Annotated in this window: 52 protein-coding genes (2 of these 52 running past the window's edge); 32 read left to right on the top strand and 20 right to left on the bottom strand. The window is 47.3% G+C overall.

Annotation, left to right across the window (positions count from 1 at the left end; translation table 11 throughout):
* On the bottom strand, nt 1–1,026 hold the 5' portion of the coding sequence (locus HH301_RS09460; protein WP_169568662.1) for an aminotransferase class V-fold PLP-dependent enzyme. Its footprint begins 120 nt before the window's first position; the window shows 1,026 of its 1,146 coding nt (coding positions 1–1,026); its start codon is at nt 1,024–1,026; its stop codon lies off the left edge, out of view.
* Between the two features lie 99 nt (nt 1,027–1,125).
* Here HH301_RS09460 and HH301_RS09455 point away from each other — a divergent pair, with 99 nt between their 5' ends.
* Entirely contained in the window at nt 1,126–1,545 is a 420-nt protein-coding gene (locus HH301_RS09455) for a CAP domain-containing protein (RefSeq protein WP_169568661.1), read from the top strand.
* On the opposite strand, the gene HH301_RS09450 is transcribed toward HH301_RS09455, so the two are convergent.
* On the bottom strand, nt 1,531–2,412 hold the full coding sequence (locus HH301_RS09450; protein WP_169568660.1) for an NAD(P)-dependent oxidoreductase: 882 nt from the start codon (nt 2,410–2,412) through the stop codon (nt 1,531–1,533). The two genes, HH301_RS09455 and HH301_RS09450, sit on opposite strands and share 15 nt — an antisense overlap.
* Nucleotides 2,413–2,579: 167 nt before the next feature.
* On the opposite strand from HH301_RS09450, the gene HH301_RS09445 reads away from it, so the two are divergent.
* Nucleotides 2,580–4,982, top strand: coding sequence for a penicillin acylase family protein (locus HH301_RS09445; protein ID WP_169568659.1), 2,403 nt, complete (start codon nt 2,580–2,582; stop codon nt 4,980–4,982).
* A 22-nt stretch (nt 4,983–5,004) separates the two neighbouring features.
* Here HH301_RS09445 and HH301_RS09440 read toward each other — a convergent pair whose 3' ends face one another.
* Nucleotides 5,005–5,481 (bottom strand): flavin reductase family protein, encoded by a 477-nt coding sequence (locus tag HH301_RS09440; RefSeq protein WP_169568658.1) that lies wholly within the window; start codon nt 5,479–5,481, stop codon nt 5,005–5,007.
* Between the two features lie 260 nt (nt 5,482–5,741).
* Between HH301_RS09440 and motA the strand changes: the two genes are divergently transcribed.
* The 3 genes from motA (at nt 5,742) to HH301_RS09425 (ending at nt 8,388) form a co-directional block, all read left to right on the top strand.
* Entirely contained in the window at nt 5,742–6,599 is an 858-nt protein-coding gene (motA, locus tag HH301_RS09435; protein ID WP_169568657.1) for a flagellar motor stator protein MotA, read from the top strand.
* 24 nt (nt 6,600–6,623) lie between these two features.
* Entirely contained in the window at nt 6,624–7,514 is an 891-nt protein-coding gene (locus HH301_RS09430; protein WP_169568656.1) for a flagellar motor protein MotB, read from the top strand.
* A 79-nt stretch (nt 7,515–7,593) separates the two neighbouring features.
* On the top strand, nt 7,594–8,388 hold the full coding sequence (locus HH301_RS09425; RefSeq protein WP_169568655.1) for a pyrroline-5-carboxylate reductase family protein: 795 nt from the start codon (nt 7,594–7,596) through the stop codon (nt 8,386–8,388).
* Between the two features lie 6 nt (nt 8,389–8,394).
* Here HH301_RS09425 and HH301_RS09420 read toward each other — a convergent pair whose 3' ends face one another.
* On the bottom strand, nt 8,395–9,159 hold the full coding sequence (locus tag HH301_RS09420) for a class I SAM-dependent methyltransferase (protein ID WP_169568654.1): 765 nt from the start codon (nt 9,157–9,159) through the stop codon (nt 8,395–8,397).
* 165 nt (nt 9,160–9,324) lie between these two features.
* On the opposite strand from HH301_RS09420, the gene HH301_RS09415 reads away from it, so the two are divergent.
* Nucleotides 9,325–9,828: an RDD family protein gene (locus HH301_RS09415; protein ID WP_169568653.1), complete on the top strand. Its 504-nt coding sequence runs from the start codon at nt 9,325–9,327 to the stop codon at nt 9,826–9,828.
* Here the strand turns inward: HH301_RS09415 and HH301_RS09410 are convergent.
* Nucleotides 9,825–11,093 (bottom strand): FAD-dependent oxidoreductase, encoded by a 1,269-nt coding sequence (locus tag HH301_RS09410; protein WP_169568652.1) that lies wholly within the window; start codon nt 11,091–11,093, stop codon nt 9,825–9,827. The two genes, HH301_RS09415 and HH301_RS09410, sit on opposite strands and share 4 nt — an antisense overlap.
* A gap of 151 nt (nt 11,094–11,244) precedes the next feature.
* Between HH301_RS09410 and HH301_RS09405 the strand changes: the two genes are divergently transcribed.
* The 5 genes from HH301_RS09405 (at nt 11,245) to HH301_RS09385 (ending at nt 18,485) form a co-directional block, all read left to right on the top strand.
* Complete coding sequence (locus tag HH301_RS09405) at nt 11,245–13,095, top strand: SLC13 family permease (protein ID WP_169568651.1); 1,851 nt, start codon at nt 11,245–11,247, stop codon at nt 13,093–13,095.
* 102 nt (nt 13,096–13,197) lie between these two features.
* Nucleotides 13,198–13,917, top strand: coding sequence for an arginyltransferase (locus HH301_RS09400; RefSeq protein WP_169568650.1), 720 nt, complete (start codon nt 13,198–13,200; stop codon nt 13,915–13,917).
* A 187-nt stretch (nt 13,918–14,104) separates the two neighbouring features.
* Entirely contained in the window at nt 14,105–15,187 is a 1,083-nt protein-coding gene (locus HH301_RS09395) for a TRAP transporter substrate-binding protein (RefSeq protein ID WP_169568649.1), read from the top strand.
* A 402-nt stretch (nt 15,188–15,589) separates the two neighbouring features.
* Nucleotides 15,590–16,360, top strand: a complete 771-nt coding sequence (locus HH301_RS09390; protein ID WP_169568648.1) for a TRAP transporter small permease subunit — start codon at nt 15,590–15,592, stop codon at nt 16,358–16,360.
* A gap of 22 nt (nt 16,361–16,382) precedes the next feature.
* Nucleotides 16,383–18,485, top strand: coding sequence for a TRAP transporter large permease (locus HH301_RS09385; RefSeq protein ID WP_169568647.1), 2,103 nt, complete (start codon nt 16,383–16,385; stop codon nt 18,483–18,485).
* Nucleotides 18,486–18,564: 79 nt separating this feature from the next.
* Here the strand turns inward: HH301_RS09385 and HH301_RS09380 are convergent, their stop codons facing one another.
* The 3 genes from HH301_RS09380 to recO form a co-directional block, all read right to left on the bottom strand.
* Entirely contained in the window at nt 18,565–20,181 is a 1,617-nt protein-coding gene (locus HH301_RS09380; protein ID WP_169568646.1) for an AMP-binding protein, read from the bottom strand.
* 18 nt (nt 20,182–20,199) lie between these two features.
* The gene (parC, locus tag HH301_RS09375) at nt 20,200–22,452 is read right to left on the bottom strand and encodes a DNA topoisomerase IV subunit A (protein WP_169568645.1); all 2,253 of its coding nucleotides are present in this window, start codon (nt 22,450–22,452) and stop codon (nt 20,200–20,202) included.
* Between the two features lie 83 nt (nt 22,453–22,535).
* Nucleotides 22,536–23,279, bottom strand: a complete 744-nt coding sequence (gene recO, locus HH301_RS09370; protein ID WP_169568644.1) for a DNA repair protein RecO — start codon at nt 23,277–23,279, stop codon at nt 22,536–22,538.
* 102 nt (nt 23,280–23,381) lie between these two features.
* On the opposite strand from recO, the gene HH301_RS09365 reads away from it, so the two are divergent.
* Nucleotides 23,382–23,702 carry a hypothetical protein gene (locus HH301_RS09365; protein WP_169568643.1) on the top strand — a complete coding sequence of 107 codons (321 nt, stop codon included), beginning with the start codon at nt 23,382–23,384 and terminating at the stop codon, nt 23,700–23,702.
* Nucleotides 23,703–23,722: 20 nt separating this feature from the next.
* Here the strand turns inward: HH301_RS09365 and HH301_RS09360 are convergent, their stop codons facing one another.
* The 5 genes from HH301_RS09360 to gatC all read right to left on the bottom strand — a co-directional run bounded on the left by HH301_RS09360 (nt 23,723) and on the right by gatC (nt 29,259).
* Complete coding sequence (locus HH301_RS09360; RefSeq protein ID WP_169568642.1) at nt 23,723–25,261, bottom strand: methyl-accepting chemotaxis protein; 1,539 nt, start codon at nt 25,259–25,261, stop codon at nt 23,723–23,725.
* Nucleotides 25,245–25,619, bottom strand: coding sequence for a hypothetical protein (locus HH301_RS09355; protein WP_169568641.1), 375 nt, complete (start codon nt 25,617–25,619; stop codon nt 25,245–25,247). Before HH301_RS09355 ends, HH301_RS09360 begins: the two co-directional genes overlap by 17 nt.
* A 417-nt stretch (nt 25,620–26,036) precedes the next feature.
* Entirely contained in the window at nt 26,037–27,491 is a 1,455-nt protein-coding gene (gene gatB / locus HH301_RS09350; protein WP_169568640.1) for an Asp-tRNA(Asn)/Glu-tRNA(Gln) amidotransferase subunit GatB, read from the bottom strand.
* 2 nt (nt 27,492–27,493) lie between these two features.
* Nucleotides 27,494–28,972 carry an Asp-tRNA(Asn)/Glu-tRNA(Gln) amidotransferase subunit GatA gene (gene gatA / locus HH301_RS09345; protein ID WP_169568639.1) on the bottom strand — a complete coding sequence of 493 codons (1,479 nt, stop codon included), beginning with the start codon at nt 28,970–28,972 and terminating at the stop codon, nt 27,494–27,496.
* On the bottom strand, nt 28,972–29,259 hold the full coding sequence (gatC, locus tag HH301_RS09340; protein ID WP_169568638.1) for an Asp-tRNA(Asn)/Glu-tRNA(Gln) amidotransferase subunit GatC: 288 nt from the start codon (nt 29,257–29,259) through the stop codon (nt 28,972–28,974). Before gatC ends, gatA begins: the two co-directional genes overlap by 1 nt.
* Before the next feature lie 36 nt (nt 29,260–29,295).
* On the opposite strand from gatC, the gene ruvX reads away from it, so the two are divergent.
* Entirely contained in the window at nt 29,296–29,823 is a 528-nt protein-coding gene (gene ruvX, locus HH301_RS09335; protein WP_240969445.1) for a Holliday junction resolvase RuvX, read from the top strand.
* Nucleotides 29,824–29,831: 8 nt separating this feature from the next.
* Here the strand turns inward: ruvX and HH301_RS09330 are convergent, their stop codons facing one another.
* Nucleotides 29,832–31,379: a sensor histidine kinase gene (locus HH301_RS09330; RefSeq protein ID WP_169568637.1), complete on the bottom strand. Its 1,548-nt coding sequence runs from the start codon at nt 31,377–31,379 to the stop codon at nt 29,832–29,834.
* Nucleotides 31,380–31,610: 231 nt separating this feature from the next.
* On the opposite strand from HH301_RS09330, the gene HH301_RS09325 reads away from it, so the two are divergent.
* From HH301_RS09325 to rpmG, 11 genes are all read left to right on the top strand, one after another.
* Nucleotides 31,611–32,558: an aspartate carbamoyltransferase catalytic subunit gene (locus HH301_RS09325; protein WP_169568636.1), complete on the top strand. Its 948-nt coding sequence runs from the start codon at nt 31,611–31,613 to the stop codon at nt 32,556–32,558.
* Nucleotides 32,555–33,853 carry a dihydroorotase gene (gene pyrC / locus HH301_RS09320; protein ID WP_169568635.1) on the top strand — a complete coding sequence of 433 codons (1,299 nt, stop codon included), beginning with the start codon at nt 32,555–32,557 and terminating at the stop codon, nt 33,851–33,853. The genes HH301_RS09325 and pyrC overlap by 4 nt, the downstream gene beginning before the upstream one ends.
* 1 nt (nt 33,854) lies before the next feature.
* On the top strand, nt 33,855–34,508 hold the full coding sequence (plsY, locus tag HH301_RS09315) for a glycerol-3-phosphate 1-O-acyltransferase PlsY (RefSeq protein WP_169568634.1): 654 nt from the start codon (nt 33,855–33,857) through the stop codon (nt 34,506–34,508).
* A gap of 73 nt (nt 34,509–34,581) precedes the next feature.
* Nucleotides 34,582–35,703 (top strand): DNA-processing protein DprA, encoded by a 1,122-nt coding sequence (gene dprA / locus HH301_RS09310; RefSeq protein WP_169568633.1) that lies wholly within the window; start codon nt 34,582–34,584, stop codon nt 35,701–35,703.
* A gap of 70 nt (nt 35,704–35,773) precedes the next feature.
* On the top strand, nt 35,774–38,395 hold the full coding sequence (gene topA, locus HH301_RS09305; protein ID WP_169568631.1) for a type I DNA topoisomerase: 2,622 nt from the start codon (nt 35,774–35,776) through the stop codon (nt 38,393–38,395).
* A gap of 74 nt (nt 38,396–38,469) precedes the next feature.
* Nucleotides 38,470–40,785 (top strand): ribonuclease R, encoded by a 2,316-nt coding sequence (rnr, locus tag HH301_RS09300; protein WP_169568630.1) that lies wholly within the window; start codon nt 38,470–38,472, stop codon nt 40,783–40,785.
* 115 nt (nt 40,786–40,900) lie between these two features.
* Nucleotides 40,901–41,299, top strand: coding sequence for a DUF983 domain-containing protein (locus HH301_RS09295; RefSeq protein WP_169568628.1), 399 nt, complete (start codon nt 40,901–40,903; stop codon nt 41,297–41,299).
* 77 nt (nt 41,300–41,376) lie between these two features.
* Nucleotides 41,377–42,096 carry an NUDIX hydrolase gene (locus HH301_RS09290; RefSeq protein WP_169568627.1) on the top strand — a complete coding sequence of 240 codons (720 nt, stop codon included), beginning with the start codon at nt 41,377–41,379 and terminating at the stop codon, nt 42,094–42,096.
* Nucleotides 42,093–42,731: an NUDIX hydrolase gene (locus HH301_RS09285; protein WP_169568625.1), complete on the top strand. Its 639-nt coding sequence runs from the start codon at nt 42,093–42,095 to the stop codon at nt 42,729–42,731. Before HH301_RS09290 ends, HH301_RS09285 begins: the two co-directional genes overlap by 4 nt.
* Nucleotides 42,732–42,739: 8 nt before the next feature.
* A complete protein-coding gene (locus tag HH301_RS09280; RefSeq protein WP_169568624.1) occupies nt 42,740–43,879 on the top strand; it encodes an MFS transporter in 1,140 nt (379 codons plus the stop codon).
* Nucleotides 43,880–44,005: 126 nt separating this feature from the next.
* Nucleotides 44,006–44,173, top strand: coding sequence for a 50S ribosomal protein L33 (rpmG, locus tag HH301_RS09275; RefSeq protein WP_169544820.1), 168 nt, complete (start codon nt 44,006–44,008; stop codon nt 44,171–44,173).
* Between the two features lie 137 nt (nt 44,174–44,310).
* Here rpmG and HH301_RS09270 read toward each other — a convergent pair whose 3' ends face one another.
* Both HH301_RS09270 and HH301_RS09265 read right to left on the bottom strand, forming a co-directional pair.
* A complete protein-coding gene (locus tag HH301_RS09270) occupies nt 44,311–45,675 on the bottom strand; it encodes a PleD family two-component system response regulator (RefSeq protein ID WP_169568623.1) in 1,365 nt (454 codons plus the stop codon).
* 3 nt (nt 45,676–45,678) lie between these two features.
* Nucleotides 45,679–46,056 (bottom strand): response regulator, encoded by a 378-nt coding sequence (locus tag HH301_RS09265; RefSeq protein ID WP_169568622.1) that lies wholly within the window; start codon nt 46,054–46,056, stop codon nt 45,679–45,681.
* A gap of 212 nt (nt 46,057–46,268) precedes the next feature.
* Between HH301_RS09265 and HH301_RS17975 the strand changes: the two genes are divergently transcribed.
* From HH301_RS17975 to HH301_RS09245, 4 genes are read left to right on the top strand one after another with little or no spacing between them, the layout of a single operon-like run.
* Nucleotides 46,269–46,541, top strand: coding sequence for a DUF3572 domain-containing protein (locus tag HH301_RS17975; RefSeq protein ID WP_169568620.1), 273 nt, complete (start codon nt 46,269–46,271; stop codon nt 46,539–46,541).
* Between the two features lie 3 nt (nt 46,542–46,544).
* Entirely contained in the window at nt 46,545–47,216 is a 672-nt protein-coding gene (locus tag HH301_RS09255) for an HAD family hydrolase (RefSeq protein ID WP_169568619.1), read from the top strand.
* Nucleotides 47,216–48,109, top strand: coding sequence for an ROK family protein (locus tag HH301_RS09250; RefSeq protein WP_169568618.1), 894 nt, complete (start codon nt 47,216–47,218; stop codon nt 48,107–48,109). The genes HH301_RS09255 and HH301_RS09250 overlap by 1 nt, the downstream gene beginning before the upstream one ends.
* Before the next feature lie 21 nt (nt 48,110–48,130).
* The gene (locus HH301_RS09245; RefSeq protein ID WP_169568617.1) at nt 48,131–49,414 is read left to right on the top strand and encodes a DNA polymerase IV; all 1,284 of its coding nucleotides are present in this window, start codon (nt 48,131–48,133) and stop codon (nt 49,412–49,414) included.
* 12 nt (nt 49,415–49,426) lie between these two features.
* Here the strand turns inward: HH301_RS09245 and HH301_RS09240 are convergent, their stop codons facing one another.
* From HH301_RS09240 to HH301_RS09230, 3 genes are read right to left on the bottom strand one after another with little or no spacing between them, the layout of a single operon-like run.
* Nucleotides 49,427–50,545: a M48 family metallopeptidase gene (locus tag HH301_RS09240; RefSeq protein ID WP_169568616.1), complete on the bottom strand. Its 1,119-nt coding sequence runs from the start codon at nt 50,543–50,545 to the stop codon at nt 49,427–49,429.
* Nucleotides 50,545–51,735: a DUF898 family protein gene (locus HH301_RS09235; RefSeq protein WP_169568615.1), complete on the bottom strand. Its 1,191-nt coding sequence runs from the start codon at nt 51,733–51,735 to the stop codon at nt 50,545–50,547. Before HH301_RS09235 ends, HH301_RS09240 begins: the two co-directional genes overlap by 1 nt.
* A 31-nt stretch (nt 51,736–51,766) precedes the next feature.
* Nucleotides 51,767–52,582: a cell envelope integrity EipB family protein gene (locus tag HH301_RS09230; protein ID WP_169568614.1), complete on the bottom strand. Its 816-nt coding sequence runs from the start codon at nt 52,580–52,582 to the stop codon at nt 51,767–51,769.
* Nucleotides 52,583–52,912: 330 nt separating this feature from the next.
* On the opposite strand from HH301_RS09230, the gene HH301_RS09225 reads away from it, so the two are divergent.
* Nucleotides 52,913–53,638 carry a GGDEF domain-containing protein gene (locus HH301_RS09225; protein WP_169568612.1) on the top strand — a complete coding sequence of 242 codons (726 nt, stop codon included), beginning with the start codon at nt 52,913–52,915 and terminating at the stop codon, nt 53,636–53,638.
* Here the strand turns inward: HH301_RS09225 and HH301_RS09220 are convergent.
* Nucleotides 53,626–54,924 carry an adenylate/guanylate cyclase domain-containing protein gene (locus tag HH301_RS09220; RefSeq protein ID WP_169568611.1) on the bottom strand — a complete coding sequence of 433 codons (1,299 nt, stop codon included), beginning with the start codon at nt 54,922–54,924 and terminating at the stop codon, nt 53,626–53,628. The two genes, HH301_RS09225 and HH301_RS09220, sit on opposite strands and share 13 nt — an antisense overlap.
* Before the next feature lie 244 nt (nt 54,925–55,168).
* On the opposite strand from HH301_RS09220, the gene HH301_RS09215 reads away from it, so the two are divergent.
* The 3 genes in view from HH301_RS09215 to HH301_RS09205 are tightly spaced (at most 27 nt apart) and all read left to right on the top strand, a layout consistent with a single transcriptional unit that may run on beyond the window.
* Nucleotides 55,169–56,641, top strand: a complete 1,473-nt coding sequence (locus HH301_RS09215) for an aldehyde dehydrogenase family protein (RefSeq protein WP_169568610.1) — start codon at nt 55,169–55,171, stop codon at nt 56,639–56,641.
* A 27-nt stretch (nt 56,642–56,668) separates the two neighbouring features.
* Nucleotides 56,669–57,136: a RidA family protein gene (locus HH301_RS09210; RefSeq protein ID WP_169568608.1), complete on the top strand. Its 468-nt coding sequence runs from the start codon at nt 56,669–56,671 to the stop codon at nt 57,134–57,136.
* Nucleotides 57,114–57,671 carry the 5' portion of a glycerophosphodiester phosphodiesterase family protein gene (locus tag HH301_RS09205; RefSeq protein ID WP_169568607.1) on the top strand. The gene runs 222 nt beyond the window's last position, so 558 of the gene's 780 nt are visible here — the first part of the coding sequence; the start codon lies at nt 57,114–57,116; the stop codon falls past the right edge of the window. Before HH301_RS09210 ends, HH301_RS09205 begins: the two co-directional genes overlap by 23 nt.

Raw genomic sequence — 57,671 nt, 5'->3', positions numbered from 1 at the left:
GTGCTCCACAAGGCTTTCAACGCCACCGAGCGATGTTGCCCGCTTGAAAAGTGTTAAGCGCCCGGCCACATCCATCGCGGCTTGCTCCCCGCCTTTTACCCGAATGCTCAGCATCCCGCCAAAACCACCTGACATCTGACGCTCACTCACTTCAAACCCCTGACAAGTCGAAAGTCCCGGATACAGAACCTCTTCAATTTGCGCATGCCCACTCAAGGCCTCTGCAATCTTGAGTGCATTTTCTGAAGCCCGCTCAACACGGATATGTAAAGTGCGCATTCCGCGCATCAAAAGCCAAGCCTCGAAAGGGCCTAACACAGCTCCGCCTGCGTTTCGGATGCGCCGAAGCCTCTGCCAAAACTCACTGTCCTCACGGGTTGTCAGTGTCCCTGCCAAAACATCTGAATGGCCATTCAGATATTTGGTTGCTGAATGCATGACAATATCTGCGCCAAGCGTTAGGGGTTGCGTAAGAATAGGCGTTGCAACTGTATTATCAACGGCAAGTATGGCGCCAACGCTTTTGGCAATTTCCGCCCAAGCAGCAATATCATCCACAACCCAGGTCGGATTGGCTGGCGTTTCCATCCAGAGAAGTTTGGTTTTACCGGGAATAACAGCTGCCTTGACGGCATCTAGATCCCCATTTTCAACGAAAGTTGCCTCAATCCCATAATCAGCCCCTAAGGTCATGATCCAGTTTCGGAGTGCCCAATACATGACTTTAGGCGCGACAACATGATCCCCAGCTTTTAACCCTTGAAAAACGGTGACAGCAGCAGCCATACCGGATGAGAACAGCATGCTGTCCGCACCTTTCTCAAGACTGCTCAGAATTTGCTGTGGCTGATCATAATTTGGATTTTGATCCCTTGTGTAAACACGACCATTGGGATAACTGCCGTCAATTTCCCGCTCATACGTTGTGCTGGGGTAAATACCTGGAATAACACCCTTAAAGCTTTCTTCCATCCAACCCATACCCTGGGCAATTGCAGTCTCTGGTGAAATGCTTTTTTTAGTCACAACAATATCCTACTCACAAAAATAATCTTCTGCCGTCCCTGATTTGAAGTGCCAAACCACTTCAACACGCGAACAAGACTTGGAAGGCAAGAGTTTCAAATGATTACGACCAGCCAACAACTATTGTCGCTGATCAATGGGAAAAGACACATCAGGAATCTAACGCGGCTGTTACTAAATCAGTCTTTATCAAAAGCTGCAAGACTGCATTCTGATTTCATGGCAAGCACTGGCACCCTCAGTCACCTTGGAAAAGATAACAGCACTCTCATGGACCGTTTGAACGCAGTTGGATATCACGCCAGCATTCTCGCTGAAAATATAGCCCTTTGTGACGGCAATCCAATGAGTTCCACGTCATTATGGATGGACAGTACACCGCACAGGGAGAACCTGCTCAATCCGAATTTTACAGAAATCGGTATCGGTATCACGAGAGACGGCGAACAAACAGCCCACTACTGGACCATAGTTCTTGCCGCCCCACTATTACCGAAAACAAGATCAGTTATCACTTAACCGGCGAAGTCGGCTTACAAGGCTGGACGTGTCTTTGCGTCCCCCACCCATATTTTGAATATCGGAATAAAACTGATCAACCAGCGCTGTAACGGGAAGTGTTGCGCCAATCCGATCAGCTGTGTCTAAACAGATCCCCAGATCTTTCCGCATCCAATCGACAGCAAAACCAAAATCAAACTGGTCCGCAATCATGGTTTTGTAGCGATTTTCCATCTGCCAACTTTGAGCTGCACCTTTTGAGATGGCTTCGATAACTTTCTCAGCATCAAGGCCAGCTTTCTGAGCAAAATGAATTCCCTCAGACAGTCCTTGCACCAGACCCGCAATACAGATCTGATTGACCATCTTGGTCATCTGACCGGCACCAACGCCACCCATCAGCTTGCACGATTGAGCGTAGCAATCAATCGGGACAGCTGCTTTATCAAAATCGTCCTGCTCACCACCGCACATAACGGTCAGCACACCGTTTTCTGCACCCGCCTGACCACCAGAAACCGGTGCATCAACAAAGCCAATTCCCTTTTCCTTGCCGATTGCCGCCAGCTCCATCGCAACATCAGAGGAAGCTGTGGTGTGGTCTACAAAGATGGAGCCTTCAGCCATGCCAGCGAAAGCTCCCTCATCGCCTAAAACGACACTTCTCAGGTCGTCATCATTGCCAACGCAGGCCATCACGAAGTCAGACCCCTCAGCGGCTTCCGCAGGTGTTTTCGCGAATGATCCGCCATATTCGGCAACCCATTTTTCGGCTTTTTCTGTTGACCGGTTATAAACAGTTACATCATATCCAGCTTTCTGCAGAAAACCGGCCATCGGATAACCCATTACACCAAGCCCAATAAACGTCGCAGTCTTGCTCATTGCCAATACCTCCTGAATATTCATTGTTATTGTTCTACTGAACATGCTCAGCGCTGGAAAGGAGAAATTGGCAATGGCTTTCCACCTTGTGGGAATTTCGTCAGCTCTTGAATTTTGTGAAATGACAGACCAGAATGCGGCCTCCGCTTCACCAAACCAGGCGCTGCATGATTAAAAAAATTTCCTTGGGAACACTCCTGCTTGCCATCCTGATCATTGCCGGGCTGTTTTTCTATGTCCGATCCTCTCTTCCAAAAACGGAGGGAGAAATCCTGGTAAAAGGCCTTTCCAGCGAGGTCAGAATTGTCAGAGATCAAAGTGCTGTCCCCCACATTGAGGGCAAATCAATTGCGGATGTTTCCTTTGGGCTCGGTTACGTCCATGCACAGGATCGCCTTTGGCAAATGGAAATGAACCGGCGGATTGGAGCTGGCCGGCTTTCGGAAATATTGGGAGAAGCGGCAGTTGGACGTGACAAATTTCTGCGCACAGTCGGCTTTTATAAATCAGCTGCAGAGACCTTCGACCGCTTAACAGAAGAAACACAGGCTGTTTTGAAGGCCTACACAAATGGGGTAAACGCTTATCTCCGCACACGAACGGGCGCACTCCCTCCCGAATTTATATTGCTTAACTTTGAACCTGAAACATGGACAGTTACGGACTCTCTTGTCTGGATGAAGATGATGTCCTGGAACCTGAGCAAAAATATCTGGGATGAACTTGAGCGCATGCGTCTACTCAAGGTAATGAGCCCAGCGCAACTGGCGGAATTCCTACCACCCTATCCAGGTGATCAACCTCCCTCACTTCCAATTTTCAAAGAATATGAGCAATTCAGCCAGTCATCCTTGCAGCAACTCGCAGATATTGTGGGGGAACGTGTACCTGAAGGTGTCGGTTCCAACAATTGGGTCATTTCCGGCGAAAACACCCGATCTGGCAAACCCTTATTGGCTAACGATCCTCACCTGGGACTTGCCGCACCCTCCATCTGGTATTTTGCGCATTTGAAAACACCGTCCCTAAATACAATGGGAGCAACACTGCCAGGACTTCCAGGCATAATCCTCGGGCGGAATGACCATATAGCCTGGGGTTACACCAATACAGCTCCTGATGTTCAGGATCTATTCCTAGAGAAAGTCAAACCTGATAACCCAGGTTTTTATCAGACACCAGATGGCTGGCAGGAATTTGAAACCAGAAAAGAGATCATTAAAGTCAAAGATGCGAACCCTGTGGAAGTCACTATCCGCTCAACGCGCCATGGTCCGGTGATCTCTGATGTTATTGGCGGCTACAGTGATGCACTTCCAGATGGTATGGTGATAGCGCTAGCATGGTCTTCCTTGTCGGATCGAGATGTAACACCCGATGCATCGCTTCCCATGATGAGAGCGAAGAACTGGGAAGAGTTCAAGAAGGCAATCCAGTATTTCACAAGCCCACAGCAAAACATGGTTTATGCGGATCGAGAAGGGAATATTGGTTACTACGCACCAGGACTAATCCCAGTTCGTAAAGAGCAAAACTCAGCAATGGGCCGCTTACCGGTTCCTGGCTGGGTTAGTGATTATGACTGGAACGGGTTTATCCCGTTTGAAGAACTTCCTCAGAATTTCGCGCCCAAAAGTGGAAGAATAGCAACCGCAAACCAGAAAATTGTGGGCCCTGACTATGATCGCCATATCACGTTTGATTGGGCGACGCCCTATCGTTGGCGCCGGATTATGGAGCTGCTTGAGCAAGAAAATGAGCACACCGTTGAGACGTTTCGGGACATTCAAGCTGATATCTATTCGCGGCTTGCCGAAGAGTTTCTGGTCATCATGCAAACGACCAAACCAAACTCCCCCCATATGAGAGAGGCACTGACCCTTTTATCCATCTGGGACGGACGCATGAAATCGGATGAGGTCGCGCCTCTTCTCTATACTGCCTGGCTACGAGAGCTCAACAAGGCTGTTTATGGAGACGAGCTAAAAGGACTGGCTCCAGCCTACGTTCGGCAACGCCCTCAGTTCTTATTGAATGTCATGACTGATTACAGAGGCCAATCCCGCTGGTGCGATGATAAAAACACAGATATCAGAGAAACGTGTGCAGACATCCTCCAGGCTTCTTTAGAGGCTGCCCTTAAAGATCTGTCGAACCGTTATGGCGATGACATGGAGAGTTGGAGTTGGGGGCAGGCACACATGGCACATAGTGATCATCTCCCCTTCTCCAAGGTATTCCCATTAAATCTATTATTTGATCTGAAGGTTCAATCACCGGGTGATACATTCACCGTCAATGTTGGTCGCCACAACATTCGTGACGAAAAATATCCCTTTACCAACCTGCATGCAGCTTCTTTACGGGCGATTTATGATTTTTCCGATCTTGATGAATCCCTTTACATTCATTCCACAGGACAGTCAGGAATTTTCTTTTCCCCATACTATGACGATATGGTGGAAGATTGGGCAAATCTGAAATACAGACAAATGTCCATGAACCCCGCCGACTATGAGACAGGCAGTATTGGGACCCTTACTCTGAAACCTGAATGGGCTGGGGACTAAGTTACCTGATAAGTTTCGGACTTTAGGTTAGCTTTGGAAACGCGCCCTTATAAAAGAGGAGCGGGTCCTCTTCAGTATGTGCCTCCACATTCGTAACCTGGCAAATAAACACCTTATGATCACCGGCCTCCTGAATAGCGTAAGTTTCGCATTCAAGAACCGCAAGGCAGTTTTCAAAAACAGGGGCCCCGTTTTCACCGATGTTGTGGTCAACCCCGTTAAAGCGATCTTCAATTGGAGAGGCAAACCTTTCGCATAGATGCATCTGCTGACTGCTGAGAATATTCACGGCAAATTTCCCTGACTGACTATATTCCTGACAGTGGCTACCACCATGACCAAGACTAAATAGTATCAAGGGCGGTTCTAGTGAAACCGAACTAAAGGAATTAACGGTTACGCCCATTGGCTCACCACTCGCATTCATCGAGGTAACAACGCTTACCCCAGTTGCAAAGCACCCAAGTGCATCTCTGAACTGCCGATCATCAAAAGTCATTTGTCTTTGCGAACTCTTTCACATCCATCCAAGTTGGGCGCAGCTTCCCACAGCTGACATCCAAAATCATCTCTTTTTTCTAGCTTTCAGGCCTACCGAGCGGATTAACACTGTATCGACATATGCACTTTTTTTGTCAATTTTTTAGACCTAAAACCCGTTATGGTAAAAACTTCGACAAATTGCACACTGTTTATTAACCAAATTCATCGCAATATCGCCACGCTAGAGAAAGAATATGCAACAAGGGTTGTTTGGGGATGTTTTGGATTATTGGTGTCGTCGTTGTTTTTGGTTCCGTTGCCGGGGGTTATCTACCTCATGGTGAAGCTGGGGTCCTATTTCAACCACTAGAATACCTTATTATTCTGGGTGCCGGTATCGGCGCTTTCCTGCAAGGTAACCCTAAATGGGTGATTTTTGGAACCTTGGCAAATATGGGCGCTCTTCTTAAAGGGGCTCCTTACGACAAGAAAGCCTACTCAGAACTCCTAACCCTGATGTATGCCATCTTCAAACTGGCAAAAACTAAGGGTATGATTGCCCTTGAGCCTCATATTGAAAACCCAAAAGACAGCGCTCTCTTTCAGAACTTTCCCTCCTTTACCAAGAATCATCACGCCATGGATTTCATGTGTGATTATCTTCGGTTGATGACTATGGGGACAGAAAATCCCCATGAAATGGAAAACCTGATGGATCAGGATCTTGAAACTCATCATCATGAGCATCACGCGATGGCAGCAGCTGTCACCACCCTTGGCGAAGCACTTCCTGCTTTTGGTATTGTGGCCGCGGTGCTCGGCGTGATTGTGACCATGGGGTCGATCGCTGAGCCACCTGAAGTCCTTGGTGGACTGATTGGTGCAGCGTTGGTGGGTACATTCTTTGGTATTCTCGTTGCCTATGGTTTATTTGCCCCAATCGGGACTAACCTTCAGCAATATTTTGAAGCTGATGGAAAATACTATGAATGCATGAAGCAAGGTCTTTTGGCCCATCTGCAAGGGTATGCTCCCGCTGTTTCTGTAGAATTTGCCCGTAAAGTTCTTTACAGCCACGAGCGCCCAACCTTTGCGGAGGTTGAGGAAGCTTGCAACAACGCCCCGAACGTATAAGACAGACTGGACGGATAACAGACAATGTCTGATGAAATAGCGCCCATAATTGTCAAAAAAATCAAGAAAGGCGGCCACGGACATCACGGTGGTGCCTGGAAAGTGGCCTATGCTGACTTTGTGACAGCGATGATGGCCTTCTTCCTGCTTCTTTGGCTTTTGAACGTAACCGATGCTGTTCAAAAGCAGGGTATTTCTGACTATTTCTCTCCCACTGTTGCGAGCTCCAGCGAATCTGGTGCAGGAGGGGTGCTTGGCGGCACAAGTATGCAAACAGATGGGGCCATGACCTCAAACACTGGAACACCATCGGTAGTTTCCAGTATTTCACCCCCGGAAGAAGGCTCCAAAGATGAAGCCAATGAAGATGGTAAGAGTGAAATAGATGAAGCGGAATTCTTAGAAAAGCTGGCGGCTTTAGAAGAATCCAGTTTTGAAGAAACGCGTGACGACATTCGGGCAGCCATCGCCAACGACCCTGAGATGGCTGGATTGGAAGATAACATTATTATTGATATGACCCCCGAGGGATTACGTATCCAAATTGTCGATCAGTATGATGAGAGCATGTTTGAACCCGGCAGCATAGAGATCAAACCGCGGATCAAAAAACTCATGGGTAAGATCGTGAAATCAATCGCTCATCTCCCGAATAACATTGCCATCGACGGGCATACGGACAGTTCTGGGACTAGCAATTCAAGCTACTCAAACTGGGAACTGTCTTCAGATCGTGCTAACTCAAGTCGACGAGCTCTGCTGGATGTCGGGCTAGATCCGGATCGAATTGAACGTGTATCTGGAAAAGCAGACACAGAACCAATGATTATTGATGACCCTTCAAATCCTGGAAATAGAAGGATCAGTTTGACCCTACTTCGGGAAACACCGGTTCTACCTGCCAATTTGAAATAAAATCAGCAGCCACCTGTTGCTCCTCATGCCTACCCACTCTAGGCTAAACTCCTGTTACCAGTGAATAGGGAGATTTGGCATGAGTGAACTTGATACAGTTGGCGTGATCGGCGGGACAGGTGAGCTAGGCAGCTCCCTAATCAAGGGCTTTTTAAAGGCAGGGACCATTAATCCTCAAAAACTCTGGGTCTCGAACAGGTCTGGAAAAAATGATACTTTAATATCATGGCCAGATATAAACTTTACCACCGACAATCAGATCCTCGCTGATCAAGTCAATACACTCATTCTTTGTGTCCCACCTGCTCTCTTTTCCAAAGTGCAGATAGATGCAAAAAACAAGCTGGTCATTTCAGTCATGGCGGGCGTTTCAAGCGACCAGATCGCGGAACAGACAGGTGCCAGACGAATTGTGAAAGCAATATCAAATCCAGCGGCTCACTTGGGATCCGCCTATTCAGCCTATTGCTGCAGACCAACTGTCTCTGAATTGGACCAGGCGTTCATTGAGAAACTCTTCTCTTCCTGCGGTCTTGTTGATCAGGTGGAGACGGAAGACCATGTTGATCATTTTACGGCATTAACTGGTCCCGTCCCCGGTTATGTCGCATACTTTGCAGACGCCATGTCTCTTTATGCCCAAAACCAGGGAATTCCAGTTCACATTGCCAATCGGGCAGTACGCCAACTTATTGCTGGAAGCGGTCGAATTTTTGAACAATCAGAGAAAGCCCCTGAGACTTATGTACAGGAGATGATCGATTATGTCGGAACAACGGCAGCAGGACTTAACATCATGAAAGAGACGTCCATCGTTGAAGATGTTCAAAAAGGAATTGCCGCAGCCTACCAAAAGACCAAATCAATTTCATGAAACTAACTACATTTTCCAGATCAAGAGCTTGGTCTGACGCCCATCCTTTATCCGCACCGTGCGTGTTGGTTTTTGTCCCGGCACCGAAAAACTATTACTAATAAAAAGGCTGCCCGGTTTCATTTCCGATTTCGCTTTTTCAAACAGACGTTCCATTGGCACCGGTGATAAAAAGCAGTAGACCACATCATATTGGGCCAAATCAGCTGACCATAAGCTCTGCATTTTGAGGCTCACATTTTGCTGCCGATTGATCCTTACCAACAGCCACGAAAGAATAAACGGTATGGGGGCCGTTTCATACCCCACGCACTTCACATCAGCTCTCTGACTTGCAACTCCTCTTAATGTGGAGGCTAAGCCACTTCCTAAATCGGCAAATTTAATCTCTCCCTTTTTGGGGAGGAGCTTTGCGATTTGATTAGTTGTCGATTGATTGGTGAGATAAAGAGGAACCCTGTTAATCACCACATTCCAGAAGACAAGTGCCAAAAGCAATAGAATGATAGGATACACCCAGAGCGGAATTTGATACTGCAGCCCTGCAAAAATACAGAACGGAAACAGGAGCTGGATAACAACCCACCAGTAAGATTGACGAAGACACAAAGACCCGACACCAGCTAAAACCCCTTGCAAAGTAAGCTTGGCAAACAAGGGAATGGCAAACCCAAACGACTGCTGCAAAAGCGGAAGCACAGTAAACAAAATTCCAAATGACAGAATTTGAAGCAAAGCAGCTATAAAGATAGGCGGGATGTTAATACTCATTCTAAATCAATTTATTGGAAGAATTATCTACACTAAAAAATCAACACTTATATGAGGCGTTTCTTGACTTCTTCTTGAACGGATTTCAAAACTTACCATCTATCCGAATAGACATACAGGCTTTACTGCGTAAGTATTTTTGTCAGCGACATAAGGACTATTTGCTTGACCCCAGACAACAACTCATCCATCCAGCTCACCTCTCTAAAAGGAGAAGACGCTGAGCAAATGAAGCCTTCCAGCAAATCCTACAATTATGATGGGATTCGGTTCAGACGCTTAGTGGCGTATGCGATTGATGTTGTCGTGATCGCCTGCATCGGTTTCGTCGCAACGATTGCCGCAACACTGATGGGAATTGTTACTCTTGGCCTGCTATCGCCAATCCTTGCTATCGGTTTAGCTTTAATCCCAATCGCCTATCATACGCTCACGATTGGCAGCGAATGGAACGCGACAGTTGGTATGCGGGTTATGGGAGTAGAAGTCTATCTTCATAATGGCGGTGAGCCAGACTATTTGACTGCATTTCTGCATTCTGGTCTTTTCTATGCATCCATGGCACTTACGTCATCGCTAATCCTGCTCGTCTCCCTATTCAATGATAAGGGCCGCTTGCTCCATGACTATCTGACCTCAAGTGGCGTCCGTTGCGTCCGGGAAGCCTAAAGCATATCTTTGATGCGGTTCCATAATAGAACCAAGTGATAAAGTGGCACTTGCAGGGCCTTGCTTCTCGGTACTTTTTTATGAGGAATTCGATTAAAGACGTCAAAACGAGATAATTGCCCGTCTACTGCCTCAGCAAGAACACGGCTCACAATCGCAGAAAGAGGCACCCCCTGCCCTGAATATCCGTGGGCATAGAACACGTTTTTATGTAACTGGCCCACGTCTGGCAACCTTTGTCGGGTTATGCTGAGTTGACCGCTCCATAAATAGTCAATCTTTACATTTTGTAGCATTGGGAAAGTTTTCAGCATATTATCCCTGACCGCATTGTTCTGAAGCGTTGAGCGCCCAAAAGAAAAATCACGTCCCCCATATATCAGTCGCGTATCTGGCGCCATCTTGAAATAGTCTAAATCAAAATACGTGTCTGCAACACAGGCAGTTGTCTTCATCAATGACGCAGCTCGCTCGCTACCCAGAGGCTCCGTCGCCAGAATACTGCTTTTTATCGGCACCATGCGATTGAACAGCTTCGGCGCTAGGTTTTTCAAATAGGCGTTGCCCGCAAGGATCAGAACATCAGCAGATACTTCACCCTTTTCAGTTTGGATTTTCAGAGACTTCCCCTCGGTGAACGAAATTGCAGCGGAATTTTCAAAAATCATCCCTCCCCTTGTCGATACAGCCTCTGCCAATCCAAGAAGATAATTCAAAGGATGAAGGTGCCCCCCCTCAAGGTCCAGAAGCGCACCAATATATCTATCTCCTGCTAGGATTTCCCTCATTCCTGGTTCATCAACCCATCGATATTTTTCATAACCGTATGACTTCTCGACGAACTCTCTCTCAGCTTTGAGCCAATCCAAATGAGATTTCTTTGGGGCTGCGTAGTATTCCCCCCAACGGAAATCACAATCTATTTTATGTTGCTCTAACCTCGCGTGCAGTATTTCCTTGGCTTCTTCAGAAAACTGCCACAGCAATGCAGCATCCGCTGCCCCTACAATGCGGGCAGCCTCCATCATTCCAGCAGAGTACCCAGATGCAACCTGCCCACCATTTCGGCCGGAAGCCCCGTGCCCGACCTCAGCAGCTTCAAGGATGGCAACTTTGTAACCTTTGCCTATGAGCTCAAGCGCTGCCCCAAGCCCAGTAAATCCGGCACCAATTATACAAACATCTGCCTTCGCGTCTCCCTCAAGCGCTGAAAAGGAAAGTGATCTATTTTTAGTCGCAAAGTAATAATTTTTGTGTTTTTTCACGAAGGCACCGATTAATAAAGTCTAAAGCCTAGAAGATCTACAAATAACAAGACACAAAACTTCAGGCTTTGACCCACTTTATGGCTCAATGTATACCTTATAAATATCAGTATTTTAATTCGTAGCAGCAAATTGGCAGATCGATTGATCAATGATTGAAACTCAACTTCACATGTGGCTCGTCTTTGCGTTCATTGTTGTCGCAATGTTTGCATTCGCCAGTGAAAGAATTGAACTCGAAATTTCCTCTATTGCTGTCATCTTTGGCTTACTTCTGCTCTTCTATATCTATCCACTTCAAGATGATAGTGGAAAGTCACTGCTTACTGCGACAGGCTTGCTGGCTGGTTTGGCCGATCCGGCACTTATAACGGTTCTATGTTTGCTGGTTGTTGGCCAAGGTATTGTGCGAACGGGGGCGCTTGAAAAACCTATTCGTTTTATTGTGACGCTTCGGCGACATCATCCTTTTATGGCGATCGCAGTTGTTTTGACTGCTGTCCTTGCCATTAGCGCCTTTATGAACAACACCCCGGTTGTTGTGATCTTCATTCCACTCATGACAGCACTTGCAGAGCGGCTGAATAAGCCAACCTCTTCTGTTATGCTTCCGCTAAGCTACGTGTCCATTCTTGGGGGGATGACCACGTTAATTGGCTCATCGACTAACCTACTGGTCTCCACATCTGCTGAACATACAGGACTTGCGCCAATTGGCTTTTTCGATTTCACGGTACCCGGACTTGTGCTTGCGATAGTGGGATTAGGATATGCGTTGTATGTTATTCCCCGCATTTTACCTGAACGGGAAGCCATTACAGACTCGACCTCTGCCATTTCGGGTAAACAGTTCATTGTTCAACTGGAAATCTCTGCTGACAGTCCTCTGGTTGGCGAGCAACCTGTAGCAGGTCAATTCCCCAGTCTCAGAAATATCACAATCCGATTTATCCAACGGGATGAAAAGCTGCTACTGCCGCCATTCGACGATCTCATGCTTCGGCCCGGAGACTCAGTTGTGTTCGCAGGTACGCGCAAATCACTTACGGATTCATTTGCGGATAATCCGCAACTGTTGAGCGACTTCCTGGATATTGAAGATAACTCAATTGATGATAATTCCACCGGTTCCCTTGAAAAGGACCAGATGGTTGCAGAAGTTGTTATTGCTCCTGCTTCTCGGATGATTGGCCGCGCGCTGCACCAGATTAATTTCCGCTACAGAACCCATTGCGTTGTTCTGGGGATTCAACGTCGATCCCGCATGATCCGGACCAGTCGTATGACCGATATTCGTCTTGAGGCCGGAGACGTTCTCTTGTTAATGGGTAGCCGGTCCAATATGACGCGGCTTCGGAACAATCCTGATGTTTTACTGCTGGAATGGTCAACTCGCGAGCTCCCTGCCCTTGCAATGGCAATGCGGGCCCGGCTGATTTTCGGCGCTGTGGTTCTGACTGCCGCGACAGGCCTCTTGCCAATAATCGTTGCGGCCATTGGCGGAGCGGCCGCGATGGTTGTCAGCGGATGCCTCAATGTTCATCAGGCAAGTCGTGCAATTGACCGCCGCATCGTGATGCTTATTTGGGCAGCCCTCGCACTTGGGACAGCCATGCAGGCAACTGGGGGCGCTTTGTTTTTAGCAGAGGCACTCGTAGCCGCACTCTCTGGCGCGCCAAACGCTGTTATTCTCTCTTTCTTCTTCTTGCTTGTGGCGGTAATCACTAATGTCCTGAGCAACAATGCGACGGCGGTTCTCTTCACACCAATCGGAATTGGGATTGCAACGACTCTTGGAATAGACCCGATGGTCTTTGTTGTCGCCGTCATTCTGGCGGCCAACTGTTCATTTGCGACCCCCATGGGATACCAAACGAATCTACTGGTGATGGGTCCCGGGCACTACCGATTCTTTGATTTCGTGCGCGCAGGAGCCCCTCTCGTTGTCCTTCTCTGGCTCGTTTTTTCTGTTTTTGCCCCTTTTTATTATAGGTTGGTATAAAATTTTTAGGATTTGCTGAGATAAACTCTACCATTAGAGTCTAGTCTCTTTGAATTACTGCCAGTACAAATTAGATAATATGTAACTTCCTAATGTGGACAGATGAAACGAGTTGAAATTCCATCCAGGTTCTTTTTTTCGACACCGCCAACGCCGTGTCCCTATTTGCCTGGGAAATTGGAAAAGAAAATCGTTACATTATTGGCAGGCAAAGATCCGGATGATTTACATAACACATTAAGCCTTGCCGGTTTTCGCCGAAGCCAGGATCTCGCCTATCGTCCAGCTTGCGATGACTGCAACGCCTGCATTCCTATTCGTGTCCTAACAGATCAGTTTTTCTTCAAAAAATCCTTCAGGCGTATTCTGAAAGCGAATGCAGACCTCACTGCCCGGGAGTTACCGGCTCTCGCAACAGAGGAACACTTCAACCTCTTCCAAACATATCTGAAATCCAGGCACTCAGATGGAGGGATGTCTGATATGCACTATGCGGATTATCAGGCAATGGTTGAGGATAGCCCGGTTTCCACCCAACTGACGGAGTTCCGAAACGAAAGCGGACAACTTGCTGCGGTCTGTCTAACAGATCGGATGGCAGATGGGTTATCGCTAGTTTACAGCTTCTTTGATCCTACCCTCACCAAACGGAGCCTCGGCACTCACTTGGTTCTTTGGCATATTCAACAAGCTCAAAGAATGGGCCATCCCCATGTCTATTTAGGTTACTGGATCTCCGAAAGCCCAAAAATGTCTTATAAGACTAGATTTCAGCCCGCTGAAATTCTAACAAAAGAGGGGTGGAGAGTTTACAACTCCTAATTTTGCACAAAATTTAAGCAAAAAAATGCACATCAGTGTCAAATTTAAGCGACTAACCAGTTGCCTTTCAAAACATTGATTTTATACTCTGTTCCCGGAAGGCGGGGAAAAGTAGTGTGCCCGTCTAGAGGGTAAGTGCTGTTTCACAGGGCAGCCTTAGCTTCTAACTTACAGGGAGAAAATATTTATGGATCGTCGTAAATTTATTAAAGGCGCTGGTGTGGCTGGCGTTGCTGCCACTGCAGCTATTGGAACTCCTGCGATTGCGCAGGGTCGTGAAAAGCTGACAATGGTAACAGCATGGGGACGTGGTCTAGCTGGTGTGTTTGACGCTGCATTGCATGTTGCTGAATCTGTAAACGCAATGTCTGACGGCACTCTTGAAATCGATGTTAAAGCACAAGGCGAACTGGTTTCCGGTCTGGGCCCAGTGTTCGACGCCGTAACATCTGGTCAGGCAGACTGCTACCACGCAGCGGACTATTACTATGTTGGACAGCATCCAGCATTCGCTTACTTCACAGCTGTGCCATTCGGCATGACACCAACAGAACTCCACAACTGGTATTACCATGGTGATGGCCACAAGATGCATCTGGAACTCGGTGAAGAGTTTGGCCTTCACTCTTTCCTTTGCGGTAACACAGGCCCACAGGCTGGTGGTTGGTTCCGTAAGGAAATCAAATCCGCTGCAGATTTTAACGGTTTGAAATTCCGTATGCCAGGTCTGGGTGGTAAAGCCCTTGGTAAACTTGGTGCGTCTGTACAGACTCTGCCAGGCTCTGAGGTTTACCAAGCACTTGCTTCAGGTGCGATCGACGGTACTGAGTGGATTGGTCCATGGGCCGACGAAAAAGCAGGCTTCCAGGAAATCACCAAATTCTACTACACTTCTGGTTTCCATGAGCCAGGTGCTGGTCTTGCTTTGGGTATCAACGCAGATCGCTTCAACAGCCTGAGCAAAGCTCACCAGAAAATGATCGAAGTTGCTTGTGCAGAAACCAACCAGTGGAACCTGCATCAGTATCTTGCCAATAACTCTGAAGCACTCGCTCGCCTGCAGGCTGGTGGTGTTCAGACGCTTGAATTCCCGAATGATGTTTGGGATGCATTTGGCAAAGCTTCCATCGAAACTCTGGATGAAAGCATGGATGATCCATTCTTCAAGAAAGTTCGCGAATCTGTCGAAACTTCTATGAAGAAGTCTGCGAAATGGGATGAACTTTCTTCAGTTGCTTATGCCCGTCAGCGGACACGTGTTCTCGGGTAATCTGGAAAAGAGTTGATTAAACAAGAAACCGGGCTTCTCGCCCGGTTTCACGCTTTAAATACAGAATATCCGTGACGGTTTTATAATTAGTGCAGAATTTGAGATTTAAATCCGAAAATCGGTTACAAAGCTCAAATCAAGGTGAAGGTTGCAGTTTGTTTCTGTAATCAACGGATCTAAAAAAGATCTGGATGGGCGTAAATAAAAGGTTCTTAATAGTGAACCATACAATAGCTCTTCGTCGATCATGGCACTCTCATAAACCCGCGGTGGCTACTGGAAAGAACCGCTATGGAAGCGCTTGGAACTTTTTTACTTAATTTTCTGATGGGGTTTGTGAACCTCCTCATTCTCCCTTGGCACATCTACAACTGGGCTACATTGGGAACCTTGAAAGAAAAAATGAATCAATTGACATACATCGGTATGTCTCATGAGTTTTTCTTTGTCGTCGTTGCACTCATTATCGTTTTGATCGTAGTTGGTCTGCTGAAAAGGAACTTCTTGCAGGGAACAGTCCATGCTTTGGAGATCTTTAATGGCCGTATCGGTCAATTCGCGGCTTGGTTTGCTTTACTTATGACATTGCAACAAGTTGCAATTATTGCAGTTGGGCAAATCTTTCGAGGAAATGAAATTCTTATCGCGCCTCTTGGCATCACGCTCATTGATGAAGAGCTTCAATGGCTTTCTGGTCAGCTAAAATTTTACAACACTATCCTGATCGCTATGGCATCCGCCTACACGTTTATTGAAGGTGGCCATGTACGTGTTGACCTGGTCTACGCGTCCTGTAAAACCAGAACCAAGCAATGGATTGATTTCCTGGGAACTTTGTTTTTCTTCCTTCCCTCCACGATCCTGCTTTGGTGGTTCTCATGGCCTATCGCCATGAACGCAATGTTTGCTCAAAAACCGATGAACGTCTGGACAGACTCCACCCGTTGGAGAAACTTCCGTTTTGAAACATCAGGAACAGCCGAGTTTACATGGGTCTGGGCCTTCAAGTTTTTTGTTCTGGTTTTTGCGGGCCTCATGTTTATTTGCGCTGTTGGCTTCTTGCTTCGCAATATTCTGGCTCTGCTTGAGAAGAATAAAGAAATCCCCACACATTATACGATTGACGAGGTGCACGGAGACATGGGCTCCAAGACACCCGCACATCCGCTTTAATCAGTAACGGAGAGTATCACCCATGTTATTTGGTCTAAACGGCGTTGAAATCTCGCTGATTATTGTCGCTATTTCACTCTTCGGGGGCATTCTGTCAGGCTATCCTGTGGCATTCGCCATTTCAGGTTCAGCATTTGTCAGCTTTGCCGTCATTGCGGTCTTAAACGAAGCCGGGCTCCTCTACACCATGCAGGAGATCGGTGGTCAGATGCAGAAAGTCCCTGTTTTTGAACGGGGATGGGAACATGCCGTATTGGCAACGGAGTCGACCTGGGCTCAAGGGGTATTCTCCCGTGCCTTCGGTGGTAACGTTGAAACTCTGCTGGCTGTTCCTCTGTTCGTGTTGATGGGTATTGCGCTGGAACGCTCCAACATTGCAGAAGATCTGCTCACAACCATGGCGAAGCTTTTTGGTTCCATGCCTGGTGGTCTGGCTATTTCTGTTGTTTTGGTGGGAACGCTCCTTGCTGCGTCAACAGGCGTTGTTGGTGCAACAGTTGTAACCATGGGCTTGATTGCCCTGCCAACCATGCTTCGAAATGGTTATTCTAAATCGCTAGCAACAGGTGTTATCGCGACCTCAGGTACACTGGGTCAGATTATCCCACCATCTATCGTGATTGTTCTGCTTGGGTCCATCGTTGGCGATATGTACGCTATCGGTCAGGAAACACGCGCTGACAAGCTGGGTATGACTGTATTGGAAATGCTGGGTGAACCGGCAGTTCTGTCTACAGGAACCCTTTTTAAAGCGGCCTTTATTCCAGGTGTAATGCTGGCTTCTCTCTATGCGCTTTATGCCCTAGGGTTTGCTCTGCTGAACCGTGAAAAGGCTCCACCCGTTCACTTAAGTGGCGCAGATAGTTATGGCCTACTTTCTTACTACAAAAATAATCCATGGCTTCTTCTGGGTGCTGCTTTTGGACCTGGCTTGGTTCTGATCCTTCTGTGGATCATCTTCGCCAGCACAGGTGTCATTGGAGATGTTACCGTTGACGATGTAACGACTTATGGTGTGCTGTCAGGTGGAACTTACTCACTTGTTGTTTTGTCAGGCTTCCTTCTCACTTTTGCCATGGCGGTTCGACCAAGTTACTCGCTCACCCCAATCGTTGTTGGATTGATCGGAACCTTCCTGATCGTTTTGTTTGACTGGCTGTTTGTTGCTGGTGATGCAAGCGGTGGGACTAAGACACTTGTTTACTTTATTCCTGCAGCCATGATGGTTTATGGATTGAAGCACGCAATTGTCCGTGTAACTGAGATCGAAGTCATCCGTGTTGTCTCACCTCCAGTCATTCTGATTGTTGCCGTTCTGGGATCCATCCTTGGTGGGGTTACAAACCCGACTGCAGCTGCAGCTTTGGGTGCCGCTGGTGCGATCATGCTGGCGGCAAACCGGCGACTGAAGGATCAAAACCAATCTAGCAAGCCTGTAATTTGGGCTTCTCTCGGCATCGTGGTGATGTTGCTGACACGTGGTAACTTCGATCTGCGCATGACCATGGAAGACATCGCTTTCGATGACAAGCTTGCCATTTTTGTCACGCTTATCGCGTTTCATGTTGCCTTCTTTGGTTTGCTCTATTCCTGCTGGATCTTGTTCCGCGAGAAGGTCATGTCACAGGTTGTGCGGGAAACCACAAAAGTTACCTCGATGGTTTTTGTGATCCTGATTTCGTCCCTCTTCCTAAGCCTGACGATCCGGGCATTCGGGGGTGAACATTACATTCAGGAATTCCTGCACTCGTTCGATGATCCAAGAACGCTCCTGATTGTGGTAATGATTGTTCTGTTCTTACTGGGATTTGTTCTCGACTTTATTGAAATCATCTTCATCGTGATTCCGATTGTCGGCCCCGTGATTTATGCAGCTGATCCTACCCTGATGCCGCCAACCTGGATAACAATCCTGATTGCGGTTAATCTGCAGACATCATTTATTACGCCACCGTTCGGTTTCGCCCTGTTCTACCTCCGAGGAGTTGCACCATCAGAGGTATCAACTATGGATATTTACCGGGGCGTTATCCCATTTGTAATCATTCAGGTTATCGGCCTGTTGATCCTCTGGTTCTTCCCGAGCATCACAACCCTGCTACCTGAACTCCTACCCGCAAATTAGCGGGAGATAAGGGACAAAAGAAAAGGCCGTCGATTATCATATCGACGGCCTTTTTTATTCAGTGTGCTAAGGCTTTAAATCAAGCAACCCGGCTCTTTTTCTTGAGTGGTCGGAAGTCATAAATTCCATCTGACTCACGCGGATCTATGTCAGATCCAAAAATCTGTGTTTTCTGAATTTTTTGGGTGCCCGTCGTTGGCAGCTTCTCCAGAAACAAAAGCCAGCCTGGTGGTTTAAAATATGCCAGGCGATCAAAGGCGAAATCAAAAAGCTCCTTCGCCAGATTATCGCCAGGCTCAAACCCTTCCATAGGTACAATACAGGCCATGACCTCTTCTTCACGAACTTCATCCGGAACAGCAATTACCGCAACTTGCGCAACGGCATCATGACTTTGTAAAATGGCTTCAACCTCGGCAGCTGCGATATTCTCACCAGATCTACGAATAATATTTTTCTTTCGATCTACAAAATAAAGCATCCCGCTTTCATCTTGGGTGACTGTATCTCCTGTATGGAACCATCCACCCTTCCATGCTTCTTCGGTCGCTTCTTTATTCTTTAAATAGCCCGCAAAAAAACCTTTGCGGGGATTGTCTCCAGCAAACCGGACAAGCAACTCACCTTGCTCCCCACGAGGCACTTCGTTTCCGGTCTCATCCGCTACCTTAGCTTCAAATCCACCATAGGGTCGGCCAAACGCCCGTGTCTCAATATGGCGAGGTTCTTCACGCACTCCATAGATACGACCGGTTTCAGTCATTCCCCAGACTTCGAGAAGGGGAAAACCATACCTCTCCTCAAATACACCATGGAGTTCAGGTTCAACACCTGCACCAATTCCAAAAAGAACTGAATGGGTTTTCTCAAATTCGCTAACGGGTTGATTAAGCAGCATAGGTGGAACAACGCCCAGATAATGTATAATCGTTGCCTTGGTATCATACACTTCCTGCCACCAACTTTTTGGATGGAAACGATCAGGAATAATCAAACACCCACCCGTCAACAACATACATCCAAGAGATACACAAGCCGCATTCATGTGAAAAAGAGGCAGCGGATTGTAAAGGCGTTCCTGCCCTTTTCGGATATCCACAAGCCCTCCCATATCTGCATACCACTGACCAGAAGTTAAATGGTATTCATTGGTCAGCATACAGCCCTTAGGCCGTCCTGTTGTGCCCGATGTATAAAGCAGGCTAGCTTCTGTAGAAAGGCAAGGCGTCCCGTTTGGCGCTTTTTCTATGGCACCTGGCAGGCAATCCAGAAAATCGGTATCTGTAACAACCGGCAAAGGCGCCTCCCGATCATTAGCGACTGCCAGCAAATCCTCATAGCGACTCTCAATTGTGACAACAAGAACTGCTTCTGAATGTGTCATTTGATAGAGAATTTCGTCGTGCCGATAATCAGGATTTATCGGGACTGCAGATGCCCCAATTGCATTTAGGGCCAGCAAATGAAAAACATACTGGGGACGGTTCTCTAAAAGGAAGCCAACACGCTGACCATACCCATACCCTGCTTCCAGATAGGCGACGCGAAGCGCCTCAACTGCATCAGCTACTTGTTTATAGGTAAATTCAGCACCGTTTTCATAATATGATCGCCCCTTTAATGGCGGAACACAAAGAAACGCATTATCTGGATAAGCAGAGACAGTTCCTTGAAAGGCTTCGTATAGTGTTTGCATCCCCTAGGCCTTATTTATTTAGCTGAATTTGTTGTTCCGGTTAAACCCTCGCGGTGCCAATCGCCCAGCATTTCCGCGGCGCGTATACCAGCCTGTCAAATCCTCTTCGGTTCGGGTTCTCTCTCCAGATTTCCAGGTTAGACCCTCACTTTTATTGAAGGTCTTGATATCAGAGAGACCGCCATCCTTATACCGCTGCAACGTCACGCCCCGTCCACGGGTCATTTCAGAAACCTCTTCAGTAGCAAAACAGTTTAGTTTCCGGTTCTCACCAATAACCGCAATTGAATCCCCTTCCATTTCAACACAGAAGGCAGCTTCAACATCCCCGGATACGTTTAAGGTCTGCTTACCATTTCGAGTCTGGGCAATGACCCCATTTTCATCAACAATAAACCCACGCCCATCGGTTGAAGCGATCAATAGCTTGCGACCTGGTTTATGAACAAACAAGGCGACAATATCCTGATCGTTTCCAAGATCAATCATCAGACGAACTGGCTCGCCATGACCTCGACCGCGAGGGAGCTTATCAGCCCCGATTGTATAAAAACGTCCGTTCGTTGCGAAAAGGATCAGCTTATCCGTCGTCTCAGCCTGGATCCAGAATTTGCCTTTATCGCCATCTTTGTATTTTTCTTCACCTGTTTCAGCGACATGACCTTTCAAAGCGCGGATCCAACCTTTATCAGAACAAATGACTGTAATGGCTTCTTTCTCGATCATGGCTTCCAGTGGCACTTCGGGAAGCTCCTGTGCTTCGCCAATAACTGTCCGGCGATTTGCAACCTCAGGAACACCTTTAAGGATTTTCTTCAATTCCTTAATCTCATTGGAAATAGCTTCTTTCTGAAGCTCTTCGCTCCCAAGCAGGGCTTCAATACCCGCTTTTTCTTCAGAAAGTTCTGTATGTTCTGTACGCAACTCCATTTCTTCAAGTTTACGAAGAGAACGAAGTCGCATATTCAGAATTGCTTCTGCCTGAACATCAGTGAGTTTGAAGGTCTTGATCAGCTCTTGCTTGGGATGATCCTCCTCCCGAATGATCCGAATAACTTCATCAAGATTGAGGAAAACGATCAAATAACCTTCGAGAACTTCCAGTCGGTTCTTGATCTTGTCCAGTCTGAAACGGGAACGCCGTCTCAAGACTTCGAAACGGTGTGTCAGGAACGATTCCAAGACCTCCTGGAGACCCATAACGCGTGGGGTCTGAGTAGCATCAAGCACATTCAGGTTTAACGAAAAACGACTTTCCAGATCAGTTAATCTGAAAAGACCCTGCATCAAAATTTCAGGCTCTACGTTCTTGCTCCGAGGTTCCAAAACAAGTCGGATATCTTCAGCAGATTCATCTCGCACATCACTGAGCAGAGGCAGTTTTTTCGTCTGGATTAATTCAGCAATTCGCTCAATCAATTTGCCTTTCTGAACCATGTAGGGAATTTCGGTCACAACAATCTGGTAGGTCCCTCGAGCGCCCTGCTCAACTTCCCATTTAGCTCGCATGCGGAAACCGCCACGGCCCGTTAAGTATGCTTCCCGAATATTCTCTGGCTTTTCAACCAGTTCACCCCCAGTTGGAAAATCAGGCCCAGGGATAAACTGGAGCAGCTTATCAAGCCGATCCTTTGGTTTAGCTTCCGGATCTTCAGTGTAGTACTTCACCAGATACTGCAGCGCTTCGCAAAGTTCACTTGCGTTGTGCGGTGGAATAGAAGTCGCCATTCCCACAGCAATCCCGGAAGATCCGTTGGCTAGCAGGTTTGGAAAAGCTGCCGGGAGAACCACAGGCTCCTTATCTTCACCATCATAAGTCGCTCGAAAATCAACCGTATCCTGATCGAGATCCCGCAATAGAAGTTCGGCAAAGATAGTCATCCGGCTTTCGGTATACCGCATGGCAGCAGCATTATCGCCGTCAATATTGCCAAAATTCCCCTGCCCATCTACCAATGGATAGCGCTGTGCAAAATCCTGGGCCAGGCGGACCAAAGCGTCGTATACCGAAGTGTCACCATGAGGGTGATACTTACCGATCACATCACCTACAACCCTTGCGCATTTTTTATAGCCAGATCCGGGATCCAGTTTGAGTAAGCGCATCGCATATAGAAGTCGTCGATGGACAGGTTTCAAACCATCGCGCACATCTGGTAACGAACGGGACATAATGGTTGACATGGCATAAGCAAGATATCGCTCGCTTATGGCCTCCTTCAGTGATGTCTTGCGACTATCACCGGTATTCATTGTAGACTGTTCACTCATGCTCTTTTTATATCACTGGCAGGTCAAAAGTGACCACCCAAATTACTGTCTCGGAGAAAGATTTTTGAGATTTATTTGGAAGATCACTCTGCCTGTTTCTGAAGCAAGGCAATCAAGCGCTCCCTTGCTGGTAAAGACTGATCCCCCAGCTGAGAGAGAACCGCCTTATTGAGAAAATAACCGGTTAAAAATAGCCCTTGCAGGACATCGTCTTTCGTAACACTCTCGTCTATTGCCGAACTCAAACCTCCCATGAACCTGGGGAGCGGAATTAATTTTTCGGCATAAGGTCCAGCCGCCTCGAGCGACACGGCGCGTCCTGTTTTCGGGGATACAAATTTAAGATTATCCGCAGATCCGGTAACGGCGCACTTTTTGAGATCAAGCCCATACCCTAATTCCTTGAGCAACCCAAGCTCCCACATAACCAGCATAGGCCCCCAATATGATAATTCCTCGTCCAACCCCTCAAAAAGAATAAGACTGGCATCATAGACTTTTGGATGAGCTTCCCTCTCCGGAAGGGCAACTTCTAAGAAACCCAAAATTGCGGAAATAGCGGCCAAATTTAACGGACGATCGAACAATAGAGTTGATCGCGAGTTTTTAGCTTCCACGCTGAAATTACCCAGATGTTCACTTAAGCGCCCAGACCAGCGAAGTCCCACTTCATTACCAGGCTGTAATATTCCACGAAGGCGCTTGCCACTTCCGCCTCTCACCAAACCGGAATGACGACCATGTTCTCGGGTTAAAGCCTGAACAATAACACTATTTTCCCCATATTTCCGGGCAGATAATATGATCCCTTCATCAATCCAGTGCATCGTAATCCCAACAAGCTTTCCAGAAAATCAGTATATCTGTGCAAACAGGCTCACATCAATCGTCAGTTCACCGTCTGATAGAAAAAGCTGAATGAGGTATACATGCCGTTGGATGTCGAGATTGCCATGATAAATACCATTGAGGATCAGGAACTTGTTTATTCAGATCTAAATGATCCAGAGGCTTTCTCATGGCACACTCCCCCTCCAGATAAGCTACGCCCTTTCCAGTATTGCAGATGTACCTGTAGTGGTCCGTCTTCTGGATATGAAATTGCACTAAAGTATAATGGGTTGATCTGCACAATCAGTGTCACTTCTTGGGGCGTTCAGTTCAAGAAATCAACACCCACCCATAACGACATGGAACTTATACAAATCAAAGAAAAAGCCCCATATCGACTGGAGCTTTTCCTGATTTAAGTAACCTGTGTTGTGGGAAGTTACGCCCGGAATTTTTTCATAAACTCCGAAACTTCATTCAAAACACTGTCAGTGTCATTGGCAAGATCATTAATTGAAACAAGCACTGATTCAGAAGCATCCAAAGACTGATTGGCGAACTGCTCTATATCAGTTACCTCGCCTTTAAGACGAACAGTTCCATCATAGGCACCTCTGGTGCTTTGAGAGATTTCATTTGTTGCCACTGATTGCTCTTCAACGGCCGCCGCAACAGAAGTCGTCGTGGCATTAATCTCTTTAATAATTCCCAGAATAGCACCAATTTCCTCAGCCGCCTGATCACTCACTCTCTGAATATCAGAAACTTGCGTCGCAATTTCCTCAGTAGCCCGAGCGGTCTGAGTCGCTAGGTTTTTCACCTCACTTGCCACAACAGCAAAGCCTTTTCCAGCCTCACCGGCACGTGCGGCCTCAATCGTTGCATTCAGTGCCAAAAGGTTAGTCTGTTCTGCGATATCATTAATAAGGTTGATCACCTCACTAATCTCTTTCGCAGCTGTTGTGAGGCTTTCCATTGTACCTGCTGTTGCAGTCGCACGATCAGACGCATCACTCGCAACCCGGTTTGACTGATTAACCTGCGATGAAATCTCTCGAATGGAAGCGCTTAACTGCTCTGTTGCCGCACTGACCGCTTGGACGTTATTCGTCATATCTTCTGCAACGCCGCTCGTTTGATCCACACGTCCAGCTACATCATCTGATATAGACTTCATTGTGCTGACCAAGCCCGTGAGCTTATGTGTATTTTCCCCAACCTTCTTGAGGACTCCGCCCACGCTCTGCTCGAATTGAGCTGCAATATCAAGCCGTTCTTTACGGCGACGCTCATTCTCCTCTTCGGTTGCTCTGAGTTTTTCCTCATTCAATTTATCGGCTTCTGCTTTGAGCGCACTCACACGTTCCGCCGCTTCCTTGGCCTCTTCTGAGGCCTGGATAGCTTTTTGTTTTTCATCTTCAGCCAATCGTTGAGCGCTCGCTGCAGCTTGGATAGCTTCTTCAGATGCCGCGAATGCCTTCACAAGACGAAATGCGAGAACTGTAAGAACTGCTGCTTCGAAGACCACGATTACCGCATGTAAAACAACACGGAAAAAATCGGCACCGTCAGGGAAAACGGCAGCAGGTAGAGTGAAATTCAGTACCAGATGATGAACCGCAACCGTCGCCGTCGCCACCAGAATAGTCGTCCAGCAGCAGAAAACAGCCACGATGGCTAAGCCTGCAAAGAAGTACATATGAATATCAATTTGCCACGGGTGACCACTGAATTCATAAACGATCAGTCCGATCTGGATCATGTAGGTTACAGCGACAGAGTATCTGTATTCCTGAGAAAGCTTGTCTCTGAAATAAAAGAAAGTCGTGATACCAGCAAATATCGCCGATGCCAGTGTTGCTTCCAACCAACTTCCGCCAATCACCAACGCTGCGACCAGCGTTACGGGAACATGGACCCAAAGTATCGCAAGCAAATACTTTGAAACTGACGATCTCAGTTCAGCTAATGCGTTCATCTTTATTTCCTTTACCACCTGACCTACTACTCAGGTAAAAACAACCACCATCTACAAATGCACTTGTAACAAGCAAAGCCCCTGCATCCCGCAACGTCTGTAAATCCATCTCAGGCGAAGGGCGAACAACGATTATGAAATCCGCAAATCCAGTACGAACGAAATCCACTGGTAGACTAGAAAGTGCTCCATAAATTTCCGTAAGTGACTTCTGGGGAGGGAAAACTAGAGCCAAATTCTGTTCACTCTCTGATGGGCGCATCTGCAAAAAGCCCAGAACTAACAAGCCGGCTAGTGCCATTGATACTGCTAACAGCAAAGGTCTTCTTTTTCCTTCGTTTGTGACAGCAGCACACATTCTGAAACCCTAAGTCATGTCTTTGTTACTATGGTCAGTATATGAGCAAGAGATTTAATAGGTGGTTAAGAAAAGAACATTCTAAACCTTCTAATTCACGACATATTGTCGCAGTTGACTGAAATCAATGTTGCACCTGCGAAATAGCCTGTATAAGGATCCCAGGTTTTTTGCTTTCCAAGTGATCGTGACAGGATGATTTGTTATGAGTTTAAAGAAAATGTCTTTTAAAACAATTACTACTGCCCCACTCCGCTACAAGGACAAAGTAGCCATTCTTGCATTTCCAGCTTTCATGGTTTTGTGGGCGGTAGCTTCCTTCCAAGTGTGACTCCCCCCAGGAACGCATGAAAAATTTGCATTGCAGCATAAAAAAGGGCGGAAATTATTCCGCCCTTTTTTGCATCCGTATTTCATTTACCCATCAAGTTTCGGTTTGAGGAGCTGATTAACAACACCTGGGTTTGCTTTGCCGCCAGTTGCCTTCATCACTTGTCCCATAAAGAAGCCGATCAGCTTATCTTTACCACCGCGATATTCCTCTACCTTATCCATATTGGCAGCCATGACGTCATCAATGGCTTTTTCAATCGCCCCAGTATCAGATACCTGCTTAAGTCCTTTTTCTTCAACAATATCTGCCGCGGCTTTGCCTGTCGCAAACATGTCTTCAAAAACTTCTTTCGCAATTCTGTTGGAGATCGTGCCGTCCTTGATCAGATCGATCAAGCCACCAAGTGCATCTGCTGAGACTGGGCTATCACTTAAAGATTTTCCTGACTTGTTCAGATGGCCGAACAATTCACCTGTCACCCAGTTGGCTGCCAATTTAGCATCACGTCCATTTGCAACCGCTTCGAAGAAATCAGCAACTTCTTTTTCAGTCACAAGAACACCAGCATCATAGGCACTAATCCCAAGTTTACTGATAAAGCGTTCCTTTTTCTCATCAGGAAGCTCCGGCAAGTCCGCTTTAATCTCATCGATAAACGCATCGTCGAATTCAAGTGGAAGCAAATCAGGGTCTGGGAAATAACGATAATCATGCGCTTCCTCTTTGGAGCGCATGGACCGAGTTTCACCCTTCACACTGTCGTAAAGGCGGGTTTCCTGATCTACGGTTCCGCCCGCTTCAATAATATCAACCTGACGATTGGCCTCATAGATAATTGCCTGCTGGATGAAACGAACAGAGTTGATATTTTTCATCTCACAGCGAGTTCCAAAAGGCTCTCCCGGACGACGAACAGAAACGTTCACGTCTGCCCGCATAGAGCCTTCTTCCATATTACCATCACAAGTACCAAGATACCTGAGAATACTCCGCAGCTTCTTGATATAGGCTGCAGCTTCCTCGGGGGAGCGAAGATCAGGTTCTGACACGATTTCCATTAGCGCAACTCCTGACCGATTAAGGTCAATCAGAGACATGCTTGGGTGCTGATCATGCATACTCTTACCCGCGTCCTGCTCCAGATGCAGGCGGGTAATCCCGATTTCCCGAGTCTCGCCATCCGGGAGATCGATCGTCAAAACCCCTTCACCAACAATAGGCTGCTGGAACTGACTGATCTGATAACCTTGCGGCAAGTCAGCGTAGAAGTAGTTCTTCCGATCAAACACCGAGTACTTGTTGATCTTGGCTTTCAGACCAAGCCCTGTGCGCACAGCCTGCTCGACAGCTTTACGGTTAATAACCGGCAACATTCCCGGCATGGCAGCATCCACAAAAGACACTTGTGTGTTATGCTCCGCGCCATATTCTGTTGCTGAACCAGAAAACAGTTTTGCTTTGGAACTGACCTGAGCGTGGACTTCCATTCCGATGACAACTTCCCAGTCACCTGTCGCGCCCTGAATAATCATACCCATTGTTAGCCCCTCCACCATGCATCTGGTGTTGCTGTAAAGTCAGCGGCTTCTTCCAGAACACCCGCTGTCCGAATTACGGTTTCCTCATCAAAAGGACGACCAAGTAGTTGCAATCCAAGAGGCAATCCGTTGGACGACAGACCCGCAGGCACAGAAATACCAGGCAATCCAGCCAGGCTGGCGGGAACTGTAAAGACATCATTGAGATACATTTCCAAAGGATCATCACCCTTTTCACCGATAGCGAAAGCCGCACTCGGCGCAGTTGGAGTCAGTATTGTATCAACAGTCTTAAAGGCTTCCTTGAAGTCATCTGCAATGCGCGTCCGAACTTTTTGTGCTTTCAGGTAGTAGGCGTCGTAATAACCTGCTGACAAAGCATAGGTTCCAATCAAAATTCTACGCTTCACCTCGTCGCCGAAGCCAGCAGCCCGGGTTCGAGAATACATATCGGCAAGATCCTCACCTTCAACCCGAAGACCATAGCGCACACCATCATAGCGCGCCAGGTTGCTGGAAGCTTCGGCAGGTGCCACAATATAGTAAGCTGGCAAAGCGTATTTTGTATGAGGAAGGCTGATCTCGACAATTTCAGCACCAGCTGACTTCAACCAATCAATGCCTTGATCCCAAAGTTTAGTTATCTCATCACTCATGCCGTCCATGCGATATTCTTTTGGAATGCCGACTTTTAGCCCGCGAACATCGCCTGTTAGCGCTGCCTCAAAATTGGGAACAGCCATATCAACGCTGGTGCTGTCTTTTGGATCAAATCCAGCCATTGCTTCAAGCATGATGGCGGCATCTCGAACACTCCGCGTCATGGGTCCTGCCTGATCGAGGCTGGACGCAAAAGCCACCACACCCCAACGGGAACAGCGACCATATGTGGGTTTCATACCTACAATCCCGGTGAAGGCTGCTGGCTGACGGATAGATCCACCTGTGTCTGTTCCGGTTGCCCCCATTGCAATATGAGAGGAAACAGCGCTTGCGGATCCACCAGAGGAACCACCGGGGACCAGTGGCTGGTCATCCTCAGTCCGGCGCCAGGGGTTAATTACATTCCCGTAGTAACTCGTCTCGTTGGAGGATCCCATGGCAAACTCATCAAGGTTCACCTTACCGAGCATGACAGCACCTTCATTCCAAAGGTTTGTTGTGACTGTGCTTTCATACTGAGGCTTGAAACCATCCAAAATGTGCGATGCCGCTGTCGTCAGCGTGCCTTCTGTACAGAAAAGATCTTTAATGGCAACTGGAATACCTTCCATCTTACCACCCTCGCCCTTTGCCAAACGATCATCAGATACAGTCGCACCTTCAATCGCTTTTTCCGGGGTTTCTGTGATAAACGCGTTCAAGCCTTTAGCACTTTCCATTGCCGTGATATGAGCGGCAGTCAATTCCCGGGCCGAGAATTTTTTCGCTGCCAACCCATCCCGGGCTTCAGCGATTGTCAGTTTAGTTAAATCACTCATTACTCGATCACCTTCGGAACACCAAAGAAACCATCCACTTCAGACGGTGCATTTGCGACGACTTTCTCCTGATACCCACCATCGGTGACCTCATCTTCCCGCCAACGCAATTGCATTTCAGCAACGGAAGTCATAGGTGCGACGTTATCTGTATCAACCTCACCCAGCTGTTCGACCCAGCCGAGGATGGAGTTCAGTTCGCTGGCCAAATGATCCAGGTCTTCTTCTTCAACCCGAATTCTGGCCAAATTGGCTACTTTTGCCACAGTGGCTTTATCAAGCGACATTTGTCACCCTTTGTTGTATTAAGAGGCGTATTCCGGATGGTCGGCCCGGAACTGCAGTTTTCATTTCCAGAAGGCCAAACCGACGATGGCCGCAAATTAGCGCAACCAATGCTCCTCGGCAACCCCAGTCATCTGAAACATTTTATTGCTCTTGACCAACGTCTGCTTGGCTTTGACCCTGGCACGAAAACTTTGGGCACTGCGATTTCGGATACATCTCTAAAAGTCGCGACGCCACTGAAGACAATTCAACGCAAAAAGTTCCGCGATGACGTCGCAGAAATCCGGAAAATTGTTGAAGAACATAATATTGGCGGCTTTGTTATTGGCCTTCCCCTCAACATGGATGGCTCAGAAGGTCCTCGTGTCCATTCGTGCAAACAGTTTCAAAAAAATCTGGATGAGGCTTTTGACCTGCCAGCATGCTTTTGGGATGAGCGGCTCTCGACGGTAGCAGTCACGCGTACATTATTGGACGCTGACGCCTCTCGAAAGCGAAGAGGAGAAGTTGTAGATAAAATGGCGGCTGCCTTTATTCTACAAGGTGCCCTCGATTCTCTTTGAAAAGTAACTCAACCAACCAGCCTTTTTTCAGGTAACTGCAATTTAACTTCAGTTCCTTTTAAAAGCTCGCTTTCGATAGTCAGACTACCACCGTGCATTTCCAAAAGCTTCCGCGCAATCGGCAGTCCTAAGCCTGCGCCATTATAATTTTTCGCATAGCTGTTTTTTTCTGCCTGCCCGAAAGGAGCCATGGCCAGCGCAATAGTTTCTCCACTCATCCCAATCCCAGAATCCTTAATGGAGATTTGCAGTGCCCCTTGAGTGGAAACCACAACGTCCACATCGCGGCCTGAAGAAAACTTAAGCCCGTTCTCTATGAGTTTTTTAACTGACTGACGAAACCGTCTTTTATCTGCAAGTATCATGACCTCCTGGCAGTCAGCCGCCAAATTCACCTGACCACAACAAGGTTGATTTTCCAAACTCGCAACGAGATCACGTAGGTAAGAGAGCAATTCAAATCTTTCCTCTATCAGTTCAAGTTCATTCACTTCCATGCGTGTCAGATCAAGAAGATCATTAATAAGTTCCAGAAGATTTTGGCCACCCGCATGAATATATTCGGCATATTCTTCAACTGTTGCACTGGCAAACTTGATTTGCGGGTCTTTCAAAAGCGAACTAAAGCCGATAACTGCATTTAAAGGTGTTCTCAGTTCGTGGCTCATATTTGCTAGAAAATTTGATTTCGCTTTACTGGCCGCAGCTGCATCCTCCAACGCCTGCCGGAGTTTATTTTCGGTGGTCTTCAATTCAGTAACGTCCTTCATCGTAAAGACGAAGTAGGAGATTTCACCAACTTTCTCGAAAACAGGTGAAGCCGAAAGTTTAACCCATAAATTATTCTGAGCTGTCCCCTGAAAACAAACTTGGCCTTTCCAGTTTGAGTTCTCTGCCAAGGACGACCAAAGCTCAATTGCATCTTCTGTGTTCAGGGCAGACCTCAGAAAGAAGTTCATGCCAGAGCCTTTAAATTCTTCAAGATTCCGACCAAACATCTCTTCAAAACAAGGATTTACATATTCAACTTTCAACTCAGGATCAGCAATAACAACGGCATCAGGCATTTCTTCAACAACCCTGGTCAAAGTGCGTAAGGCCCCGTTTTTGAAATTCCGGACAGTCACGTCCTTTAAAATGGATAGAACTGCCTTCTTTTTATTCCAGGTTATGACCTGGCTTTTAATTTCAACAGAAACTGGCTCTTGGTCCAGATTACGAAGCACGTAATCTATCGCAGGCGTGATCTTGTCTGAGCCAAGGACCTCTCTGGAGCGCCTTAATAACTGGGCTTCAAAAGCGGGATCAACATGGTCCTTCAAGAAAACCCCAACCAAGGAAAATCCACAGTCATAACCGAGAAGTTGAGCTGCCATTGTATTTCCATAGACAACTTTCCCCTCTTCATGAATGAGAACACCACAATCATTCAACTCAGCTAAAACTCGAAAGTGATCCAATAAATCCTGCTGATCAGAATGAGGATTAGAAATGCAAGGCTGAAAACACCTATCCCCAACCGAAGTCTCCACCACTTCAGCGCGATCAAAAAACATGTACCATCCTAAACACTAATTAAAAATCAAGCCTGAGCTTACCATCGCGCGGATCTTATTTCTGAATCTAGATCTGCAACATTGATCCAAATCAACGGCATTCAAAATTGTTTTAGATAAAACATTTATAATGCAAAATATGCACGCATCTTAAAGCTCTCTATTTTGTCGAAGATTGGATAAAGTTAACATTGCCCCAAATGAAACTGTAACGTATATAATGCCCCTTTAATGACACAGACAGCAAAACACCAATTTGCCCACCGGCATCTGCTTGATATTGCCCGCCTTTCGGAAGGGGATATCAATCTACTTTTGGACACAGCAGAAACCTATGTGGACAAATCTCGAACCGGCGACAAGAAACTTTCTCTGTTGCGGGGACGAACCCAAATCAATCTCTTCTTTGAAAACTCGACCCGCACCAGAACATCCTTTGAACTTGCGGGCAAACGGCTTGGCGCTGATGTTATCAACATGTCAGTTAGCTCCAGTTCCGTAAAGAAGGGGGAGACCCTCATAGACACGGCAATGACGTTGAATGCCATGCACCCAGATGTTCTGGTCATACGTCATTCGGACTCTGGCGCCCCTCACCTCCTATCTCAGAAAGTGGATTGCGCAGTTATTAATGGCGGAGATGGGAGCCATGAACATCCAACACAGGCCCTGCTGGATGCCCTGACGATCAGAAATCGAAAAGGAAAGCTGGCCGGGCTCACAGTTGCGATCTGCGGTGATATTCTGCACAGCCGGGTAGCAAGATCCAATATCGCCCTTCTCAACATTATGGGAGCGCGTGTTCGGATAGTTGGACCTCCAACGCTGATCCCTTCAAACGCGAAAACCTTGGGTGTGGAAGTTTACCACAACATGAAGGAAGGACTTAAAGACGCGGATATTGTCATGATGCTGCGCCTGCAGACCGAGCGGATGCAAGGGGCTTATGTCCCGTCAATTCGAGAATACTTCCATTTCTATGGCTTGGATAAACAGAAACTATCTGTTGCCAAGGAAGATGCCCTTATCATGCATCCCGGTCCCATGAACCGGGGCGTAGAAATCGACTCAGAGCTCGCGGACGATCTAAACATCAGTGCGATCTCTGAACAGGTAGAAATGGGAGTTGCAGTGCGGATGGCCTGTCTTGATTTGCTGACACGGGGAGATGCGCAATGAACCAAAACAGCTTCGCCATTCTAAATGCTCGCCTTCTCGATCCTGCAACAGACACGGACACAATTGGTGGAATACTGGTTGAAGACGGCCTGGTCAAAGACTGGGGCGCCCACCTGAACAAGGAAGCCTTATCCAGTGAAATAGAGGTGATCGATGCTGAAGGTCACTGCCTGATCCCAGGTCTTGTTGATGCCCATGCTTATCTCTGTGAGCCGGGTAAGGAACACAGGGAAACCATGGCAACAGCAGGCCTTGCCGCTGCAGCAGGTGGTATCACCACCATCAATGCATTTCCCGCGACAGAACCTGTGATTGATGATCCGTCTCTGGTCGAAATGGTAAAACGTCGGGCGCTGGAAACCTGTCCAGTCAATATCTGCATCACAGGTGCTCTCACCCGTAACCTGGACGGCAAAGAAATGGCCGAACTAGGACTGTTATCTGAAGCTGGCGTTGTTGCCTTCAGCGATGGTCAATTCGCTATCAGTGACATCAACCTGATGAAGCGGGCATTGTCTTATTCCACACTCTTTGACAAACCTGTAATCGTGCACGCAGAGGAGCCAAACCTTGCGGGTGATGGCGTGATTACAGGCGGGCGCACCGCAACCTTTATGGGCCTCAAGTCCATCCCCTCCTGCGCAGAAGCGATATTGGTTGAACGAGATATTCGTCTAGCTGCAATGACCGGTGCCAAATGGCATGCTGCACATTTGAGCACAGCAGATGCCCTCAATTCCATAAGACGGGCAAAGGATCAGCAGATTTCCGTAACAGCAGGAACCGCCCCTCATTATCACGCATTGAATGATCTTGAAGTTGGGGAATACAGAACTTTTGCCCGAGTCTCTCCGCCACTTCGAACTGAAGAAGACCGAATGGCCTTGGTAGAAGCCCTTGTTGATGGAACTATTGATGTAATCTCATCCCAGCATCTTCCGCAAAGTGCAGACAGCAAGCGCCTTCCCTTTGCGCAAGCCAAGCCTGGCGTAAGCGGGTTGGAAACAATGCTCCCCGTCAGCCTACGCCTGTATCATAACCAGCAAATGGGTTTGTTACCGCTTCTTCGAACCATGACTGTGGCTCCCGCCAAATTGCTGGGACTTGATAAAGGTCGCATTGAAAAAGGCAAAGCTGCTGACCTTTGTCTCATTAACTTGGACAAGCCTTGGCAAGTTGTCGGAACTGATTTACTGTCAAAATCAAAAAACACCGCTTTTGATGGGCACCTTTTGCAAGGAAAGGTCCTGAAAACTTGGGTTGGTGGTAAATGTATTTTTGACGGGGGAAAATAGTATGCCGGAGCCACTTGGAGACTTCAGCTACACCTGGCCCTTTCTGGCCGCAGCGATTATTGGGTATCTAATCGGCTCCATTCCGTTCGGTCTTGTCCTGACGCGTTTGGCCGGTCTTGGCGATATCCGCAAGATCGGTTCTGGAAATATTGGCACGACAAATGTACTCAGAACTGGCAACAAGTCTCTTGCACTTCTGACATTATTGCTCGACGGCGGCAAAGGCGCAGTTGTCGTCGTTCTGGCAAACCTGTTTTTGACCCAAGATTACGCCGTGCTTGCAGGAGGAGCAGCGTTTCTAGGGCACCTTTTTCCCATCTGGTTGAAATTCAAAGGCGGCAAAGGCGTTGCCACTTTTCTGGGAGTCATGCTCGCCATATCCTGGCCGGCTGGAATTGCAGCGGCTTTAACTTGGCTTGCTGTTGCTTTGATTTTTCGGATTTCGTCCCTCTCCGCGCTTGTTTCAGCCACGTTGTCACCGCTTTACCTATATTACCTGTCCCTAAATCCTGTTGACGAGACTGTTTTCTATGGAGACCTGCAGCGCATTGAACTTAGCGTTTTCATGGCAGCTCTTATTTTTATCCGTCATCATCAAAACATTGGACGTCTGGTCAAAGGGCAGGAGCCGAAAATCGGTAAAAAAAATTCATAACCCATTGATATTAATAAATAATATTTATTTTAAGTTGTTGACGCGCGGGTTTTAATCTCACACTATTTCCGCTATGAATAGTGTAAAAACGTTATCTGCTGATGAAAAACTGGACTGGCTACAACTGATCCGCTCTGAGAATGTGGGGCCAGTGACCTTTCATCATCTTATTGAAAAATATGGAACCGCAGATCGGGCTCTAGATAGGATCCCGGAGCTTGCTGAAAAAGGTGGCGCAAAGCGAAAAATCCGAATTCATTCTCGAAAAGAAACAAAAGCTGAAGCGGAAGCACTCATCAATCTGGGAGGGGAATTGATCACTTCTATTGAACCGGATTACCCACCCCGGCTGCGTCAAATCTATGACCCTCCACCTGTTATCAGTATTCTGGGGCATAAAGGACTTCTACAAAAACATAGCATCGGAATAGTGGGCTCTCGAAACGCATCGGCTGTCGCAAGGAAATTGACAGAGACCCTTTCTAGGGATTTAGGGCATGCAAACCTGGTCATCACATCTGGATTGGCCAGAGGTATAGACAGCGCCGCCCATCTCGCAGCTTTAGAGACAGGAACCCTCGCCGTCGTAGGAGGCGGCGTTGATATTGTGTATCCAAAGGAGAATCAGGAACTCTATGAACAAATTCGGGATCGTGGCTGCATCATCGCAGAGCAACCTCTCGGCACCCAACCGCAGGCGAGACATTTTCCAAGACGGAACCGGATAATTTCGGGCGTTAGTCTGGGTATCCTTGTCATGGAAGCAGCCCCTAAATCAGGTTCCCTCATCACCGCGCGAATGGCCCTTGAACAAGGAAGGGAAGTCTTTGCCATTCCCGGCTCTCCAATGGATCCCAGGGCGAGAGGAACCAACAATCTCATTAGAAACGGGGCATTACTTGTTGAATCGGCTGAGGAAATACTCCAAGAAATTAGTCACACCCTTAAATCTCCAGTGAGGGAACCTGACTCTGATCTTCTACCCCTTTTCAGTACCCTAAGACAGGAAGTAGAGATCTCAGATAAAGCAAGAGATTCCATAAGTATTCTCTTAAGTCACACCCCCATAAATACGGATGACTTAATCCGGCAATCTGAACTGCCCCCGTCAACTGTTTTAACGATTTTACTTGAATTAGAACTCGCAGGCAGACTAGAACGCCATTTTGGAAACAGGGTTTCCTTGATCGACTAGCGTCTCTATATATGGCAAGTACCCATATGAAAGAGTGACTGGAACCAGAACAAAACCTGTGGTGTCTTATATGAATGTCGTCGTTGTTGAGTCCCCGGCTAAAGCAAAAACCATAAACAAGTATCTTGGTAAGGATTATACCGTACTTGCCTCTTATGGACATATCCGCGATCTACCGTCCAAGGATGGGTCAGTGGAACCGGATCAGGATTTCGCGATGCATTATCAGAATGACGCTAAATCCACCAAGCACATCAAGGCTATTGCAGACGCTCTAAAAGGTGCTGAAAACCTGTATCTCGCGACTGACCCGGATCGTGAGGGCGAAGCCATTGCCTGGCATGTTCTTCAAGTGATGCAGGAAAAGAAAAAACTGAAAGACACGCATGTCAGTCGGGTTGTCTTTAACGAGATTACAAAAAAAGCCGTTCTGGATGGGATTGCCAATCCTCGTGAACTGGATATGAACCTTGTCAATGCTCAACAGGCACGGCGGGCTCTCGACTATCTAGTGGGTTTTACCCTCTCTCCAGTTTTGTGGCGCAAATTACCAGGTGCCCGCTCCGCTGGCCGCGTGCAATCTGTTGCGCTCCGCTTGATTTGTGAACGGGAGCTTGAAATAGAAGCCTTTGTGCCCGAAGAATACTGGACCATTGATGCAGATTTCAAAACACCGAAAGGTGACAGCATAACAGCTCACCTCACTCGACTGAATGGTGAAAAAGTCGAAAAATTCACCCTGCCAAATGAGGAACTGGCGAAAGCCGCTGGTGCGGCAGTTCGAAAGGGTTCCTTCATAGTTGCATCAGTTGCAAAGAAACCTGCAAAACGAAATCCTTCTCCGCCTTTCACCACCTCCACTTTGCAACAGGAAGCCTCCCGAAAATTGGGATTTGGGGCCAAGCGAACCATGTCTGTTGCTCAGAAACTTTATGAAGGCTTCGACATTGGAGGGGAGACCACAGGTCTAATCACATATATGCGGACTGACGGTGTCACACTCGCTGGAGAGGCAATTGCTTCCTGTCGGTCAGTCATTGCATCTGAATATGGCGATGAGTATGTGCCGAACAGTCCACGGCAATACAAAACAAAATCTAAGAATGCACAAGAGGCCCATGAGGCGATCCGTCCTACAGATATGAGCCGTACGCCTAAAATGATGGCGAAATATCTGGATGCTGAACATTTGAAACTTTATGAGTTGATCTGGAAACGGACCATCGCAAGCCAAATGGAAAGCGCTCAATTGGAACGCACGTCCATCGACTTTACAGACGGAGCGGGTCAGGAATTACGTGCGACCGGTAGTGTTGTTCGTTTCCCTGGCTTCCTTAAACTGTATGAAGAAGGCCAAGACGATAAACTTGATGATCAAGACGGCAAACGTCTCCCCGCTGTTAAAGAAGGGGAATCCATGGACACCCTTGATGTCAGGGAGGATCAGCATTTCACAGAACCTGCACCACGTTACACTGAAGCCAGCCTGGTCAAAAAACTCGAAGAGCTAGGGATTGGGCGACCTTCAACATACGCTTCCATCATTTCAGTACTCCAGGACCGGGATTATGTGAAGCTAGACCAGAAGCGCTTTATTCCAGAAGATAAAGGGCAGCTGGTTACGGCTTTTCTCTCCTCTTTCTTCACTCGATATGTGGAGTATGATTTCACCGCTCAACTGGAAGAGCAGCTCGACGAAATCTCTGATGCTAAAATTGACTGGAAGCAGGTTTTGCGTGACTTTTGGAGTGATTTTACGGTCTCTGTAGAGGGCACATCCGAGCTTCGTGTGGCAGATGTTCTGGAAGAACTGAACCGCGTCCTTGGCCCCCATATTTTCCCACCGAAAGAAGATGGTAGGGATCCGCGTGGATGTCCAAAATGTGATGATGGACGATTAAGTCTCAAAACAGGTCGATTTGGTGCCTTTATTGGCTGCTCAAACTATCCAGATTGCCGGTACACCCGTCAGTTGGGTGCAACAGAAGAAGAAGCGGAAGCCACACAGGATGATGGTCCCCGTATTTTGGGACTTGAGCCTAAAAGCGGATTGGAAATCTCTCTGCGGAAAGGACCGTATGGACCTTATCTGCAACTTGGTGAGGCTGAACCCAAGAAAAAGCCAAAACGCGTTTCCATTCCTAAAGATATTCCGATTGAGGACATCGATCTGGAAATTGCCCTGCAACTGGTCTCCCTTCCCCGGGAAATTGGTCCTCATCCAGAAACCGGGTCCATGATCACGGCTAACCTTGGCCGATATGGTCCATATGTGGAATGCGACAAGAAGTATGGAAAGCTGTCGAGCGGGATGGAGGTCCTTACTGTAGGTATGAACCGTGCTGTTGAACTCCTGGCAGCTTCAAAAACCCGCGGTGCCGGTCGGGCTGCACCACCACTTCGCGTTGTTGGTCAACATCCAGATGATGGTGCTGATATCAACGTGAAAGATGGCCGTTATGGACCGTATGTAACGCATGGCGGAATTAATGCGACTATTCCAAAATCATCAGACCCAATGACGATTACACTGGAAGAAGCCGTTAAGCTTTTGGCAGAGCGCGCAGAGAAGACAGGTAAAAAGCCTAAAAAAGCAGCTGCTAAAACTAAAGCTAAAGCCACCACAAAGAAAAAGGCACCAGCTAAGAAAACTGCTGCAAAGAAAAAAGCAGCGACTAAAGCTGAGTCTTGAAAGTGATTTGAGAGTGTATAGGTTGACTTTACATCTGAAGTTCAATTGCGGGTCTCCCGCGGAATTTGGTAATCGTGACCAATAGAACAAAATGGCAGGCCCATCTGCCCACCAAAGACCAAGTCCGAGAATTTATTACTTCCAGCACTGGTCCCGTTGGTAAACGGGAAATAGCCAAAGCCTTTGGGATTAAAGGTGCGGATCGGATCTACCTCAAACAGATGCTTAAAGAGCTGCTTGAGGAAGGTGTCCTGGAAAAAGGCCATCGCAGATCAATTAATCCTGCAGGAACGCTCCCGCCTGTCTTGATCATTGAAATTACCCGCATTGATGACCAGGGGGAAGCGATAGCCAAACCTGTCAAATGGGATGAAGACACTCCACCACCAGTAATCTTCGTGAACAACAAGACTGGAAACCGAAAGGGCCCTGCGCCTGGGGTTGGGGATCGTCTCTTAGCCAGAACTCACCGCCAACCAAATGGTCATTATGAAGCTAAGATCATCCGCCATCTTAAGGCTGCCGAAGGGCCCATTCTTGGTATCTTTACGCGAACAGGAAATAATGGGCGGGTTCAACCAACGGACCGAAAAAATAAAAAAGAAATTGTGATCTTGGATGAATATTCCAAGGGCGCCCAATCTGGCGAAGTCGTAATTTGCGAACTACTTCCGGGTCGACAGTTTGGCCTTCCAGAGGGAAAAATTACCGAACGCCTTGGTCCGATGGGAGATGCGCAATCAATTAGCATGATTGCGATCCACACACACGGGATCCCTTATGAATTCAGCGAAACTGTCAAAAAAGAAGCCCTGAAGGCTAAACCGGTAACTCTCGGTAAACGCACTGATCTTAGGGATGTGCCGATCCTTACCATTGACCCAGCAGATGCACGGGACCGCGACGACGCAGTCTGGGCGGCGCCTGATGATGACCCAGAAAATCCTGGGGGATGGCAAGCCATCGTTGCAATTGCAGATGTCGCCTATTATGTCCGTGCAGGATCTGCGTTAGATACATCCGCGCTGGAGCGGGGTAATTCTGTTTATTTCCCGGATCGCGTAGTTCCTATGTTGCCTCATGAACTTTCCAGTGACCTCTGCTCCCTCCATGAAGGCGTAGACCGGCCTGTGATGGCGGTTCAAATGTGGTTCGACAAAAACGGAAAGAAGCTTCGCCATAAATTTATGCGGGCGCTGATCAACTCGGTCGCGTCCCTCACCTACAGGCAAGCACAGGATTCTCATGAAGGTCATCCAGATGAGCAAACAGAACCTTTAAAGCCAATTCTGGATTCGCTCTTTGAGGCCTATAAAGCTCTAAAAAAAGCTCGCGACAAACGGGAACCTCTAGATCTGGAGCTTCCTGAGCGAAAAATTGAGCTCAACGAGGATGGCTTTATCAAGGCCGTTACCAAGAAAACTCGGTTTACAGCTCACATGCTGATCGAAGAGTTTATGATTCAGGCGAATGTTTGCGCAGCGGAAACTCTGATTAAGAAGAAACGCCCTTGCATGTTCCGCGTGCATGAGCCGCCAGATCAAGACAAACTGGAGGGCTTAAAAGAAACACTTTCCGATATGGACATCAACTTCGCCAAGGGTCAGGTCATGAAGACCGCTACCTTCAATCGGATCCTGTCGCAGGCGAAAACTGAAACAGATCGGGAGTTGGTAAGTGCTCTAGTACTCAGATCACAATCCCAGGCTGTGTACAGTCCTGATAACAGGCATCATTTCGGACTGAACCTGAAGAACTATGCCCATTTCACATCGCCTATCCGGCGTTATGCGGATTTGCTCGTTCACCGAAGCCTTATCTCCGCACACGGCTTTGGCAATGATGGTCTATCCGATGAGGTTGCCGATAACTTTGACGCCATTGGCGAGCAGATTTCCAACCTTGAGCGTCGTGCAATGCTGGCAGAGCGTCAGACCCTTGATCGCTTTACCGCTGTTTATCATGCCAACCAAGTTGACAAGATTTTTGAAGCGAAAGTCACCGGCGTAACGCGAGCAGGGTTGTTTGTCTCCCTAGAGCCAACAGGTGCTGACGCACTCGCGCCCATTTCAACTCTGGGACATGACTTTTTTATCTACGATCAAGATCGACATAAACTGATTGGTGAACGGACTGGCGTGGTCTTTCAGTTAGCCGATAAGATCATGGTCCGCCTCAGAGAAGTGGACATTCCTACGGGTAGTATGGTTGTCTCAGTTGAAGAGGAAGACGGCAGCTCCGCCTTTGATGCCAAAGCCCGAGGAAAATCGAGAAGGGCGCTGTCAAAAGGCCGTAAGCCTGGAACAGCACCGACGGGTAAACCCCGCAAAAAAAGAACGACACCCAAAGGCAAAAAGCGTGCTCAACAACGAAAATCACACCAATCCTAAGTTCGTGTGACGAGTGTAGTGAGTTTGCGGCACAATGTCGCAACCAACATATTTTAAGGGACAGGTTACCACTTCATGATATTCTAAGAATGTTGGAAAGTGTGATGGTGATGGAATGACTGAAGAAAGACCATTTGGAACTTCTTTTTTTCGGGGATTGCGAAAAAAGTGCCCTCAGTGCGGTGAGGGCCGTGTTTTTAACGGCTACATCAAGGTGAAACCCGTATGTGATGTTTGTGGACTGGAACTTCATCACCAGCGGGCAGACGATGCGCCCCCCTATTTCACAATGCTAATCGTTCTGCATTTTGTCGGGTCAGGCATTCTGACAACACAGCAGATGTATGACTGGCCAAACTGGGTTCACATGTCAATCTGGATTCCGGCAGCCACGATTGCTTCTCTTCTACTACTCCCGCCTATCAAAGGCGCGTTAATCGCTATTCAGTGGGCTCGTTTTATGCATGGCTTTAGCGGTGAGAAAGAGGGTTATACGGCTCAGCAAATTGATTAATCAATTCGTTTGATCGCCAACTACTGGACTTCTGATTTCAAAGGAGGCATTCTTAAGTAAAAACAAGGAAGCCTTCGATGGAAAATAAGAAAAAACGCGTTGTTGCGGAAGACCGTAAAGACGGTACAAAAGCCCCTCGTCCTAAAGACGCCTCCACCATCATCATCCACCGCCAGAGTGGTCCTCGTACTGAAATATTGATGGGTGAGCGCAGCTCCCGTCATAGCTTCATGCCAAACACATATGTGTTTCCAGGAGGTCGTGTTGATGCTGGCGATGCCCGCATAATTCCAGCTAAAGATTTACGCGAGGATGTGCTTGAGCGACTGTGCCGCGGGGGATGCACTCCTGCCCGCGCCCGTGCACTCGCCATTGCCGCTATCCGAGAAACTTTTGAAGAGACGGGACTTCTGATTTCCGCATCCTATGGCGCGCCCCGAAGATCCAAGCTACAAGTTTGGAATGATTTTGGAACAGTCACCTGCGGCCCTGATCTTTCAAGGCTCGACTATATCGCCAGAGCTGTTACCCCTCCGATGCGAAAAAAACGATTCAACACCCGCTTCTTCGTCCTTGATGGAAATGAAATAGAGGGCAACCTCGGGGGATCTGACGAGCTTTTGGATATGAAATGGGTCACCCTATCTGAAGCTCGGGATCTTGAGATACCAGCGATTACCGAATATATCCTGGGCGAGGTAGAAACCTACCTGAAAGAAAAGCCAAAGACTATATCGTCTTATCCGGTTAAGCTCTTTAAAATGGTCAATGGTAAGCGGGTTTATACAACAGAATGACAACCAACACGCCATTGCAACATCCAGTCAAACCTCGAGATGCCTCAAGCCTGATTATCTATGATAAGCAAGCAAGTGGCACCTATGTTCTGATGGGCAAGCGTGCCAAGGCCCATCGATTTCTCCCTAACGTCTTTGTGTTTCCGGGTGGAAGAGTTGATGCGACTGATAGCGCTATCGAAGCCCTGAGACCTTTGCAACCAACCGTATCTAAATATCTATCCAATCCAGGGGATAAATCCCATGCAATCGCCTGTGCGGCTGCTCGGGAAACCCAGGAAGAAACAGGTCTAATTCTTGGCACAGAAGAGAATGGAGACCTGAAACCCGACCTTTCCCGCGTCGAATTTCTAGCGCGGGCAATAACCCCTGCGCACAATCCGATCCGGTTCAACACGAGATTCTTAACTGTTGATGCCAATCAGATCAGCGGCGATCTTGGTGGGTCTGGAGAGCTACTGGAACTTCAATGGTTCAAAATTGAAGATGCCTTGGCGATGCCTTTAGTAGATGTGACAGAGTTTGTTTTGGAAGTCCTTAACAACAGACTTTCTTCCCACAATCATTCTGATAATATCATTCCCCTTTTCACATATAGAAATGGTAAGCCATTGATCCGTTGGCTACCCCACTAGGCAGCCAAATGCTCAAAAACAATCCGATTTATACGATTATCGCTGCCGCGACAGCGATGGGGCTGTCGGTTAGCCTATCTATTCCGCTCGTGAGCCTTGCCCTTGAAAGACGAGATGTTGGAGCGGATATTATTGGTTGGATGGGCGCCCTTCCTGCCCTTGCCTTTCTGATGGTGTCACCGCTTGTGCCTGCCCTGGCCAGGATGTTTGGTTCTGGCCCCTTACTTTGGGCTTCTATCGGGATCTGTAGTGGATCAATCTTAGGCCTGGCGTTCAGTGAGAATCTAGTTCTCTGGTTTTTGTTACGCCTATTCATTGGCGTGGGCATGTCGATCCTGTTTTTAATCAGCGAAACCTGGATAAACCAAGTTGCGAAAGAGGAAAAACGAGGGCAGACAATCGGGATCTATGTTTCTGTGCTTACTGGTGGTTTTGCCTTAGGCCCCATCTTAATCAATTTCTTGGGATCAGAGGGTTCTTTTCCGTTTATTGTATCGGCATTGATCGTTGCCTCATCAGCTTTAATCTTTCTAATTTCCAGTCATGATTATCCTAAGTTCACAGAAAAGAGCAGTTTTTCAGTTCTATCGTTTATCCGAATAGCACCAGTCATCTGTTCCGCAGCCCTGCTCCTTTCCTTCTTTGATGGAGCAGTCATGACACTACTCCCGGTCTATGGAGTTAGACACGCAATGACTGAAGGAACGGCTGTCTTAATGACCAGCACCTTATTGGCTGGAAATATCTTACTTCAGTATCCGATCGGATGGATCGCTGATCGAGTTGGTGAGAATCTTGTGATTTTAGTATGTGGTATTGTTGGACTGGGTGGCTCCCTCGCCCTTCCCTATCTAATTGGAACGACTTACTTGTTGTGGCCTGCCTTGCTCGTGTGGGGAGGTGCTGTGGTGGGCACCTACACCCTTGCTCTGGTGATTATGGGCCGACTTTTTACCGGCGCAGAACTGATCACCGCAAATGCCACAGCTGGGGTCCTTTGGGGCGTGGGTAGCCTCATAGGACCTGCTATAGGAGGGTATGCGATGAAGTTTTCATCCTCCTTTGGAATGCCCTTAGTTTTCGCAGCTTTGTGCGCTTTTTTTGTTAGCTTAAACCTTTGGCAAATTACCAAAAAACAGGTCACCTAGGCCGTTTGTAAAAAACCTGCAGATTTTTTACTGTTCTGCTTGACTTAAGCGTTTAAATCCGTATTTTTCGGGCTTCATTGATTAATTCTCCTGCACTTATTGCAGTCGGAAGACGGAGTTACTGGCATGGCTAAGCCAACTACGCTGAAAATTAAACTTGTTAGCACTGCTGGCACAGGGTTCTATTACGTAACAAAGAAGAACCCACGGACATTGACTGAAAAGATGGTCATGCGCAAATATGATCCAGTTGTCCGCAAGCATGTGGAATTCAAGGAAGCTAAAATTAAGTAACACCGTTTTTGTAACGGATTACTTTACAGCTTGTGATTCGACGAACCCTGGCATTTGCCGGGGTTTTGTCATTTGGAAAAAGCCTCCAATCCCACAGATTGGTAGGCTTTTCTCGTTTTCATTGACTGTGAGGAAAATCAGGAAGCGGTGACGACCCTATTACGTCCGTCACGCTTAGCTTGATAGAGCGCCTCGTCGGCTCTCTTAATCAAACTTTCAGTTGTTTCTTCCTGGTTGGCCATCGCAACACCGATGGAACAGGTAATATCCAATGTCAAATTGACACCAGGGATATGAAAAGGACTATCGCCAACCTCTTTTCGAAGGCGTTCAGCAACGCCCAGCGCAACTGCTAGATCAGTATCGGGCATTACGACAACAAATTCTTCGCCACCATACCGGCAAGCAAGATCAATACCGCGGACACTTTTAATCATACGGCCAGCAAATTGCTTCAACACTTCATCACCGACATCATGCCCGTGCGTGTCATTGACCTTTTTAAAGTAATCAATGTCCAAAATTAGCAGGGAAACTGGTTTATAGTCTGCCTGAGCACTTCCTTGAAGCGTTTCAAGGTGGTTGGTCATATATCGACGGTTATATAGTCCCGTTAACGAATCCGTGACCGCAAGCTCCATACTTCTATGGTAGTTATGACGTAATCTATCCTGATACTGTTTCCTCAAGACCTGGGTACGGGTCCGCACAATCAGCTCATTTTTATCGATCGGACGCATGACGTAATCGTTCACGCCAAGCTCAAGCCCTTTAACCAATTTATCTGAGTCAGCTTCATCAACGAGTGTCAAAATTGGCAATTGCCGAGTTTCTTCAAAAGTCCTGATCCGGGAACATAGCCGCAGCGGATCAAAACTGGTAGAGCCAAGACTAACAACCGCAAGATCAAAGTCCCCGCCCCTGGCAAGAACCTGAGCCTCATCCATATTGGATTCGATCGTCAGATCATATTTGTCTTCATAAATCTGACGAAGTTGTTGGCTGGAAAAATCATTATCATCAATGGCCAGGATCCGGCCCTTAATCTGCTGAGAGTTTTCATCTTCTTCTGGATTGATCACACCCAGATCAAAGCTGGTCGCCTCGCGAAGGCGGAATTCATCCATCATCATTTTCAAACGAAGCAAGGATTTAACCCGCGCAAAAAGAGCGACATCATCAACAGGTTTCGTCAGAAAATCATCAGCACCAGATTCAAGACCCTGAACACGATCTGCAGTTTCGCTAAGAGCCGTAACCATCACTACAGGAATGTGGGCTGTCTTTGGATCCTTTTTCAGCCTTTGGCAGACTTCAAAACCATCCATCTGCGGCATCATCACATCCAAAAGGATGAGATCAGGCGATTTCTCATGCGCCAACTCCAACGCATCAGGACCATTATATGCCGTGATAACGTCATAATACTCTACTGAAAGCTTGGCTTCCAATATCTTGACATTAGGGACGACGTCGTCGACGACAAGAATTCTTGCAGACATAGATTAATCTAAAAACTCTTTGACAGTGTTGATGAAATTTTCAACGGAAATTGGTTTTGCAACATACGCTTCACATCCGCCTTCGCGAATTTTTTCCTCGTCACCTTTCATTGCAAAGGCCGTCACGGCAACAACGGGAATAGAACGGAGGTTTTCATCCTCCTTAATCCACTTAGTAACTTCCAAGCCAGAGACTTCTGGCAATTGGATATCCATTAAAATGAGATCAGGCTTGTGTTCACGCGCGAGCGACAAGGCCTCCATTCCGTCCTTTGTCTGCAATGTTGAATAGCCATGCGCTTCCAAAAGGTCATGGAAAAGCTTCATGTTCAATTCATTGTCTTCAACAATCAGAACCTGTTTTTTATTATCAGAAGTCATTGGCCGGCCGCCTTGTTTCTTTAGATGACATCAGTAACCCAATATACCCTCTATATTCTAAACAGTATTTCATAGTTAATGTCCGCTCAACAGTCAGAACCAACCATAAATACCATCGCGAAACGATTAAAATGGTAATATCATCACACAATTAACAGCGATATGCTTAACATAGAGTTACAAATGCAAAAGGAATTCACTTTAAAATTACAATGAATCAAGAACTTGCTGATATAATCTCGTTTCAAGCCATAACTTACCTGTTATCTGATGAAAAAAGGATCTCCTGGCTTCTCGGTGAAACAGGATTGGACACAAATGAACTCAAAAACAACCCAGGAAACCCTGAAATCCTCGCAGGGATCCTCGATTTCTTGATGAATCACGAGAACTTGTTGCTTGAATTTTGTGAACAGTTTGACGTAGATCCCACTTCTTTTCAAAAAATCAGACACCTTTACCCCGGTTTCAATCAGGATATGTGACAGATGACAGACGGCATTCATGAAAAAGTGATTCCCCAACTTGCCGATATTAAAATTGATCCGGAGCGTCCAATGATCATCACCGATGCGGACGAGGTTCTGTTTAATTTTATGAAAGGTATGGAGATATTTCTCGAGGCGAATGGTATGTATTTCGACTGGCAATCTTTTGCCCTTCGCGGAAATATCAAGCTAAAACATGACAACTCTGCCGTTGAAGATGAAAAAATTCCACATCTATTGGATCAATTCTTTCACGATTATGCTGCAAACTTGCCGGCAGTAGAAGGCGCCGCAGAAACGCTCGAGGATCTTAGCCAACATGCTCAGGTTATCGTCCTCAGCAATGTTCCGCCTAAGTATGCGGAGAAAAGGTTGGCCGGCCTTAAAAGAGCCGGTATGGATTTCCCACTAATTGCCAATATTGGTGCGAAAGGCCGTGTGGTAAGTTACCTGACACGCTCCCTAAATCACCCTTCATTTTTTATTGATGATATTCCACATAATCACGCCTCCGTCGAAGAACATGCGGATTATGTCCATCGGCTCCACTACATTGCCGATGAGCGGCTTGCACAACTGTTGGGTCCTGCTGAAAATAGCACTGCCCGCTTGAATAATTGGACAGAACTTTCTGACCATATTCTTTCCCACATCGAAACCAAGGAAAACTAATGAGATATGGGATTGACCTTGGTGGGACCAAGACAGAAATCATCGCGCTGGACTCAAATGGCCAAGAAGTTTTCCGCAAACGTCAGCCAACGCCCCGGGGAAATTATGAGGCTATTGTGGATAACATGGCATCACTTGTGGCTGCGGCCGATGAAGCGACGGGATCTAAGGGAAGCGTCGGTGTCGGCATTCCGGGTGTTGTCTCCCCTCTCACTGGACTAGTTAAAAACGCGAATACGACTGAACTGATTGGTTTTCCTCTGGATTTAGATCTCGCAAAGCGGATTGATCGCCCCGTAAAAACTGAAAATGACGCTAATTGTTTTGCCCTATCTGAAGCAACAGATGGCGCAGGAGAAGGTGCAAAATCTGTTTTTGGAATTATTATCGGCACAGGGGTCGGTGGCGGCATTGTCATTGGCGGCAAAATCCATCGAGGCGCAAATGCTGTTGGCGGAGAATGGGGACATACTCCTCTGCCTTGGGCTAACCAAAACGAACATCCAGGACCCGCTTGTTGGTGCGGCAGAAAAGGCTGCATCGAAACTTTCCTATCTGGTCCTGGAATGAGCCAATTTCACAATGCTGTTGGCGCACACGGACCATCTGCCGAGGAAATCGTACGTCAGGCGAAAGAGGGTGATGCCGCTGCGCTGAAAAGCATTAGCATTTATGAACGACGTCTGGCGAAAGCACTATCCGGTATCGTCAATATCCTGGATCCCGAGGTCATAGTATGCGGTGGCGGCCTTTCGAATATTGAAAGACTCTACGAAAATGTTCCAAAGCTGCTTCAAGAGTATGTGTTTTCCGATGGCATCACTACTAAACTAGTTCCTGCCCGCTACGGAGACTCCTCTGGTGTGCGCGGTGCCGCATGGCTCTGGGACTAGATTTGAAAAGTAATTCATCCAATGAGCACACTCTGCCGGACATGTCTGACGAACTGGGAAGAACCTCTGCCCGCATCAGTTAAGCGCTGTCCAGAGTGTCGTTCCCCTCGCCTAATCTCCCATCCAGAACTCAACCAGCTAACAATTGCTCATATGGATTGCGATGCCTTTTATGCCGCGGTTGAAAAACGGGACAATCCCGCACTCAAAGATATACCAGTAATTGTTGCGTATGACAGCCCTAGAAGTGTAGTGAGCACCTGTTGCTACATCGCTAGAATGTATGGAGTTCGGTCGGCCATGCCCTTGTTCAAGGCAAAGAAACTATGTCCTGACGGCATAATCATCACCCCAAGAATGAGTGTTTACTCTGAAGTCAGCAAAGAAATACACGCGTTCTTTCAACAGCTCACGCCAGCCATTGAACCGCTCTCCCTGGATGAGGCCTTCCTGGATCTCACAGGAACAGAAAAACTCCATCACCGAAGCGCGGCACAATCCATGGCGAAACTGGCAAGAGATATAAGGCAATCAATTGGAATCACTGTATCCATAGGTTTAAGCTATAACAAATCGCTTGCCAAACTTGCGTCAGATCTGGACAAGCCACATGGCTATTCTGTGATCGGGAGAAAGGAAGCCCTTGAATTTCTGTCTCCTCGCCCCGTCAGTGACATCTGGGGCGTTGGAAAAGCGTTAGCCCGAAAACTGACAAGTGACGGCATAACTTCAATTGGGCAATTACAGCACAAAGAACAAGCAGATCTAGTTGCCAGATATGGGGTTATGGGAACACGCCTTTATGAGTTTGCTCGTGGCCTGGACAGCCGAAAGGTCAAGGCCGAGCGAAAAGTAAAAAGTATCTCCAACGAAACAACCTTCGAGACCGATATAGCGGATTTCCCTTACCTGCGAGATCGGCTTTGGCGGCTTTCTGAGAAAGTGTCTGAGCGGCTTAAAGCGTCACAAAAAGCAGGTAAAACCATAACCTTAAAACTCAAAACAGCTGACTTTAAGACCATCACCAGAAGTCAAACTCTGGATCACCCCACACAGCTCGCTGAAACTCTCTACCAGCATTCTGTCCAGATGCTCAACAAGATCGAAGATCAAAATCTTAAATTCCGGCTGATCGGTGTTGGTATCAGCCAATTTGGCTCGGTTGAAGACGCAGACATACCAGATCTTCTGGATACAAAATCGGGAAAGACCCGGAACATTGAAAACGCTATTGATGCAGTTCGCGCTAAGTTCGGCAGTCAATCCATCGGTAAAGGCCGAGGCCTTAAAAAATCTGATCAATAGTAAACCCTATGGTCAGATGCTTGACCGGCACATCGTTTTTATCTCAGCCCATTCTGCCTCAGTCATGGAAGGCCGGAACGCCATTTCTGGCTGCCCTTGCAGGATCTTAACCCGATCATCAACGTTAGGATGCGTGTTCACAATATCAAACATAGGGTTCGTCGGTTGCTTCTTCGACAGTTCCTTTAACACAGGGATCATGGGCTTAATGTCATAAGAAAGTTTGCTCATAACCTGCAAGGCTTTGCGATCTGCCTCTTCTTCTACATCCCGGCTATAGGCAGCACCCAAAGCCATTTGCCCAAATGCCGCCGCAATCGTTCCGCCCGTCACGTCACCCAACAAAAACGAAGTGATCGTCGCCATGCCCACATTTGACAGCATCAAGCGGGTCGGATGCCGGCCCATAACATGAGCATATTCATGCGCCAGGATCCCAACAAGGGCATTGGGATTATCAATCATGTCGAGCAGTCCAGAAAAGACAACCATCCGCCCGCCAGGTAATGCTAATGCATTAGCGACCTTACTTCTAACGACAATAATGGACACTGTCTCTGGTGAGCGCTCTTCTATTTCTGAAGCAGTCAGGACAATCTCCCCAACTACGCGCTGCAACAGCTTTTCACCGCCGGCTTCACTGCAAACCGCACTGTTTTCACCCTTGCCTTTGCTAAATCGGTCGATGATCTGTTTTTCCACTCCTTGACCAATCCCAGACAATGTGGATTGCGGGATTAATCTGGAGAGGGGATCAGCGACCCACGGGATCCCATACCACACGAACCCGGCGATCAAGACTATGACAGCGATCGTTGCCGCAAAGGGTTTCACCCAGTCACTGGATGCAATCTTACGGCGAGCCCGTAATTTGGGACACCGATTGCGCAACGTCTCAACTAATACAGGATCCGATAACCGGAGACGGGCATTGTTTTGAGCGGACAAAGATAGATAAAGAGACGTTGGATCTTCAGGGATATTCTCATCCCGGATCAAGGTAAGCGCCCAAGTCGCGAGCAAAATATTTGCTGCATCCCGAATTTCCAGATCCTCATTAACGAGAGCAACCCGAACCGGAATGCCACGGGCTGACGAACCGTCATAATATTCGGCAGTCGTCGCAACCATTAAAAAGCCCCAACATCCAGCGCGTCCGCAAATCCCTCTCCATATTTTGGTGAGTCCTGCGAAGAGGCTGCGACCTCATTAAAGACTTCCAGGTTATCTGTATAGATATGCTCACACGCGACCTTCACCAGTGGGATATAGAGAAACAGATACAGAATAATATCGACAAAAAGCATAGCACCGAAAAAGAGAAACAGACTGTACATGAAAGCTGCTTCATTTCCGCTTGCGATCCCTAGCCCAAACAGAATTGAGATTCCTGAATAAATCAGAACGAAAAATAGGAATGCGACAAAGCCAACCCGAACCACTCTTTTTACCGGCAAATCAGACTTGAACTGCGCACCCGCAAATTTCGTGTTTGAAGTCACATAGTTGAAATCTCGAACTCGCGCGAACAGCGCTAAAATACCAGTCAGAAGCAATAGACCAAAATTGAGACAGAAAAACACTATGGCCGCCGTTTCGTTTGCGGCAACAACTGTCCTGTCCCCCATCAAAGCACCGTCCAGACCGGTTAGAAAAGCAAAGCTGTAGGGAATGACCAGGTAGGCTGTAAAAGACAAAATAACGGGCCAATAGATGCTGAAAAAGTCGACAGCACTTCCTGTAAATTCAAAATGCTGATCCCCAAAACCCATGTTGTTAACCCGGTAAGCCGACAATTCATACCGCATTTTAGGATATAACCATCCCAGGCTAATTAAAGCCAAAACACCCCATAGCATGAATTTAAAGGTGTATTTCAAAGCAGAACCGGACTGATAGAAACGAATTGTCCGATAGGAAGTTCTACTCAGTCGAAACCGCCATAATCGATAGCGGGCAAATTGCCAAAAACACAACAGAAGCAAAAAGTTAATAAATTGGCTAAAGGCATTAAAGATCATTGCCATTTGGGGGTTTACACTGCCTGCGGCAACTATCACCTGAAGCAGAACGCCAAAAAGGCCAAAGACGATAATCAGCAGGACCATTGCGATCAAGAAGCCAATGAACAATTCCTTTGCTGTTCCATGATAGACAAGGCGATCGTCTCCAATCCGCATTGCCTGCCACAAAAGGCGTCGTAGATGTGTTTTACCCCAGAAGCGATAAAACCCGAGAGTTGGTATGGCCAAAAGCTTATTGATCAGGAGCCGCTTAAAAACTGGACCATTCGCAATATCGAAAGAAATAAATGTCTGCATGAAAGCCCCCTCAGTCGAACGAATTACCAAATTAGTTACATGAGTCCATTGGCAAGAACTCCAACTGAACTAATTCGCCTTTCATCGCAAATTCCTGATAATCCATGAGCAAATCTGTTCCAACCCCATTTTCATACATTCGGTAACTGACTTTATAGTCAGGTTCACTTTTTTGCTCACTCAAATCAAAAAAGGACATTTGAACATACCAAGATGTTTGATCACCCATGCCGTTGTCTTCAATAATCTTGGAGACAACAGATTGCGGCTTGCCAATAATTGTCAAGCTATCCTGCAGGCCATCTGTGCCATTACCATCATAGACCTTGGCAGATAACAGCTTCTTACCCTCTATGGCTGCTTTCAGCATTTCAGCGGAATGAGCTGTCGGGAACAGCACATCCTTGGGAAGATCCATTTCCACAATTTCCCCTTTGGAAAAGGTAACTTTGCCGCCATCGCCTGTCATGATCGCCTTGCCCTTAAACTCTTCCACCGTCTGACCATTGATCGAGTTGGAGACAGAGAACTGCATGGATTTACCATCTTTGGCTTCAAATGTGGACAAACTGTAGTCCGAAACCACGACACCACCACCAGCATTGCCAATTTCAACAACGGTTCGTTGGTTGACGATACTCCCTTCACAGGTTGACTCGAATTGCAGGACTATCCTACCCCTTGCGTTCTCAACACCACTGCCGTCATAACTTTCAGCCAGTTTGAGATCATACACGGCACGATGAGACTCAAATGAGGCCGCAAGAGCTGTTTGCCCAACAAATAAGCCACAACTTGCAACCAACAAATTCAATCCAAACTTATGTACTCGGTTTTTAAAAGTCATTGAAACCTGTCATTATTTTCACACCAACTCAGCCAGACATCTAAAGGCTTGGCCACTATAAACAAGAAAAGCTTGATTTGCAGAGAATTCTCTAAGGATGGCTTAAATAAGGCAAATACAGCCCGTAACTCGGAAAATTCTTCCCACTTCTCGCATTAACCTAGCCTACAGGCAAGCTCTAAAAATGACATTAAGTCGTTGATTTTTAATCATAAATTAAACTTTCAGAGGAAGTGGCACATAGCTTGCTAGATAGTTAGCAGTAATTCGAGTAATGCGTATAACGTCGGATCAGCAAAGCTGCCCCGATGTCACTATAAGGAGTATGTCATGTCTGGTGATTTTTATACTGGGGCTTCCACTTACGAGCCAAGAACTGGTTCTTTTGACGCTGAAATCTCTCCTCATCTACAGGAGTTAGCCTCAAAGATAAAAAATTCCGGAGTTGGCTCTGATGAGCTTGATACAACTTTTGGCTGGAGTGCCCTTGATCGGGTTATCGCCTTTGCTGCCAGTGCCGAACAGCATATTGCTGAACAGCAGATGCGGATCCGCGAGCTGGAAAACATGTCCACCACGGACGAGCTAACCGGTCTAGCCAATCGTCGTGGTCTAAAAAATTACATGCAAAAAGTCCTCTCCTCAGCAAAACGGTACAACGAAACCGGCGTGATCGGGTTTCTCGATCTCAACGATTTCAAGAAAATCAACGACACCTACGGCCATGATGCTGGCGATATAGTACTAAAAAAACTATCAAAACTTCTCGAAGCCAATTTAAGAGATACCGATTTTGTCGCCCGTCTCGGCGGAGATGAATTTGTTTTCATCCTTGAAAAAGCAGATACCACATGTGGCTTGAAACGAGCTGCTGAAATCCGTGACATTATCAATGCGACAGATGTGAAGCTAAAGCGGGCAACAATCAGACTGTCATCCAGCATGGGCTTGGCGATTTACGACAAAAACAGTACCTATGATGATTTGATCAACTCAGCTGACAAAGCCATGTATGAAGACAAGAAGTTCAATACTCTTGTCCATCAGGCGAACTGAGCATCATTTGCAAAATCAGCCAAATAGCCGCTACTTGTCTTCAGACGATATAATTCCCGGGGAGTTCTAACTCCCCGCAAGGAATGTAAACCTGCGGATTCAAAATGATCCTGGCAATGAAGCGCTCGGCTGACAAAATCACCTGACAGCACCACGTGGGTATTCAAGCTGTCACACAATGCCTCCATCCGACTAACCTCATTTACGGCAGACCCGACAACCGTAAAATCCAACCGACTAGCTGACCCCACATTGCCATACATTACTTCCCCAATATGGAGCGCAACATCAAGCTCCATGATTGGTAAGCCAGCTTTTTCTCTTTTGTCATTGAGACGGCGAATTCCATGCATCATATTTTGAATAGACACCAAAGCTGTTCGGCATATATCGGCTTCATTGCCCTCCTTCAGCTCAAAGGTGGCAAGCATGCCATCCCCCATAAACTTAAGGACTTCGCCGCCCATATCTATTATGGGGTCTGCCATTCTCTCTAAATACTGGTCAAGGGTTGCGACGATGTCATCATGTGCAACCATATCAACCATCTTCGTAAACTCCCGAAGATCTGCAAAGACGAGGACTGCATCCATAGACCGTGCTGCACCCCTTTTAATCTGGCCGGAGAGAACTTCTTGTGCTGTCTCCTGCCCCACATAGGTTTGCAGCATTGTGCTAGCCACCTCAAATGACGCAATACCCTTAGCAGCCAGTGCAAATAAGGGAATTGCCCGTCTTAGAATGGAGAAATCGCGTTCTGTAAAACCACCTGGATGCGCAGATGCCCAGGAAGTAATCAGTCCAAATCCTGCCTCAAGACTATTATCTGCATCGCCCCAGCCAAAATCAAAAAACTGGCCAAACCAATCTGTAAATCCCTCTTTTCGAAACTCTACAAGAATGGGAAAATCAAGGTTTTCAGCGCTTTCCAGCTGACGATGCATAAATTTGATATCCTTCCCCAACATGTAAAAGAAGGGACTGGCAAACCAACCTTCACCAGGCTGATCTGTATGCAAAAATCGTGTATTGCTGACAATTCCCTGACCGTCACGCCAAGTATACATAAACGCACTCACCTGTGGGTGTAAGGTGGTCATCGCAATATTGCCGCGCACCAAATGCACACCTAAAGCGGAAAGTCTCTCGCAAAGCTCTAACAGCAGTTGCTCGACTGATACCTGACTCATCCCAGCCGAAATCAACCAGGAAAAAAGCTCTTCTTCCTCATTTTTCGGCGGAAAATGTGAACATTCCTCAGGTGAAGTAAGATCAGAACGGCTCATTGATCATCTTTCAATATGAGGCGAGAAAAGAAGCCTCTTTGGACAGGGTCGAGGTTCATATAATGGATTATGGCACAAATATAACCCTGCCTGTGAAAAATATCAGAAAAAGTGATCCAATACACAGGATTAAGTTGTTTGAAGTTAAACAATCTAGCTTGGAAAAAAGTCTGTCTTCTGGAATAATGTCGGTCCAGCCTAGACTGGCCAAATATAAAGAGCGTGTAAGTTTGAGGAGAGGACCGTGCAGGACTTAAAGAAATACTGGAAAAATTATATCGATGGCCAGTGGGTTGATAGTGCTCGTGGCGAGCGGATTGTCGTGGAAAACCCTGCCACTGCACAACCGCTTTGCGAAGTAGCCCGTGCAACGGAAGAAGATATTGATCAGGCTGTAGCTGCAGCTCGTAAATGCTTTAATTCCAGAGTTCTCTACAACATGCGGCCAACCAATCGCGGCCAGCTGATGTTTGAGATTGCTCGCCATATGACTGAAATGGCAGAGGAAATTGGTTATGCGGAATGCTTGGATAATGGCAAGACACTTACCGGTGGAAAAAATGAAGCACTCGCAGCGGCCCGTTATTTCACATATTATGGCGGACTAGCCGATAAGCTGGAAGGCCGAATGATCCCGTTGGGTGCGGATTATGTGGATTACACAATTCCCTCTCCATTTGGAGTTTCAGCACAAATTGTTCCTTGGAACTTCCCTCTACAAATCGCCGCCCGGTCTGTTGCCTGTGCACTTGCTACTGCAAACACAGTCGTTTTGAAATCTCCTGAACTTTCTCCCCTCTCGACCTATTTCATTGCCGAAGCTTGTGATCGTGCTGGTGTCCCAGCTGGCGCCGTTAATGTTGTCTGCGGTTATGGACATGATTGCGGCGCTTATCTGGTCGCTCATCAGGATATTGACCATATCGTTTTCACTGGTTCGTTAAAAACGGGTCAATCTATCCTCAAAGCAGCTGCTGAGCGGGTCATCCCAAGTGTAATGGAACTTGGCGGAAAATCTGCAGGCGTCATGTTTGAAGATGCGGATATTGATCAGGCTATCAACTCCACAGCTTCAGGTATCTTTTCAAATGCAGGACAAGTTTGTTCAGCCCAGTCCCGGCTTCTTGTACCTCGTAAGCTGCAAGCAGAAGTTTTAGAGAAAATGGCTGCCAAGGCCAAATCACTCTCCGTCGGTCCTGGAATTGATGGACATGACATCACGCCAGTTATTTCTGCAAACCAGGCCGCCAAAATTGAAGGCATGTGTATGAGCGCTGAGCAGGCTGGCGCAGAAGCGCTTACTGGTGGGCGGAAACATCCCGACCTGGAAGGGCACTTCATTGAACCTACGGTTTTTGGAAATGTCACCGCAGATATGACGATTGCCCAGGAAGAAGTTTTTGGCCCGGTTCTCTCTGTTCTCGCTTATGATGATGTTGAAGAAGCAATTGAGCTTGCCAACGGGACTGACTACGGTTTATGCGCCGGTATCTACACCAAAAATCTAGGACTTGCACATTGGGCTGCAGATCGTCTGATTGCAGGACAGGTCTTTATCAATGAATGGTTCGCTGGCGGAATTGAAACACCGTTTGGTGGAATGAAAAGATCAGGCTATGGTCGCGAGAAAGGACAAGAGGCACTCCTCAATTATGTCCAGACAAAAAATGTCGGCATTCGGATCACCGCTGGTGGCGGCGGACGTCCGGGCGGCTGATAGCTAATAAACGTTAAGGAGACAGGAATGACAGGACAGGTAGACGCACGGCTCAACGAAAAAGGAATTGAAGTTCCAAGCGTAGCCGCTCCCGCAGCCAACTACGTACCCTACACAATCTCGGGAAACTTGGTTTATGTATCCGGCCAGGTTCCGTTTGTGGACGGCAAAATCACCTATCAAGGTAAAGTTGGACAGGACTTCACCACTGAAGAAGCTGCAGAGTGTGCCCGCGTTTGTGCACTGAATATTGTCGCAGTTGTCAAAGAAGCTTGTGGCGGTGACCTGGACAAGGTTGTTCGCTGTGTAAAACTGGGGGGATTTGTAAACTGCGTTGACGGATTTGCAGAACAACCAAAAGTCATTAATGGCGCCTCAGACCTAATGGTCGACGTATTCGGTGACAAAGGTAAACATGCCCGTTTCGCCGTTGGAACAAATGCCCTCCCCCTGAACGTTGCTGTCGAAGTTGATGCCATCTTCGAAATTTCCTAATCAGTTATATCCGGATTGGCTGACCACCGTCCCGATTGCCCATCGGGGATTGCATTCAGCCAATCACGGCATACCTGAAAACTCACTGCCTTCATTTGCGAGAGCCATCGACAATGGCTTTGCCATCGAATTTGATTTGCGATTTTCAAGGGACAATGAAGTTTTCGTTTTCCACGATGCTGATCTTAAACGGATGACAGGTCGCGACGGCTCAATCGCGCAAACAACTGCCGCGGAACTGACTGAACTCAAGCTCATCGACAGTCAGGATCATATTCCCACTTTCAAAGAAACGCTTGATCTTGTCTTAGGCCAAGTGCCACTGGTGATCGAACTTAAGCCCGTTTCCATCAAACGAAGCCTTGCTGTAGAACTCGTACTAGATGCCCTTAAACCCTATAAGGGTGACTATAGCATTCAAAGTTTTGACCCTTTTTTGTTGCTGGAGCTTAAAAAGCAGGCCCCCGAAACGACCAGAGGTCAGTTGGGAATGGAAAACCCACCGTTTCGGATGTCTGCTTATCGGCGTTTCATG

Source organism: Sneathiella limimaris (assembly GCF_012932565.1).
Taxonomy (GTDB): domain Bacteria; phylum Pseudomonadota; class Alphaproteobacteria; order Sneathiellales; family Sneathiellaceae; genus Sneathiella; species Sneathiella limimaris.
The sequence above is the reverse complement of the archived record's forward strand: the minus strand, read 5'-3'. Positions and strand labels throughout refer to the sequence as shown.

Excerpts from the sequence above, each read along its gene's own strand:
- HH301_RS09450 (WP_169568660.1), bottom strand. The coding sequence starts at position 2,412 with ATGAGCAAGACTGCGACGTTTATTGGGCTTGGTGTAATGGGTTATCCG.
- HH301_RS09420 (WP_169568654.1), bottom strand. The coding sequence starts at position 9,159 with ATGAGTATTAACATCCCGCCTATCTTTATAGCTGCTTTGCTTCAAATT.
- HH301_RS09265 (WP_169568622.1), bottom strand. The coding sequence starts at position 46,056 with ATGACTTCTGATAATAAAAAACAGGTTCTGATTGTTGAAGACAATGAA.
- HH301_RS09405 (WP_169568651.1), top strand. The coding sequence starts at position 11,245 with ATGATTGAAACTCAACTTCACATGTGGCTCGTCTTTGCGTTCATTGTT.
- HH301_RS09225 (WP_169568612.1), top strand. The coding sequence starts at position 52,913 with ATGTCTGGTGATTTTTATACTGGGGCTTCCACTTACGAGCCAAGAACT.
- HH301_RS09290 (WP_169568627.1), top strand. The coding sequence starts at position 41,377 with ATGGAAAATAAGAAAAAACGCGTTGTTGCGGAAGACCGTAAAGACGGT.
- HH301_RS09400 (WP_169568650.1), top strand. The coding sequence starts at position 13,198 with ATGAAACGAGTTGAAATTCCATCCAGGTTCTTTTTTTCGACACCGCCA.
- HH301_RS09255 (WP_169568619.1), top strand. The coding sequence starts at position 46,545 with ATGACAGACGGCATTCATGAAAAAGTGATTCCCCAACTTGCCGATATT.
- recO (WP_169568644.1), bottom strand. The coding sequence starts at position 23,279 with ATGCACTGGATTGATGAAGGGATCATATTATCTGCCCGGAAATATGGG.
- HH301_RS09330 (WP_169568637.1), bottom strand. The coding sequence starts at position 31,379 with ATGTTTTTTGATCGCGCTGAAGTGGTGGAGACTTCGGTTGGGGATAGG.
- plsY (WP_169568634.1), top strand. The coding sequence starts at position 33,855 with ATGCCGGAGCCACTTGGAGACTTCAGCTACACCTGGCCCTTTCTGGCC.
- HH301_RS09380 (WP_169568646.1), bottom strand. The coding sequence starts at position 20,181 with ATGCAAACACTATACGAAGCCTTTCAAGGAACTGTCTCTGCTTATCCA.
- HH301_RS09425 (WP_169568655.1), top strand. The coding sequence starts at position 7,594 with ATGAGTGAACTTGATACAGTTGGCGTGATCGGCGGGACAGGTGAGCTA.
- HH301_RS09455 (WP_169568661.1), top strand. The coding sequence starts at position 1,126 with ATGATTACGACCAGCCAACAACTATTGTCGCTGATCAATGGGAAAAGA.
- HH301_RS09250 (WP_169568618.1), top strand. The coding sequence starts at position 47,216 with ATGAGATATGGGATTGACCTTGGTGGGACCAAGACAGAAATCATCGCG.
- HH301_RS09270 (WP_169568623.1), bottom strand. The coding sequence starts at position 45,675 with ATGTCTGCAAGAATTCTTGTCGTCGACGACGTCGTCCCTAATGTCAAG.
- motA (WP_169568657.1), top strand. The coding sequence starts at position 5,742 with ATGTTTTGGATTATTGGTGTCGTCGTTGTTTTTGGTTCCGTTGCCGGG.
- HH301_RS09210 (WP_169568608.1), top strand. The coding sequence starts at position 56,669 with ATGACAGGACAGGTAGACGCACGGCTCAACGAAAAAGGAATTGAAGTT.
- HH301_RS09295 (WP_169568628.1), top strand. The coding sequence starts at position 40,901 with ATGACTGAAGAAAGACCATTTGGAACTTCTTTTTTTCGGGGATTGCGA.
- HH301_RS09395 (WP_169568649.1), top strand. The coding sequence starts at position 14,105 with ATGGATCGTCGTAAATTTATTAAAGGCGCTGGTGTGGCTGGCGTTGCT.
- pyrC (WP_169568635.1), top strand. The coding sequence starts at position 32,555 with ATGAACCAAAACAGCTTCGCCATTCTAAATGCTCGCCTTCTCGATCCT.
- HH301_RS09390 (WP_169568648.1), top strand. The coding sequence starts at position 15,590 with ATGAATCAATTGACATACATCGGTATGTCTCATGAGTTTTTCTTTGTC.
- rpmG (WP_169544820.1), top strand. The coding sequence starts at position 44,006 with ATGGCTAAGCCAACTACGCTGAAAATTAAACTTGTTAGCACTGCTGGC.
- HH301_RS09280 (WP_169568624.1), top strand. The coding sequence starts at position 42,740 with ATGCTCAAAAACAATCCGATTTATACGATTATCGCTGCCGCGACAGCG.
- HH301_RS09355 (WP_169568641.1), bottom strand. The coding sequence starts at position 25,619 with ATGTGTGCTGCTGTCACAAACGAAGGAAAAAGAAGACCTTTGCTGTTA.
- HH301_RS09360 (WP_169568642.1), bottom strand. The coding sequence starts at position 25,261 with ATGAACGCATTAGCTGAACTGAGATCGTCAGTTTCAAAGTATTTGCTT.
- HH301_RS17975 (WP_169568620.1), top strand. The coding sequence starts at position 46,269 with ATGAATCAAGAACTTGCTGATATAATCTCGTTTCAAGCCATAACTTAC.
- ruvX (WP_240969445.1), top strand. The coding sequence starts at position 29,296 with ATGGTCGGCCCGGAACTGCAGTTTTCATTTCCAGAAGGCCAAACCGAC.
- HH301_RS09440 (WP_169568658.1), bottom strand. The coding sequence starts at position 5,481 with ATGACTTTTGATGATCGGCAGTTCAGAGATGCACTTGGGTGCTTTGCA.
- HH301_RS09445 (WP_169568659.1), top strand. The coding sequence starts at position 2,580 with ATGATTAAAAAAATTTCCTTGGGAACACTCCTGCTTGCCATCCTGATC.
- HH301_RS09230 (WP_169568614.1), bottom strand. The coding sequence starts at position 52,582 with ATGACTTTTAAAAACCGAGTACATAAGTTTGGATTGAATTTGTTGGTT.
- gatC (WP_169568638.1), bottom strand. The coding sequence starts at position 29,259 with ATGTCGCTTGATAAAGCCACTGTGGCAAAAGTAGCCAATTTGGCCAGA.
- HH301_RS09325 (WP_169568636.1), top strand. The coding sequence starts at position 31,611 with ATGACACAGACAGCAAAACACCAATTTGCCCACCGGCATCTGCTTGAT.
- gatB (WP_169568640.1), bottom strand. The coding sequence starts at position 27,491 with ATGGGTATGATTATTCAGGGCGCGACAGGTGACTGGGAAGTTGTCATC.
- HH301_RS09235 (WP_169568615.1), bottom strand. The coding sequence starts at position 51,735 with ATGCAGACATTTATTTCTTTCGATATTGCGAATGGTCCAGTTTTTAAG.
- HH301_RS09220 (WP_169568611.1), bottom strand. The coding sequence starts at position 54,924 with ATGAGCCGTTCTGATCTTACTTCACCTGAGGAATGTTCACATTTTCCG.
- dprA (WP_169568633.1), top strand. The coding sequence starts at position 34,582 with ATGAATAGTGTAAAAACGTTATCTGCTGATGAAAAACTGGACTGGCTA.
- HH301_RS09245 (WP_169568617.1), top strand. The coding sequence starts at position 48,131 with ATGAGCACACTCTGCCGGACATGTCTGACGAACTGGGAAGAACCTCTG.
- HH301_RS09365 (WP_169568643.1), top strand. The coding sequence starts at position 23,382 with ATGCCGTTGGATGTCGAGATTGCCATGATAAATACCATTGAGGATCAG.
- HH301_RS09240 (WP_169568616.1), bottom strand. The coding sequence starts at position 50,545 with ATGGTTGCGACGACTGCCGAATATTATGACGGTTCGTCAGCCCGTGGC.
- gatA (WP_169568639.1), bottom strand. The coding sequence starts at position 28,972 with ATGAGTGATTTAACTAAACTGACAATCGCTGAAGCCCGGGATGGGTTG.
- parC (WP_169568645.1), bottom strand. The coding sequence starts at position 22,452 with ATGAGTGAACAGTCTACAATGAATACCGGTGATAGTCGCAAGACATCA.
- HH301_RS09430 (WP_169568656.1), top strand. The coding sequence starts at position 6,624 with ATGTCTGATGAAATAGCGCCCATAATTGTCAAAAAAATCAAGAAAGGC.
- HH301_RS09385 (WP_169568647.1), top strand. The coding sequence starts at position 16,383 with ATGTTATTTGGTCTAAACGGCGTTGAAATCTCGCTGATTATTGTCGCT.
- topA (WP_169568631.1), top strand. The coding sequence starts at position 35,774 with ATGAATGTCGTCGTTGTTGAGTCCCCGGCTAAAGCAAAAACCATAAAC.
- HH301_RS09285 (WP_169568625.1), top strand. The coding sequence starts at position 42,093 with ATGACAACCAACACGCCATTGCAACATCCAGTCAAACCTCGAGATGCC.